Origin of the sequence: Helicobacter pylori, from assembly GCF_014496965.1 — a bacterium.
Taxonomy (GTDB): domain Bacteria; phylum Campylobacterota; class Campylobacteria; order Campylobacterales; family Helicobacteraceae; genus Helicobacter; species Helicobacter pylori_CZ.
The window spans coordinates 1-50,395 of sequence record NZ_JACTCR010000012.1 but is presented as its reverse complement, the minus strand read 5'-3'; the positions used below and the strand labels follow the sequence as shown (position 1 = coordinate 50,395).

Genomic DNA, 50,395 nt, shown 5'->3' with positions numbered 1-50,395 from the left:
TTATTTTTTGAAATTTAAAGCTTTTATAAGGGATTGGTATTTCAAATTGAAACAAAATTTTAAAAACAAGCGTTTGTTTTAGGGCTAATTTAGCATTAATAAGGCTGTGTTAATCAAAGTTTGATAGCTAAAATTATCGCTTTGGTGCGTGCGTCAAATTGATGCACCAATTAAGACAGAATCTTTTCCATAAAAAGAGTAGGGAAAATCAAAGCCTCTTCGCCCAACTCCACCACGCAATCCTCTTCTTTAATGCGCGTAAAACCCAGCTTTTGATAGAGGTTGCATGCCTTGATTTGACTCTTGCTCACATGCAGAGAGATTTTAGTATAGCCTTTGATTAAAGCGTATCGCTCCACGCTCTCATAGAGTTTTTGACCCAACCCTTGGGATTGATAAGCGCTATTTATATGGAATTTACACAGCTCGGCTTCTGTTTGATTGATATGATTAAGCCCACAAATCCCAATGAGCTTCCCCTTATCCCTCATTTCAAAAAATTCCCCGCCATGCTCGCGCAGTTTTTGAACGAACCCGCTAATACTGGGCAAAAGATCCAAGCGTTGGATAAACCCTAAAGGGTTATCAGCGATACGCTCAGCATAAAATTCTTCTAATTCAGTGGGGTATTTGGGCGAAAAAACTTTGATGGTCATGATTAACTTTTTAAAACCCTTTTTGATTATCCCACAAGCGGATATGAAGCCTATCGCTCAGCCTAAAACCATGCTCTATGGCTAGGGGGGCTAGGGTTTTTAGATTTTTGTCTAGCTCGTTGTTAGTTGTGCCTAAGGGCATTAAAAAGATTTCATTATTTTTTAAGGAGAGTTGTTTCAAAAGGCTTTGAATCTCTGCGATAGATTGAGCGGCGTTTTGACTCTCCAATACAAATTTAAAATGCGCGCTTTTAGCGTTATTTAAGATATTTTGTAAGGCTTTGAGGTTGATCCGCTTTCTTTCTTTTTCTAAAGAAAAAGAGAGTTTGACGCTTAGGGTGAAATGCAATTCTTTTAAAATAGGGCTAAATTCAAAAAAAATAGAGCCGTTACTCTCTACAAATAAAGGGATTTTTTTGTGATAAAAATGCTCCAAAACGCTGATTAAAATAGGGTTATTAAAATACAAGCTTGGCTCCCCGCCTGTAAGAATGAAATCAAAATTCTTATAATTAGGGGTTAAATCCTCTAATCGTTCAATCAAAGATTTAGGCTCATTGTAATAATCCCAAGTTTCTTTGAATTTAGGATGCACCGCATACAAGCTATCGCAACCTGTTAGAATTTCATCATGCAATATGGTTTTACAATTAAAGCCCTTACATGAAAGATTACACCCCCCTAAGCGCAAAAAAAGACTGGGTTTGCCTATCCTTTTTCCTTCACCTTGTAAGGAAAAAAAGCTCTCAACGACCGGGAGTTTCATGGGATCTGGTGTAGGGGTTTAGCGTGGAAAAAGCATTGTTTTTCATCGCTAATGATTTTATTAAAAAAATCCTTATCATGCCACAATTTTTGAATGCCTTGCGAGAAAGAAACGCAATTTTGATGCACTAAAGATTTAAAGTGCGGGTTTTCTAAATCTTTTAAAAAGCTCTCCGCATAGCCGTTTTTAGTCTCATGCACGCGCACGCTAGAGATTTTTAACTCCCCTTCATTATTAGAAAAAACGCTTTTTTGTAAGATCCTTGTCAGGTAGTATAAAAACATGAGAGCGTAACTCTCTGCACTCAAATTGAACGAGCATTTCACATAACGAACGCAATGATTTTCTATAAAACGCTGGAACTCATCGCTTTCTTTATCCCAAAAATGATGGGCATGATCAAACGACTCAATGAAAACTTGCATTTCTTGTTGCATCAGCCCAAAATCTAATGCCATGTTCGCGTTATCCAAGCGGTTGGTTTCAATAAAGACTTCCACTTCATAATTATGCCCATGGATATTTTGAGCGCATTTTACAGAAGAGCAATTACGCACCACATGGCTAGCGCAAAATTTATACAATCGCCTGATAACCATTGCTCATTGTCTATAACATGGCTGATAAAGGGGCAGTCTTAAATTATAGTAGTAGCGTTCAGGGCGGTTAAAATCAATGCGTTTGATCGTGCTTTTAATCAAATCCCTATACAGCATCTGATAGCCACAAGTCCTTCCGCTCACGCTCCCATCCACATATAAAACCCGTTTTTGCAGCACCACATCATACCAATCCAAAATAAAATGCGAATTAGCGCTCATCAAAATTTGCTCGCTAAAGCCATTGATAGCGTAGTAATCGGTAGGGGTTTGGGAGCAATAAAACTGCCCTCCAAGAAAATAACAAGGTTTATTGACTTGATCGATCAGCTGGTAATTGTATTGGTAGAACGGCACAGCTGAGATGTTACGGACAATGCGCGCATAGATCACATTTTTGGCTTTATCCAGTGGGAATTCCGCTTGCGTGAAGACATTGTAAAAGCCTAATTTTTGCAATTCATAAACAATCACATTGATATAATAAGAAGTCATCGCATCGCTTCTGTCATAAGCCACCACGATAGTGGAATTATAATTAAACAAATAATCCCCTGTAACTTCTGAATAATACCCCATGTGCAGGCGGTGTTGGCATGCACTAAAGAAAAAAAACACCCCAACAATTAGCCCTAAAAAAGCCAAGCGGTGATTTTTAATCACTTTAACATTCCCTCATGCCAAGATTCCAAGCTTTTTAGATCATCATAACTGGTTAAGTCTAAATTTAAAGGCGTGATAGAGGCATGGTTTGAAGCAATAGCGTCAAAATCAGAGAGTCTGTCTTCATTTTCACGCTTTTGCCATTCTAAAGGGTGTAGCCCTAGCCAAAAATAGCTTTCATTCTTGGGGTCTGTGCGTTTATGCACTTCTTTTTTATACAGCCTATAGCCCTTAGGGGTGATGCGTTCGCCCTTATATTCTTGTAAGGAGCAATTAGGGACATTCACATTCAGGAGTTTGCGCCCCTTTAAGGGGTAGCCTTTGGTGAAAATGTTTTGGACTAAATCCTGGATAATCTTTTGAGCCAGATCAAAACTTAGGGGCGTATTTTTGTTTTTGTTAGAAAGGATTTGAGAAATCGCAATGGAAGGCACGCCCTGAATGGTGCCTTCAATCGCTCCGGCCACCGTTCCAGAATAAATCGTGTCTTCGCCCATGTTGGATCCAAGATTGATCCCTGAAATCACTAAATCAAAACAAACATGCTTAAAAAGCTCATTGATCGCTAAATACACGCAATCGCTTGGCGTGCCATCATCAATCCTATAATGCCTGCTTTCTTTGCCCTTAATTTTCTCCGCTCTCAAAGGCGCGGTGATCGTGATGCATTGCGAGCATGCACTTTTTTCATGCTTGGGGGCGACCACATAAATTTCTGCCATCTCTTCTAAAGCTTGTTCTAAAGCTTTAATGCCTTTTGCATGGTAGCCATCATCGTTGGTGAGTAAAATTTTTTTCATGTCTTGCCTTTAAATAGAGTGTTCAATAACGCGTTTAAATTTTCTTGCAATAAAGGATAAGCGGTTTTTAATAGGTTTAAATCGTTTAAAACCTCTGTTTTTAAAGTTTGAGCGTAATCATTCGCCTTTTCTAGCCCCAATAAATTCACAAAGCTGTTTTTAGTGCTGTCTAAATGAGTGGTTTTACCGCTCTCTTCTTCATCTTGTGTAACATCTATAATATCATCTAACACTTGAAAACAAAGACCCGTTTTTAACCCAAAAGCCTGAAGCCATTTAAAAAGCTCTTCATTTTTAATACCGCTTGCAACAAGCCCCATCATCAAGCTCGCACTAATCAATTTAGCGGTTTTATGCTCGTGTAAGAAAGTGAGCTGCTCTAAATTTAAGGGCGTGTTTTCAAAATAGCAATCCAAAGCCTGCCCTAAGATCATGCCTTTAATCCCCCCATTAACGCTTAAGATTTTGATCAATTCCACAATGATATGGCTTTCTAGTAAAGAGCTTGAAAGCAATTCAAAAGAGTAAGTGTTGAGCGCATCGCCGATTAAAACGGCTGTGGTTTCATCGTATTTAGCGTGTAAAGTGGGGTGGTTTCTCCTTAAAGCGGCGTTATCCATGCATGGTAAATCGTCATGGATGAGCGAATAGGTGTGCAAGCATTCAATGCTTAAAGCGATTTTAAAATATTCTGTTTGTTGGTTAGAATAATCTTTTTGACCCACTAACGCACAAAGCACGGCTAAAAAAAGCTTAGGGCGGAACCTTTTGCCTCCATTAAGCACCATTTCAAAAAAGGCTTTTTCCAAATAAGGGTGGAAGCTTTCAAGGTGTAGATGATGGTGGTTTAAAAAGCTTTCAAAACGCTCGCACTCATTATAATAAAAGGATAAATTAGAGCTACTCATGCATAGAATTATAACCTAAGATTTTAAGAGTTGCATAAATTCAGCTCTGGTTTTAGGGTCTTTTTTGAAGAGGCCTCTTAACACACTTGTTTTAATGATCGCATTTTGCTTTTGCACCCCTTGCATGCTCATGCATAAATGTTTGGCTTCACAAACCACGATCACGCCCCTTGGCTCTATGATTTCATCAAAAGTTTCTGCAATTTGAGTGGTCAGACTTTCTTGGATTTGTAGGCGTTTGCTATAAATTTCAATGAGTTTAGCGATCGCGCTAATGCCTACAATCTTTTCCTTAGGGATATATCCCACGCTAATATTCCCTAAAAAAGGGAGCAAATGATGCTCGCAAGTGGAGTAAAATTCAATGTTTTGAGCCACTATCATTTCATCGCAAACGCCTTGAAAATACGCGCTTTTTAAAGCCACTCTAGGATCTTCTTTATAGCCTTTATACAAGAATTTCCATAATTCTTGAACCCTTTTAGGCGTCTCTTTCAAACCTTCTCGATTCTTGTCTTCGCCGATGTCTTCAAAAAATTGGTTGAAAAAATTTTCCATTTAAATCACACGCTTTCTTAAGGATTGGATACGATTTTTAACGCTAGGGTGGGTGCTAAACATTTCAGCGTTAAAAAGATAAGCCGCTGATCGGGTGCTATTTTTATCTATTTCTTTATAATCGTTGTTGGTGTAATCGTTGGAAATTTTTTGCAAGGCCCTAATCATGGGCTTATTGTCATGCATTAAAAACGCCGCCCCGCTATCGGCCATGTATTCTCGTGTGCGGCTCAAATACATTTGTAAAATAAGCGTTAAAAAAGGCAAGATGATCTGTAAAGCCCATAAAATCATTCGGGCTAAATTCGCCCCACTATTCTTGCGATTCCCCATGAAAAAATACACGCTAAAATTAGCCACTAACAGCATGATATTGCTCAAAATCCCCACGCACATGGTCAAGCGGATGTCGTTGTGCCGTATATGACTAAGCTCATGAGCGATCACGGCTTTTAATTCGTCTCTATCCAATCTTTCTATTAAAGCGCTTGTAAGAGCGATAAGAGAATTAGATTCATCCCACCCGCTCGCAAAAGCATTCATATAAGGGGCGTTAATGATATAAAGCTTAGGCTCAAAATGAAGCTTAGCCTCTTCTAAAAGCTCTAACAAAAGGCGATGGATTTGATTTTCTTTAGAGCTTAAAACCTTGCTTTTATCAATAAGCTTATATTCATCACCGCTTAACATGATAGAGCTAAAATTTTGGATACAAATAACAATAACGACAAAAGCCACTAAAAACATGATAATGGTGATCGTAGGAAAAATTTGAAAAGTGATGAGTTTAAAAAGGGCTATGCCTAAATCATTAGCGTTGATTCTAATAGCATCCACCAACAACCCGATAAAAGCAAAAATCGCACAGTAAGTCGCTAAAACCGCGTTCGTTTTGAGCCTGTTTTGCGCGATAATCTTTTCAAAATTCGTCATTATTTTCTCCTTTCTCATGCTTGATTTCTTTGAGCAATGCGCTCGCATAACTCCCTTTAGGCAAGTAAAATCCCAATTCAAATTGCGCTTTTTCTTTGATGTATTGAGAAGTTATATTTTCTGCAAACACCCAAAAAAACCGCCTAGAGCCTAGCGTTTTAGCATGACCACTTAAAAGGTTATGCTGGAATTCTTTTTCAATTTCAAAACTCAAATTTTTTGCATAAAGAGCTTTTTTGCCGTCCAGTAACCCCGTAGGCACAGCTTCTTTTTTCAAAAACCTTTCGCTCTCTTTTTCTAATTCCAAAGCGTCAAAAAACTTCCCATAAGGGTAATGGCGCATCACATCGCCTTCTAGGATTTTAAAGGGGTGGGCTTGGTTTTTAAGGGCTTTTAGGGCATTTGAATCAACGCTTAAATTTTTTTGTTTAAAAAATTCTAAATTTTCTTTGACGCTAAAAGCGCTAATGATTTTACTGATTTCTAATCGTTTGCTTAAAAGCGAATTAAACAAATAACTTTGATAGCTTGAAATTAAAAAAGCGTTTAGTTTTTGATGGGCGAATTTTGTTTCATTTTGTAAGATTTTTAACCCCTCTTTATGGTTGTCATTGAACTTCCCAAAGCGTTGTGAACCAAAATAATTCGGCATGCCAAATTGCGCGATTTGTTCTAAAACCTGCTTTGTTTTTTGAGCGTTTAAGGGGGTCATTTTTTTAAAACGCATAAAAAAGCGATTCCCTTTTAAATGCCCTAATTTGATTTTATTATGATGGTAATTCAAAGACAGGATTTTAAGGTTTCTTTCTTGAAAGTTGCTCGTGTTTTTTTCTAATAAAGGGGCGTATTTTTTAGGGAGTGAGATGAATTGAGTCGTCAGCGCGTTTTTATCTTTCAAGCCCGCATAACCCAATTCAGCGATTTTTACCCCTAAAATTTGAGAAAAAATTTGAAGCATTTCCAAAGTGCTTAAACCGCTTTTCCTCACTTGAATAACGGCATGTTCGCCTGTGTTGCTAAACTCATACAAAGGCACTTCATGCACGCAAAAATCCCTAGCGCTAGAATTGAAATGAAAATCAATGCTCGCATGGTTATAAGCATGCAATAGGGGCATAAAGTTTAAATTCATGCTTTGATCCTTGAATTAAACGCCCTTGAGAGCGAGACTGAGTCAATGTTTTCAAAATTCACTCCAGTAGGCACGCCTTGAGCGATTTTAGTGAAAGTGAGGTGGAATCGTTGTAATTTATCTTCAATATAAAGCATTAAAGAATCATTAGCCAAAGTGGGGGGGAAAGCAAAAATGATTTCTTTAATGTTTTCTCCAACTAGGCGTTTTTCTAAGGCGTTAAAATCCACTTCTTCTATAGAATTTAACACATAATAGCGCCCTAAAAAGTCCTTTAAATCTTCTAAAATAAACACGTCTCTTGGGTGTAAAACCATGCAAAGCTGAGAATTTTGTCGGCTCTCATCAGAGCAAATCTCACAAATCTCACTCTCGCTGAGTGCATTACAGGATGTGCATGTTTTAAGGTTTTCTAGGGCGTTTTCTAAAGCGTGCGTGATTTTTAGTGCCAGATAAGGGTTTTCCAAACCCAAATGATACGCCATTTTAAAGGCGGACTTTTTACCCACATTGGGGATCTTTTCTAAACAATCCACTAAATTTAAAAAGTGATTCAAGCTGTTTTTATAAGTATTCATTTTGTTAGTATATCAAACTTAACTTGACTTGAAAGAGATTAAAAAGCTTTTATTGTTTTTAAAAGGGGGTTTAATTAATACAATATGAAAAAGCGCTTAATGAAGCGTTTAAATAAAAGCGTTATAATGTGCTATCTCAATTTTAAGGAATAACATGCCGTTTATCAATATCAAACTCGTGCCAGAAAATGGAGGGCCAACAAACGAGCAAAAACAGCAATTGATTGAAGGGGTTTCAGATTTGATGGTTAAGGTGCTGAATAAAAATAAGGCTTCTATTGTGGTCATTATAGATGAGGTTGATTCTAATAATTATGGTCTTGGGGGCGAGAGCATCCATCATTTGAGGCAAAAAAACTAAATCTAGTTTTTAAAATTCAAAGATTGCGATACGCTTAAAACATGTAAGGAGTGCTTATTTTCTACCCCCCTAAAAATTATAAACATAACTCACATTAAACATGACAAGGCGTTTGAAAAAGAGGGAAGTGTTTAACCCTTTGCCATGCGTTTCATAAAAGGAATTGACCGCTAAAGGGATCTTTAAGCCCATTTCAAAACCATTGTGCCTATTGACATTCACACGAACCCCAAAATTCAAAGGGATTTGGAAAAAACTCGTGTGCATTTTAGCTTGATAATTAATCAAATAATTGTTGATAAAATCCGTTTGACTCACCCACATGCCTAAACCACTCCCTACCCACGAACTCCCCGCTAAAGCAAAGCCTACATAAAACCCCACGCTCGAATGTTTTTTTGCGTTATCAATGAAATTGAAAAGATAATCTATGCCAAGCCCATAGAGGTGGTTATTCATTTTACCCAAACCATCAAAGCCATTACCCACAAAACCAAAATTACTATAACCATAGTCATAGAACAAGTAATAACGAAACCCTTGATTTTTTTTCTTGGTAAAGAAATGCTTATAGCCCACGCTCAAACTCACCCCATACATGCTTGAAATGTTTTTAGAATAAGAACTAGGATCAAGCGCGTTTAAGGAATTTGAAATTGCAGCGATCTGAGAAGATAAAGAAGAGAGCATGTTGTTTTGAGATTGGCTGAATTGCGATTCTAAATTTTTTAAGTTTTCTGCTAATTCTAAAGGGTTAGTAATGGGTTCTTGCATTTTTTCTAACGCTTGGGCTAATTTAAGGTTAGATGCAACGCCCCCACTAAGCATGACTATTTTTTCAATGTTTTGAAGCGTGGATTGGAGGTAGTATTGTTCGGCTTGCTTTTCAGTAGGGGTTAATTCAGAATGGTTTTTCAAAGCGTTGTTGATATATGCAAAGGTTTTAGGCATGCTTGTGATTTCATTTTTAACTTGATTGAGTTTATCAATCTTATTTTGAGCGTTAGAAATCGTTTGGATGCGTTCTTGATTCAAAAAAGGGTCATTGTGCTGGATTGCATGACTGATGGAATATTCAAAACCCACGCTCGCATACGCCCCATTTTCTTCAGCGATACAAAAAGATAAAAATAAAGATAGAGATAAGGGTAAAGATAAAAATAAGGGTAAAGAAGATAAGGTTTTTTGCATGGGTGATCCTGCTATGAATTAGGCTTGTTAAAAACAAGTTTAATAATACCATTAAAAAGCATAGCGCATACCAATATTTCCGGTAATATTAATATCTTTATAATCAAGCCCAAACCTAGCCCCAATGCCCGCATTCACATAAAAGGTTTTGAACAATCTTATCTCCCCGCCTGTGATAATGCTAGCAAAAGTGTTGTATCTGCCACCATCTCTATAGCTTAGGGTGTTATTACCAATAAAACGCACCATTTTATCCCCCATAGAATTAATGAATAAGTCTCTGCCCACATCCGCAATCACAAAATAATAAGAGTTTTTATTGAAATAATGCCGACTTTCTAGGGCAAAATTGATCGTTAGAACGGATTTTTTATTAGGGTCAGCATTGGCTCTGAATTGATTGTAAATAGGATCATCCATAATACCCCTTAAACCAGACAAACCAATGTAATAATAGGCTAAGCCTACTTGGGGTTTAAAAATAACGCTTTTATCTTTAAACATGAAGTCATAGCCATAATTGATTTTAGCGTCAGTCGTCCAAGTGTCGTATTTATAAGACTGATTGATGATTGAGAGTAGGGGGTCATAGGAGTTGATGAAAGTCTTATTGTATCCCCAAGTCTCATTCAAGCTCATGGTTAATTCGCTTCTTTTGATAAACGCTCGGCTATAAACGCCCATATTGACATTGCTAGAGCCTGATTGAGTGATGTTTGCATGGAACCCGCTATACCCATAAGCGGCATAACCCCCCACAATCACGCCCTTAATGAATCGGTCATACCCTACATTGATACCATATAAAGTTCCAGTGCCTCCATTAATAAAACTAGCCCCTCCAACTCCTGTCGCCCACACATTATTTTTAACTCTATTCCTTTGAGAGTATTTTAAAATCACATCCATAGCGTTAGGGATCGCATCAGCGAATCGCTTGTTTTTAAGGGCTTCTAATCGCTCGTGAAAATCAGCACTAGCAAAGGTTGAAGTGTCAGAGAGCTTGGCTAAACGACTCATTTGCTGCGTGTAGGTGTTGATCTGTAAAATATTAGTGGCGTCATTTTTAAAATCAGGGTTAGCGATGACTTCTAAAGTGTTAGCAATGTCTCCAGCGATTGTGGTTAAATCTTTTGTGGAATGGCTTTCTAAATAATAGGGAGCGAATAAAGGACTTCCCTTGGTTTCAAAGATTTTATTGAGCCAATTAATCGCTTGATTGCCTCCAACTTGATCAATGCTATCCACGCTTTGAACGCCCTGAATTTGAGCGATATATTGTTTTAAAGTGGGGGCTTGTAGGTTATTGATAGGATCATTAGAAACAGCGATTTTCACTTTATTATAAAGAATGGAAGTGTAAATGTATTGGTTTTGAGAGTCCTTAAAGCCTACAACTAAACCGCCATCTTTAATACTCACGGCTTGCCCGTTATAGGTTAAGCCGTTGTCAGTCATCACCATGTGCTTGCCATTAATATCAATGAGCGCATAAAGCTTAAGGTAATTATCCAGGCTGCTGCCTCCTGTGATTTGGTTGTTATACCCGTAATAAATGGCTTTAGCGCTATCAATCAGCGTGTAAGTGCCTGCTTCGTTTGAAGAAGCGTTGAATCGGATCAAAGGGTTATTATTAGCCATGATCGTCGCTGTGCCTTGAGCGTTGATAATGGCATGACTAACTGAATGACTGAGGTTAAACACCAAATCGCCATAGCTGTTAAAATTCCCCATGACATTCAAACCACTAGCGTTAGTGCTTAAAGTCGCTTGTTGGTTTAAAGTGAAATTACCATTAATATTAGCCGTAGAGTTAGAGGCGTTGTCAAAAGCGTTAGTGATCGTTAAATTATTGGCTTGCAAGGTCGCGTTTTCATTGAGATTGAGCGTGCCTATAACGCTATTATTCGTTACTTGAGACAAATCAATAGCCCCATTAGAAGCGATTGCGCCTAAGAAAGTGAAGTTATTAGCGCGCACGCTCAAAGTTTCATTGGTGGGGGTTACGCTAGAATTTGCAGAGCTTGTTGAGCCGTTTTTGGTTGTAGGGCAATTGGCTAAATTGACACAAATTTCTCCTTTTTGAACGCTCACGTTATTCAAGCCCGCATTAAGGCTTAAGCCATTAGTGGCGTTTAGGGTGGTGATATTGATATTAGAAACACCATTGGAAGCAAAAATCAATGCTCCTTGATACTTGCTAAAGTCAATCGTATTATCGCCATTAAAAATAATAGACTTGTTAGCGACAAAATTCAAACTGCCCCCTGTAGCGTTGCTAAAAGAGCTATTATTGACAAAAACATAGCCATTACTTAAAAAGTTAAAATACCCTTTTTGCCAAAAATCATGCAAGCCTCTAGGCGATAAAAGAGCGCCTAAATCGTTTTCTTTGAGCGCGTTTTGTAAAGAGGGCGGCAACACGCTCCCTAAACCTTGATTATAAACGCCGCTTAACCCGCCTTGAGAAATGATATTATTGATGATATTATTCACTAAGCCTTGACTTTCTAGCTTTTTAACCACATCTTGTCCTAAAAACTCGTTCAACAAGTCGTTCGCTACCACACCAATGTCTTTTTGCAGGCTTGTAGGGGGGTTAGTAATATCCTTTAAAATCACGCTTAAAATAGAGCTTAATTCAGAAGCGTCTATATACCCACCGATAAAATTCAAAAGCCCTTTATCGTCTAGCATGCTTTTTAAAGACTGCTTAGCAAGGTAGTTTTCTATGATGGATGGGGTAACAAAATTACCAAAAATGCTTAGTTTTTGACTGATAATGTTTTGGATTTCATTCATGACTCCACTATTATTCAATAAATCATCTAAGTTATTTTGACCTATAAGTTGGCCTAAGGTTTCATCTTGCAAGCTAGCGGGTAATTCCTTACTCAAAGGGCTTAGAGCGTTTTCTATAAAGTTTCCTAAACCGCCGGCTTGCTTGATTTTTTCCATAGCCACTTGACTGAGAACATTCGCTAAATTCCCTTGATTAAAGATTTCATTAATCCCTTTTTGGCCCAAAAGATTAAAGATATTGTCTGTAGCTTGAGCTTCTATGTTAGCTTTATTCAACACTAAATTATTAGCGCTTTGAAAGGTTACATCCGCGCTCCCTCCGCTTTCAAAGGCGTTACCGCTTCCAAGCGTTCCAGTGATATAAATGCTTTTAGCTTTAAAATCAGCGTTAATGTAGCCTAAATAAGGGGAAGTTGAGCCTAATAATTGCCCCAAGTAAGTGTTTCTAAAAGAAGAACAAGTGGCGCTATCTAGTGCGCAAGGACTGCTATAGCCATTGCCCCCAAACCATATAGAGCTAGTAGAGTTTGTAACATTATCTTGAGTAGCGCCTATGACCAAATTCCCATTACTAAAGGTTTGATTGATGTTGTCAGTCAAATGGTTGATGGTTTCTAGGAGCGCTTGCTTTTGCGCTGGGGTGATCTTAATCTTATCTAAGAGTTGCAACACTTCATTGATGTTAGTGATATTGTCTAATTGGTTGGATTCAATCATTTCTTTTAAGGTGGCGGAATTTTGAGAAAGAATCCCTAAAAGCGCTTTTAAATTCTCGCTAGAAAAACCCTTATTGTAGATATTTAAACTACTCAAAGGCTGGTTGAACGGGCTATAAGTGCCTGGGGCTTGAGGCGTTTGAGAGCCTTTAGGGGTGAAAAGACCTTTAATATTGCTTGTTAAGTAATAAGTGCCTGCTTGATTATCGCTATAATCATAGCTATAGCCGGTAGGATTTTGCTTAGAAGCTTGGTAATTATAAAGCTCAGGAGCGATATTAAAAATAGTGTTAGAAGCCGAGTTAGGGTTATTTAAAACTTCTATGGTTAAATCCCCATTTTTAATGCTCTCTTGAATGATTTGAGAAGAATTGAGAGGGTTTATAAACGACCAAGTTTGAACGTTGTTATTATCGCTATAGGTAGCGTTTTGGATTTTCATGCCATAAAAAAGGATTTTTTCATAGCCATTAGCCCCACTGATGCCAGTAATCCCTTTTTGAGCGTTTAAGATGTTGTAAGTTACAGATTTTGTAATGTTGTCAAAAATATTGATGTCAGATAAATTAATATCCCCATTACTCCCTAAAACAAACTGCCCGCTAACGCTCATTAAAGCCTTAGCTAAAGAGGGTGCATAACCATTAAAATTCAACGCCCCATTAGCCGTAAGGTTATTAAAATTCAATGAGCTTGCGCTGTCAAAATTAAAGCTCGCTGTATCAATAGTCGTGTTGCCTCCAAAATCAGCCTGGCTTGCGCCTTGAAAATTGATATTAGCGTTTAAAGAGCTTGTGTTATTGGCTGATAAAACGCTATCGTCTAAATTAATAGTGGTGTTTTTTGAAAAACTAGCGCTAGAAGCGTTGAGTTTGCTACTCGCGTTAAGACTGAGTGTCCCGCCATTAAAAAAGAGGCTATTAAAGGTTGCTTGACTCCCATTATAGATATTGAGACTCGCTTGATTGTTAAAAGCGCTTGCGCCATTCGCATTCAAAACGCTTTGATTGTCTAAACTCAAATTAGAATTGTTATCAAGCGTTAAAGAATTTTTAAAAGCGGCTTGACTTTTATTGCCAAGCGTGATATTAGCGTGGTTTTGCAAGGTTGTATCGCCATTAAAGTTCAGCAAACTTTGAGAGCTAAGCGTAAAACTCGTGTTGCCTAAAAGCTGTGTGGTAGCATTAAAATTGCTTGTCCCCCTAGAATACAAGACATTAAAAACCGCTTGCGTGTTATTGAAAATAAGGCTATTAGCCTGCAAATTATAGATTGCCCCACCATTCAAACGAGAATTGACAAAGCTTAAAGAATTAGAAGCGTTAGCGCTGATCACGCTTGATCCTCCAGGGTTTGTAAAGCCGCTAAACGAAGCGTTAGAAAACGAAATATTCTTAGCGTTAAAACTGAATTTCCCCCAAGTCATATCGCTAAAACTAGAATTGGTTACACTGACATTATTCATAGCGTCAAAAGCGGCATAGGAATGCTGACTGGCCCCTGTTTGAATCATTTTAGTAACGGTTTCAGCGTTATTGTAATTCAAGCCATCCATAGTGATATTATCGCTTGCTTTAAAGGTGATGTTCGCTCCCCCACCATCTGAGCCTGAAACGCCTTCACCGGTTTTAAAATTATTGGTCAAGTAAATGTTAGCCGCATTAAAAGTTCCCGTAATATAACCAAAGCCTCCATGCCCTATCCAAATCAACCCGTTATCATTCACGCTCTCTGTGTTATTCCCTATGATCAAGGTGCCATTTTGGATATTGACGCTAAAACTTCTCCCTAACAAATTAGCTGTATAAGTGCTGAGCGTGTTGCCGCTTTGACCGCTCTGTCCTGAAAGGTTAGGATCAATATAATAAATGCCTTTGTTTGAGTAAGTTTTGTTTTGAAGCCAATAAACCCCACTCCACACGCTTTCTGCAGGTGGATTTTGAGTAGGCGTGGGCGGAACTTGACTAGGGGGAGTGTTTGGCACTGTGTGTTTTGTAGGAGTGGGTGTAGGGCTTGGTGTCGGATTTGGTGTGGGGCTTACATGTTTAGCGTTAGCTATCGCTTGTTCCAATCCCTCTTGTTCAGCGTTAAAAGCGTTTTCATCGTTTTGTAAGGTTTGTTCCTCTTGTTGTTCTTGTTTTTGAGCTTGAGTGAAAGCTTGTTCGTTAAAGCCTGTGGTGGAGTTGGCTAATTGCTTGATTTGGGCTAAATCTTTTTCTAAGGCTTGTTTGTCTTGTTGGATGGTTTGGTTGGTGCTTTCTAAGTTTTGAGCGTCTTTAGCGATAGTGGGATTTTTGCTTTGAGTGTAGCTTGTATCAGCGCTTGCGATCGTGTTGTCGCTAGTAACACCATTCAAAGCGTTTTGGGAATGAGCTACATCCTCTTGATAGGTTTTTTGGGCTTCTTGTTGTTCTTGTTTTTGTTGTTGCACTTGTTCTTGTTGTATCGCTTGTTCCAATCCCTCTTGTTCAGCGTTAAAAGCGTTTTCATCGTTTTGTAAGGTTTGTTCCTCTTGTTGTTCTTGTTTTTGAGCTTGAGTGAAAGCTTGTTCGTTAAAGCCTGTGGTGGAGTTGGCTAATTGCTTGATTTGGGCTAAATCTTTTTCTAAGGCTTGTTTGTCTTGTTGGATGGTTTGGTTGGTGCTTTCTAAGTTTTGAGCGTCTTTAGCGATAGTGGGATTTTTGCTTTGAGTGTAGCTTGTATCAGCGCTTGCGATCGTGTTGTCGCTAGTAACACCATTCAAAGCGTTTTGGGAATGAGCTACATCCTCTTGATAGGTTTTTTGGGCTTCTTGTTGTAAATTGTCGCCTAAAAATTGAGTGGTAATGGATTGTTTGTTAAAGGTTTCTTGTAAGGTTTCATCCTGTCCGTTAATGTCAAAGGTTACATCGTAAGTGTTGTTACCCACTTCAACATGGCTGATAGCCTTATCGCCTTTATAGTTGATCAAATCCCACAAATAGCTTTGATAAACCCCATACTGGATCGCCCCGTTTGTAGTGAGAATGTCATAAGTTTGATTATTATTAAGGGTTTGATTGAGGTTAAAGATCGCATTAGAATTAAAGGACACACTGCCTTTAAGGCTAGCAAAAGGCGAACTTGAGTTTAAAGTGTTAGCGCCTGAAAAACTCACCTTGCTGGTATTAAAGTGATAAGTCCCTTGATTGAAGGTGTTATTATTAAAGCTTACGTTGTCATTAAAGTTATAAGTCCCTTGATTGAAACTACTATTATCAAAGCTTGAACTTGCACTGTTACTAAAATTATAAGTCCCTTGATTGAAGTTCGTTTGATTAAAGGAGATAACGCTATTATTGTTACTGCCGCTGAAATTAAAACCTCCATTGGTGTCGTCTGTAAAGCTAGAGCCACTGACCTTGATATTAGAGCCTTTAAAATTCATGTAAGATTTTTGTGTCCCTGCATCGCTGTTATCCAAACTCGCTTGATTAATAGTGATATTGTTAGTCGCGTTAAAATTGAGCGTGGCCCCACCGCCATCAGCGTATGAGTTTCCGGTTGTGATATGGCTAGAATTAAAATTCATCGTTTGAGCGTCATAAGTACCTGTGATATACCCTACATCACCTCCATTAATACCTGTGCCTCCAAAACGGATATTCCCCCCTATATCAAGCGTGCCATTATTGAATTTCTGCGTGAAACTAGCCCCACCAGCACTATAAGTGGTAAGAGTGTTTAAATAATAAGTCCCAGAGCCTTGAGTACTGCTAAAAAGACAATAAGAGTTGTGCGTGGGTGAATTAGGACCGCTTTCAATATTGTCTTGATAACTCCAAGACGACCATGACCAATAACGGCATTCGTTAGCCCTTAGGTGGGATAACCCCCCTAGCGTCCCTATCAATAAAACCGAAGCTTTTAAAAAAGATTTGTTTTTATTAAAGGGCTTTTCAATGGATTTTGTTTTTTTATGGCGTTTTAAGGGCTTTTCACGCTTTAAGATTTGATTCAATGTGAAAAATTTCTTTGAGATCTTATTCAATTTGAAAGATCCCTTTGAAACAAACCTAGAAATCAATCTGGCCTTTTTAAACGCCATTTAAAACTCCAATCGTTTTTATTAAATCCCACATTATACAATTTGATGTTAAACAAACTCAAAAAGATTCGCAAAATGACTTAATAATGATACATAAACTGCGCCATATCCACCAAACGATTAGAATACCCCCATTCGTTATCATACCACCCCATGATTTTGACCATATTCTCTAGCGTGAAAGTCAAATCAGGCGCGATGATGACGCTACTAGGGTTAGAAATGAAATCAGAACTCACCCTTTCTTTTAAATCTATCTCTAACACGCCTTTTAAAACCCCTTTGGAAGCTGTAATCAATAAATCGTTGATCGGCTCTTTAAAGGCCTTTTTTTCTAAAAACAAACTCAAATCTATCATGGACACATCAAGGCTAGGCACCCTCACGCTATGCCCATGCATTTTGTTTTTGAGATTGGGTAACACTTTATGCAAGGCTAGGGCGGCTTTAGTGGTGGTGGGGATAATATTACTTGCAGCCGCTCTGGAGCGCCGTTTATCCAAAGGGTGGGCCAAATCAATGAGTTTTTGATCGCTCGTGTAGCTATGGATAGTCGTTAGCATGCCCTCTTTAATGCTAAAAGCTTTGTCTAAAATCGCGCAAATGGGCGCGATAGCGTTAGTCGTGCAAGAGGCGTTGGAAACAATGGCTTGGTTTTGATAGAGAGAATGATTGACCCCATACACCAAAGTAGGGTATTGTTTTTCATCGTATTCGCCCATAAAGGGAGCGGATAACAACACCTTTTTAGCCCCAAGCAAAAGATAATTTTCTAGCGTTTTAGGCTCTAAAAACTTCCCTGAACATTCTATGATAACACCCACGCCCTTCAAGTCTTTGATGCTATTAAAAACAGGGATTTCTAACGATCCGATAATGAGCTTACCATTAGAGTAACGCGCCTCCTTATTGAGCAATCCATGCGCGCTGTCATGCTCTAAAAGATAAGCGAGAATTTCCCAATTAGCAGGATCATTGATGCCTACCACTTCTAGTTGAGGGTTTGTATCATTGCGCTCTAAAATCGCTCTTAAAACGCATCTCCCAATGCGGCCAAATCCATTGATAAAAATTTTCATCGTAACTATTATCCTATTTTTCAGACTTCAATTTCAATTTTAGGGGGTTTTGTTTGGTATTTTACTACATTTTGTGTTATTATATTGGACCTAGCTATAGGGTTAATTTAAATTGTTTATTGAGTTGAATTTCAAGGAGTAAAACATGGCATTGTATGACAGAGCGAATTCTCGTAACGCGTATGCAGAAGATTCTGTGTTGCATGAAAGCGAGCTGGTAAGTTTTGTTAAAACGACTTACAAGTTCTTTGCGGGCAGTTTGTTATTAGCGACTATCGGGGCGTTATTGGGTTTAATGAATTTTCAGGCCGTAGTGCAGTATAAATGGGTATTTTTTATCGCTGAAATTGCGGCGTTTTTTGGTTTGATGTTTTCTAAATCTAAACCCGGATTGAATTTATTCATGCTGTTTGCTTTCACTTCATTATCAGGGGTTACTTTAGTGCCTTTGTTGGGTATGGTGATTGCAAAAGCTGGTTTAGGGGCGGTTTGGCAAGCTTTGGGCATGACAACCATTGTTTTTGGTTTGATGAGCGTGTATGCCCTTAAGACTAAAAACGATCTAGCGAATATGGGTAAAATGCTCTTTATCGCTTTGATTGTGGTGGTGGTGTGTTCGCTCATTAACTTGTTTTTGGGTAGCCCCATGTTCCAAGTCGTCATTGCGGGAGCGAGTGCGATTTTATTCAGTCTTTACATCGCTTATGACACTCAAAACATCGTTAAAGGCATGTATGATAGCCCCATTGATGCGGCGGTGAGCTTGTATTTAGACTTTTTGAATGTCTTCATTTCTATCTTGCAAATCATTGGTATTTTTTCAGACAGAGACAAATAGTTTGAAAAAATAGGGGGGGGACGCCACGCAAAAACCTAATAAAAAGTATTTTAAAATATTGATAACGCTTCATTTTATATTCTTTCTTTAAGGATTGGTTATGCCTAAACGCACCGATATTTCCAACATTCTACTGATAGGCTCAGGCCCTATTGTGATCGGGCAAGCTTGTGAGTTTGACTATTCAGGGACTCAAAGTTGTAAAACCTTAAAATCTTTAGGTTATAGAGTGATCTTAATCAATTCTAACCCAGCCACCGTGATGACTGACCCTGAATTTTCTCATCAAACCTATATCCAACCCATCACTCCAGAAAATATCGCCGCTATCATTGAAAAAGAAAAGATTGACGCTATTTTACCCACAATGGGCGGGCAAACCGCTTTGAATGCGGTCATGCAAATGCACCAAAGGGGCATGTTAGAAGGCGTGGAGCTTTTGGGGGCTAAGATTGAAGCGATTAAAAAAGGCGAAGACAGGCAGGCTTTCAAAGAAGCGATGTTAAAAATCGGAATGGATTTGCCTAAAGGGCGTTACGCTTATAGCGAGTTAGAAGCCCTAGAAGCCATTAGTGAAATTGGCTTTCCAGCCATCATTAGAGCGAGTTTCACGCTGGCTGGGGGAGGGAGTGGGGTCGCTTATAATATTGAAGAGTTTCAAGAATTGGTTAAAAACGCCCTAGACGCTTCGCCCATTAATGAAATTTTGATTGAAGAGTCCTTGCTAGGTTGGAAAGAATATGAAATGGAAGTCATACGAGACAGCAAGGATAATTGTATTATTGTGTGCTGTATTGAAAACATTGATCCTATGGGCGTTCATACCGGCGATAGCATCACGATCGCTCCAAGTCTCACCTTAACCGATAAAGAATACCAACGCATGCGCGATGCGAGCTTTGCGATTTTGAGAGAAATTGGCGTGGATACGGGCGGGAGTAATGTGCAATTTGCGATCCATCCAGAGACTTTAAGAATGGTTGTGATTGAAATGAACCCACGAGTGAGCCGCAGCTCCGCGCTAGCGTCAAAAGCGACCGGTTTTCCCATTGCAAAAGTGGCCACCATGCTTGCGGTGGGTTTTAGCTTAGATGAAATTAAAAACGATATTACCAACACCCCGGCGAGTTTTGAGCCCAGTTTGGATTATATCGTGGTGAAAATCCCTCGCTTTGCGTTTGAAAAATTTGCCGGTGTTTCTAGCACTTTAGGGACTTCCATGAAAAGCATTGGCGAAGTGATGGCGATAGGGGGGAATTTCTTAGAAGCCTTACAAAAAGCGTTATGCTCTTTGGAAAACAATTGGCTAGGGTTTGAATCGTTAAGCAAAGATTTAGAGGCGATAAAAAAGGAAATCCGCCGGCCCAATCCCAAGCGCTTGCTCTATATCGCTGATGCGTTCAGGCTCAGCGTTTCTGTAGATGAAGTGTTTGAATTATGCCAGATTGACAGGTGGTTTTTATCTCAAATTCAAAAACTAGTCAAAGCAGAAGAGGGTATCAATTCTAGCGTTTTAACGGACGCCAAAAAATTAAGAGGGCTTAAAAATTTAGGCTTTAGCGATGCTAGGATTGCCGCTAAAATCAAAGAAAATGAAAATTTAGAGGTCAGCCCTTTTGAAGTGGAATTAGCTAGATCTAATTTACAAATCGCGCCCAATTTTGAAGAAGTGGACACTTGCGCGGCGGAGTTTTTATCGCTCACGCCTTATTTGTATTCCACCTATGCCCCCAATCCTTTGCCCCCTATTGAAAACAAACAAGAAAAACAAGAAAAGAAAATCCTAATCATAGGCTCTGGGCCTAACCGCATCGGTCAAGGCATTGAATTTGATTATTGTTGCGTGCATGCGAGCTTTGCTTTAAAAGATTTGAACATTAAAAGCGTCATGCTCAATTGCAATCCAGAAACCGTAAGCACGGATTATGACACGAGTGATGCGCTCTATTTTGAACCCATTCATTTTGAATGCGTGAAAAGCATCATTCAAAGGGAGCGAATGGATGGCATTATCGTGCATTTTGGAGGACAAACCCCTTTAAAACTCGCTAAAGATTTAGCCAAAATGCAAGCCCCCATTATTGGCACGCCTTTTAAAGTGATTGACATTGCAGAAGACAGAGAAAAGTTTTCCCTCTTTTTAAAAGAGTTTGACATTAAGCAGCCTGAAAACGGCATGGCTAAAAGCGTTGATGAAGCTTATAGTATCGCTAACGTGATTGGTTTCCCTATCATTGTGCGTCCTAGTTATGTGCTAGGCGGGCAACACATGCAAATTTTAGAAAATATTGAAGAACTGCGTCATTATTTGGAAAGCGTTACGCATTCTTTAGAGATTAGCCCTAAAAATCCGCTCCTTATTGATAAGTTTTTAGAAAAAGCGGTGGAATTAGATGTGGATGCCATTTGCGACAAAAAAGAGGTTTATATTGCTGGCATTTTACAGCATATTGAAGAGGCGGGTATCCATTCAGGCGATTCGGCATGCTTTATCCCTTCCAATTTAAACCCTGAAATTTTAGATGAAATTGAGCGAGTGAGCGCGAAAATCGCTCTGCATTTAGGCGTAGTGGGGCTATTGAATATCCAATTTGCTGTGTATCAAAATTCGTTGTATTTGATTGAAGTCAATCCCAGAGCCAGTAGGACCGTGCCTTTTTTAAGCAAGGCTTTAGGCGTTCCTTTAGCGAAAGTGGCGACTAGGGTTATGGTGTTAGAAGATTTGAAAGAAGCCTTGAAGTTTTATGATAAAAAAAATATCGTAGAATATTCTAAAGGCGTTTATAAGCCTAAAATGTCTCATTTTGTGGCTTTAAAAGAAGCGGTTTTCCCTTTTAATAAGCTTTATGGATCGGATTTGATTTTAGGGCCTGAGATGAAAAGCACCGGCGAAGTCATGGGGATTGCTAGATCTTTAGGGCTTGCATTTTTTAAGGCTCAAACGGCTTGCTTTAACCCCATTAAAAACAAGGGGCTTATTTTTGTCTCTATTAAAGATAAGGATAAAGAAGAAGCATGCGTTTTAATGAAGCGATTGGTTGAGTTGGGCTTTGAATTGTGCGCTACAGAAGGCACGCATAAGGCTTTAGAAAAAGCTGGGGTGAAGTCTTTAAAAGTGCTTAAAATCTCTGAAGGCCGCCCCAACATCATGGATTTAATGATGAATGGGGAAATCAGTATGGCTATCAACACCAGCGATCACAAATCTCAAGATGACGCCAAACTCATTCGCGCTTCTGTGCTTAAAAACCATGTGAGTTATTTCACGACTTTAAGCGCGATAGAAGTCTTACTTTTAGCGTTAGAAGAAAGCTCTCAAAAAGACGAGTTGTTAGCTTTACAAGATTATTTGAAGTAATTTGATGGCACTAGTGTATTTAGCTCAGAGCGATACCACTATCGGGCTACTCTCTAAAGACAGCGAAAAACTCAACGCCTTAAAAGGCCGCCCTAAAAACCAAAGCGTTTTAATAGAAAGCGTTGATTTTACCACTTTAAAAAGCCTGGTGCGCGCGCCCAACGCGTTTAAAAACCTCATTAGAAGAAGCGCTAAAACCACTTTTATTTACCCTAATTTTAAAGCCGTTCGTGTGGTTAAAGGCAGGCATGGGGATTTTTTAAAGCGTTTTAAAACGCTCTATAGCACCTCAGCCAACCTCACCCAATGCGCTTATGATAAAGAAATCGCTTCCAACCTCGCAGATGTCATCGTGAGCGATGAAAGGGGTTTGTTTGAAAGCTCTAGCTCTAAAATATTCAGGCTCTATAAACATAAAAAAGTGAGAATAAGATAAAAATATAAATAAAAAAGCTTGATTTTAATCAAGCGATAACCTCTTGAAAAAAGCGGTCTTCTTGGGTTAGGGGGTTTTTAAGGGGGTTAAGGGGACATTATCGCAAAATGCCCCCCTATCCCCTTAAGGAAATGAATTTTTATATCATAAAATAAAGTAACCGAGAAAAATCTTTCTCTAAAAATAATATTTTTTTAGTTATAATAACAATCTTATTTTTCAAAAACAATAATTACTATATTTAGGATTTTAAGAATGAATGACAAGCGTTTTAGAAAATATTGTAGTTTTTCTATTTTTTTGTCCTTATTAGGAACGTTTGAATTAGAGGCTAAAGAAGAAGAAAAAGAAGAAAAAAAGACAGAAAGGAAAAAAGATAAAGAAAAGAACGCCCAACACACTCTGGGTAAGGTTACCACTCAAGCGGCTAAAATCTTTAATTACAACAACCAGACAACCATTTCAAGTAAGGAATTAGAAAGAAGGCAAGCCAACCAAATCAGCGAGCGGTGGCGCGGTGATAGCGCAAAAAATTTACGTGCGCGGTATTGAAGACAGATTGGCTAGGGTTACGGTGGATGGCGCGGCGCAAATGGGCGCAAGCTATGGGCATCAAGGCAATACGATTATTGACCCTGGAATGCTCAAAAGCGTGGTGGTTACTAAGGGGGCGGCTCAAGCGAGCGCTGGGCCTATGGCTTTGATTGGCGCGATCAAAATGGAGACTAAAAGCGCGAGCGATTTTATCCCTAAAGGTAAAGACTACGCCATAAGTGGGGCTGCCACTTTTTTAACCAACTTTGGGGATCGAGAAACCGTGATGGGCGCTTATCGTAACCATCATTTTGATGCGCTTTTGTATTACACGCACCAAAATATTTTCTATTATCGTGATGGGGATAATGCGATGAAAAATCTTTTTGACCCTAAAGCGGAGAATAAAGTTACAGCAAGCCCTAGCGAGCAAAACAATGTGATGGCTAAGATCAATGGTTATTTGAGCGAAAGGGATATTTTAACGCTCAGTTATAACATGACCAGAGATAACGCTAATCGCCCTTTAAGAGCGAATTTTACAGGCACTTTTTTACCCTATTCTTGCGGTGATTTTAACGCTTTCCCTAACGAGAAAAACCCTAGCGATTGCTTGTTTGAAAATGACGCTAGTTTGTTTAAAACTTATAGCGTCAATTTGGTGCATAATGTGAGTTTGAACTATGAAAGAGAAGGGGGGAGTCGTTTTGGTGATCCTAAATTAAAAATTAATGGTTATACAAGCATTAGGAATGTCCAAATTGATCCGCTTTTTAGGCCTAACGATATAGCGACTGTCATTCCTTTCACCCCAAACCCAGAACTTGGCGAAGAAAATCAATGCGTGGTGCAAGGGGGTATTTATGACGCTCTTAAACAAACTTGCTCCATCACTTTTAAAAGCCTTGGAGGGGGTTCTGTGGTGGCTAATAAAAATTTATTCATCATCAATTCTGGGTTTAATGCGAACGTGATCCACACCATAGATCATAAAAATGACAATCTTTTGGAATACGGGTTGAATTACCAAAACTTAACCACTTTTGATAAAGCGATCCCTAATAGCGAATTAGTCAAGCCCGGCGATGCCCCTGACGCATGCTTAAGGGTTACAAGCCCTGATGATCCTAACATGAACGGGCGCTGCCAACGGAATGGCGCTACGGCGAATGTGGTTGGGGTGTATGCGCAAGCGAATTACACCTTGCATCCTATGGTAACTTTGGGGGCAGGGACTCGTTATGATGTCTATACTTTAGTGGATAAAGACTGGCAATTGCACATAACTCAAGGGTTTAGCCCTAGCGCGGCTTTAAACGTCTCGCCTTTAGAAAATTTGAATTTCAGGCTTTCTTATGCGTATGTAACCAGAGGCCCTATGCCTGGAGGTTTGGTGTGGATGCGTCAAGATAATTTGCGCTATAACCGCAATTTAAAGCCAGAAATTGGGCAAAATGCGGAATTTAACACCGAATACAGCAGTCAGTATTTTGATTTTAGGGCTGCCGGTTTTGTCCAATTGATTTCTAATTACATCAATCAATTTTCTTCAACGCTTTTTGTAACCAACTTGCCCGCACAAGATATTATTTATGTGCCGGGTTATGAAGTTTCAGGGACAGCTAAATACAAGGGCTTTTCTTTAGGCTTGAGCGTGGCGCGATCATGGCCTTCTTTAAAAGGGCGTTTGATCGCTGATGTGTATGAACTGGCGGCTACGACCGGCAATGTGTTTATTTTAACGGCAAGCTATACAATCCCACGCACAGGCCTTAGCATCACTTGGCTTTCACGCTTTGTTACGGATTTGAGCTATTGCTCTTATAGCCCTTATCGTAACGGCCCTACGGATATTGACAGACGGCCTAGCGGTTGCCCTAAAACGCCCGGGATTTTTCATGTGCATAAGCCGGGTTATGGGGTGAGCAGTTTCTTTATCACTTACAAGCCTACTTATAAAAAACTCAAAGGGTTGAGCCTGAATGCGGTGTTTAACAATGTTTTTAACCAACAATATATTGATCAAGCCAGCCCGGTGATGAGCCCTGATGAACCCAATCAAGACAAATACGCAAGGGGCATGGCAGAGCCTGGCTTTAACGCTAGGTTTGAAATTTCTTATAAGTTTTAAAATTTGAGCGCGTGGGGGGGCTATTTTCTTTCAAGCGGTTAAAAAAGTGAAGAAATAAAAACGCTCGCGTAAAAACAAAAAAGGAGGGTTAAAAGAAGCGAGAATTTCATGCGTAATGAGTCCAATCAAAAATAACGAATTCTTTAAAAGTAACAAATATATGATTTTAATCCTTTAATTTTAAACCAATTTACAATAAAGGGTTATTTTTTGTAAAATAAGGTTGTGGATTTTAATTAACATTTTAACTTTATGCTGTTTTTTTTTTTTTTTTTTGATTATAATTATAATCTCAACAAAAAAGATCATACCATTAAGATTAGGGAGAATTTAATGAGACAAGAGAAGTATTTTCTGACTTCTTCTTTATCGCTTTTATCGTTTTTATTGTGTCCTGTAGAAGCTTTTGATTATCGGTTTAGTGGTCGTGTGGAGAACTTTTCTAAGATTGGTTTTAACAATTCTCAAATCAATACTAAAAAAGGGATTTATCCTACTGAAAGTTTTATAGATATTGTTACTTTAGCTCAAGTCAAAGTCAATTTACTCCCTAAAGGCACCGAAAACCACAGGCTTTCTGTTTCTTTGGGTGGGGCGATTGCAGCCATTCCTTACGATAAGACTAAGTATTATATTAACCAAGCTAACGGGAAGGTTTTTGGCTCAATCGTGGAGAATTTCATTGGGGGCTATCATGGATACTTTTTTAACAAGTATCTTGGCCCTGCTTATGCGGGGACTTCCCAATCGGCGAGCTATCATGCAAGGCCTTATGTGGTGGATACCGCTTTTTTACGATACGATTACAAAGATGTTTTTGGGTTTAAAGCGGGGCGTTATGAAGCGAATATTGATTTCATGAGTGGTTCGAATCAAGGGTGGGAAGTGTATTATCAGCCCTATAAGACTGAGACGCAAAAATTAAGGTTTTGGTGGTGGAGCTCTTTTGGGAGAGGTTTGGCGTTTAACTCTTGGATTTATGAGTTTTTTGCGACCGTGCCTTATTTGAAAAAGGGAGGCAACCCTAATAACAGCAACGATTTCATCAATTATGGTTGGCATGGGATCACCACGACTTATTCTTATAAAGGATTAGACGCTCAATTTTTTTATTATTTTGCGCCTAAGACTTATAACGCTCCTGGTTTTAAACTGGTCTATGACACGAATAGGAATTTTGAAAACGTAGGCTTTCGCTCTCAAAGCATGATCATGACAACCTTTCCCTTATATTATAGGGGGTGGTATAACCCAGAGACAAACACTTATAGTTTAGAAGACAGCACGCCTCATGGCTCTTTGTTGGGGAGGAATGGCGTTACTTTGAATATCCGCCAGGTTTTTTGGTGGGATAATTTCAACTGGTCCATTGGCTTTTATAACACCTTTGGCAATTCAGACGCTTTTTTAGGCTCTCACACGATGCCAAGGGGGAATAACACTTCCTATATCAGTAATGAAATCTCAGTAACGACTAGGCATGCCGGAATGATTGGCTATGATTTTTGGGATAATACGGCTTATGATGGGCTGGCTGATGCGATCACTAACGCGAACACTTTCACTTTTTACACTTCGGTTGGAGGGATTCATAAGCGTTTCGCGTGGCATGTTTTTGGGCGCGTCTCTCATGCGAATAAGAATGCGTTAGGGCAAGTGGGGAGGGCTAATGAATACTCCTTGCAATTCAATGCGAGCTATGCATTCACTGAATCAATCCTTCTTAACTTTAGGATCACTTATTATGGGGCTAGGATCAATAAAGGCTATCAAGCGGGGTATTTTGGAGCGCCCAAATTCAATAACCCGGATGGCGATTTTAGCGCTAATTACCAAGACAGAAGTTACATGATGACCAACCTCACGCTGAAGTTTTGATTTCCAATAAGTTAAAAACACTCCAAGGCATTTTTTAAATCTGAGTATAAAAGACTTTGCGCAAAGCTAGTTTTTTAAAAGCACCCAACCGCTTTAGCGATTGGGCTTCCTAGTGTTGGGGGAGAGTTTGGTTCTTGTTCTGTGTCCCTAATGGATTTTACAGAGCTTGATCTCCAACGCATTCCCTAAAGCTCTCACGCACCATATCTATAAAGGCGTAACTTTGCGCGCTTCCTGTGCTAGATAAATGTATGATAGTATTATAACAAATTAGCGGCATTCATTCTAAACGCTAAAGATGTTTAGGATTTCTGCTTGGGGGGTTTTAAAAGCGGTTTTCTTGGGTTAGGGGAACGCCTTTAGCGTTTGATTGCTTCACAAAATAAAAAACTTTGAAGCGCTTAAAGCAAGCTTTTAATAAAGCGTTCATAAAGCATTTTTAGGGGGGTTAATTTGACTATTTGATAAGGATTTTGGGGTTGTTTTAATGGGGGGTTTAAAGGGTTCGTTCAAAGCCTATAAAAGGCCTTGAGCTTTTTTAGAAAGCGTAGCCATAGACCCAATACACGCTATAAGGGCGGAAGTATTTCACTTCAGCACCGCCAGCTTTATAATAAGTGTTGTAAATCGTAGGGATTTGTACACCGATTTCTATAGAATGCTGGTTATGGCTTTTCAAGTCTTTTTTCAAGATACCAAAGTTCATGCGTAGCCCCACATCAAACAAGAATTGGAATTTTGTCGCTGTAGGTCTGCTCGCAAGCTGAGGGCTATTTCTTAGCGTGCTGATGTAAGTATCCCCTGCGAGTTGGATCCCCCCAAAGAAGCCCGCATTAAGACTTCGGCTACCAAAAGAGCGGCTAAACACATTGTAAAGCACATCAGTCCCCACCCCATAAGTGAGCAAATTGACTTGATTGTAAGTAGGGCCATTACCCACGCCTGCGCCGTTATAGCTGAAGAAGCCGTAGTAGCGTAAGCCCACATTCTTGTTTTCTCCAAAGAATTGCTTATAACCGATTTTAGTGATAAACCCGTTAAACGCATTCACTTGAGAGCTGTTACCGGCAGCGAAATTCCCAAGCCATGGGTTAGCTTTAAGCTCGTTATTCAAAGCGGTAACTTTAGCCAAAGTGTTTGTGGTGTTGTTTAATAGCTGGGTAGAGCGCGCTTGATCAATATTCCCGCCATAGCTCACTTGATAGCCTGTTGAATTGCTGATGTTAGCGTTGTTGGCTAGCGTTAAAGCGTTTTGAGAAGTATTGACGATATTTTGCACCAAGCTAGTGAATTCCTTAGCGCTCAAATCATTCCCAGCGTTAGCAGAGTTGAAAACATGCTGCGCTAAAGCGGCGTCTAAAAACGCTCCCGCAGCCCCACCATTACCGCTTGGCCCCATAGTGATTGAAGCTTGCTTTAGGACATAAGCGATTTGTTGAGCGGTAACACCACTTCCATAATTTTTACTAGTGTTGTTTTGAAAAATCCCACCCGCTTGGTTATTGGCGTTTAAGAATGAGTTCATGTAAGTCAAATAAACGCTGGCGGTGTTAAGCTCACTGAGCTGGTTGGAGAGGTTCGCGCTCGTGGTGTTGTTGTTGCCTTGAAAGATATTGTTTTTGAGATCTTGACTCAAAGTTTTGATAGAGCTAACCATTTCGTTATAAAGACTCAGGTTACCTTGGAAACAAGGAGAACTACTAGTAGCAGCAGCAGTAGCGCCAGTGCTACCACTATTACATTGATGAATACTACTAGTATTCAAAGTAGGATACAAATCAATCAAATTGCCTAGTTGGTTCATAAAGAGGTTGCCTAAAGTCCCGGCGACATTGCCTCCTGTGCCTGCAATATTGATATTGGTGTTGTTTGTCGTGGTAGAGTTTAACAAGCCGGCTAATTCTTCGGCTTTGATTTTACCCGGGTTTTTCACTTGTTGGACTACCTGACCTAATTCATACCCAAAGGTCATAAAGCCCCCATCTTCTTCAGCGCCCACTTGATTGAAGCTCAAACTTAACGCTAGGCTTAAAGGGGCTAAGAATCTTACTTTTTGAGATTGTGTCATTAAATTTTCCTTAATCATTTTAAATGGCTTTAAATTTTGTTTCATATTTGTCTCTTCCCCCCTTTCTTAGAATGAATACCCATAAGACCAATAAACGCTATAAGGACGGAAATACTTCACGGTAGTCCCTGCTGATTTGTAATAAGTGTTATAAATCGTAGGCACCACTACGCCAAATTCCACCGTGTGCTGGTTGTGGCGGTTGGATTTCCCGTCCAACTTACCGAAGTTCATCCTCATACCGAAGTCAAAGAGGAACTGGAAGTGCGTGTTATTGATTTTGCCATGCAATTTCACATTGGGGTCATCTCTGAGCGTGGATTGGACGGTCTCGCCGGCTAATTGGATACCGCTAAAAAAGCCCATATCCACAGAGCGGTTTTGATAGGAGCGGCTAAAGATGTTATACAACACATCAGTCCCCACCCCATAAGTGTATAACCCTACATTATTTTGAGTGGATCTAAAGCCCACGCTCGCTCCGTTATAAGAAAAGAAACCATAATAGCGCAAACCGATATTCCTTTTCTTCCCGAAGAATTGCTTATAGCCCACTTTAGTGTAAAACCCGTTTAAAATATTCGTTGAACGGCTGTTACCGGCTCTGAATTGGGGCAAGTAAGGCATGCTTCTAACCTGATTGTTGAGCGCATTGATTTTATCCAAAGTTACTTGCGCGTTATAAAGAGCGTTAGAGAGCTGATTAGCGCGCCCTTGCACAGCGTTAGCTTGGTTAGTTAGTGTGTCATTTGTAGCGCTATTAAATGCGCTCCCACTAATGGGGTTTGTATTGAGTTCGTTATAAACCGATTGAGATTGATCAATAATGCCTTGCACCAAACCTGTAAAAACGGCTGAATTGAATTCCTTATTCCCAATGTTAGCAGCTACGGCAGAGTTGAAAGCTTCTAAAAGCAATTCATCTTGCTTGAGCAAGTTAGCTGCGTTATTGAGAATATTTTGTTGGCCTTGAAGGTAAGCAATAGCTTGTTGAGAGTAAGTTTGACCATTTTGACCTGTCGCACCACTAGCTCCACTAGTCCCATTTTTGGCCTCTAAAGCTTTATTCATCGCATTAAAAAACACATTCGCCGCATTCAAGTAGGTGAGCTGTTGTTGCATGTTGGGGAAATTGGTGTTCGTGCCGTAGTTAGTCTGGCTGCCGATCGTGCTTAAAACCCTATCAGAAAGGCTTGGGAGCCAGTAATAGCCCGCAGCGGTGCAAGCGCTTTGAGTGTTAAGAGAATTGCCACCAGCCGTCCCTGCAGCCGCGCAAGTCCCACTGCCTACCGCACCCCCTAAAAGAGCGTTCGCAGACACATCGTTACCATTGAGTTTCTCTGGATACGCCCCTAAAAGCGAATAAAGGTATTGGGAGAAAGCGTTACTCAACGCCCCTGCGACATTGCCTCCGGTGTTGTTGTTTAAAATGTTGTTTGTTACATCAGCGTTAAGCTCTCTTGCGAGTTCATCTCTTTTAGTGCCGCCTGGGTTTTGGACATCTTGCATGACTTGCCCAAGCTGATAGCCGACGGTGAAAAACCCTCCATCATCTTCGGCATAACTTATGCTAGCGCAAAGGGCTAGACTAAGAAACAGCGTTCTATTTTTCTTTATCATGATTTTCCTTATCAATGGGATGCTCCTTGATTGAGTTTAAATTTGGGATTTAGTTACATCAGTAAATAATGTTTAGTAATACAAATTGTTAGATGTAATTGTCATATTTTCACATAAGAAAAATTAAACTAACCTTAAAAATCCCCTTAAAGACCCCTTATAAAGGAATAAAGTTACAATAATTGGAGCGCTTTTTACAAAAAAAAAAAAAACAGGATTTCATGGGGGGATTAGCCTTAAATTTTGGGGTTTTAAAAACGCTTTTTGGCATTTTTAGTTTTTTAAACTATAATCACGCCAACGCAAATAATGATTTTAAGTTATCTCTTTTGTTGTGAAAATTTGGAGCATGTTAGGGTTTGTGGCAATAGCGGGTGGTTACCCCAAAAAGGTGATAACCAACTATGAAGTTACTATTAGTGATCATAGTTTTAATGGTCCTCACAACGCCATTATACTAAAATTTTGGCTCTAGCGCAAGCTAGAGCTAAAATCTTGCTAGCGTTTTAAAAAACAATACAAAAACCAATTTTATTTTAAATCAGGTTTCAAAAGCCCCGCTTCATACAAAAACACCGAGGGCTTATGCTCTTTGGGTTTGGCGTTTTCCCTCAATTCGTTTTTCGCATAAGAAAGCCATAAATTTTCCTTAGCCCTAGTGATAGCGACATAAAAAAGCCGCCTTTCTTCTTCAATGCCCCCACCGGTATTCATGAGCTTGTGGTTAGGGAAACGGCCCTCCATTAAATCTATAATATAAACGTCTTTAAACTCTAAGCCTTTAGAAGCATGCACGCTCAATAGATTCACGCCCTCGCCTTGCGTGGCTTCACTAGATCCTATTAAAGTGCCGTTTAAAAAACGCCCTAAATTTTGGTAATTTTTCGCCAAAGAGCTTAATAAGTCCATTTTTTCATTGAATCGTTTTTGCGCTTGGAGTTTTTTAAATTCATTATAAGATCCGTCCTTATTTTTGGATCGCTCTTTTAAAAGGCGTGTTTTAAAGGTTTGAAAAAACGCGCTTTCTATAATGTGTTTGATTAAAGCGCTAGGGGAATGGGTAGGGGCTTTGGTATAAAGAATGAAAAAATCGCTAAGCATTTTAGCCCCATTGAGTGAGATTTTAGGGTGCATCAACACCGGGTGCGAATGAAACGCTTTATCTATCACGCTATTAAACCTTGAGCTGTTTTCTAGAGCAAAAATTTCTTCAAAAAGCCCCATAGAGGTGATTTCTTTTTTCTTGGTGTAAATTTTGGCTTCTTTATTAGGGTGGGTTAGGGCTAGTTTGAGATCGCCATTGCCTAAAAGCATTAAGGCCTCATGAATGTCTTTAGCGGTGTTAGAGCCAATATCGCTGATATGGCTTAAAACATGGATTGCTGCCATAATGTCTTTAGAATTAAAGATGAGCGCGCAAATGTCTAACGCTAACGCCACTTCTTTGGATTCAAAAAAGCTCGCGCTCCCTTTTCTTTTGCTTGGCACATTGTGGGATCTTAAAGCGGCTTCTAATTGATCTGCACTCGCGTTATTCCTAAAAATCACTGCCACTTCTTTAAAATTCTTTCGCATGACAATGCGTTTAGCGATGTCTTGGCATTGCGCGATATTGTCGTTGTAATTTAAAAGCGCGGGCTTATTGAAATGCCCTGATTTCACCACTTCTAAATTTTTAGGGTAAATGCGCTCGTTGTGTTGTATCACTTGATTAGCGAGATCTAAAATCTCTTTAGAAGAGCGGTAGTTTTTAGTGAGCGTGAAAACCTGGGCGTTTTTGTATTTTTGAGTGAAATTAGAAATGATAGAAATATCCGCTCCATTAAAAGCGTAAATGCTCTGATCGTAATCGCCCACGCAAAACAAACTGGGAGGGTTGATAGCGTCTAAAATGGATTCTTGTAAGGGGTTAGTGTCTTGAAACTCATCGCAAAGCACTTCTTTATAAGGGCTAGGTCTTTCTAGCATCGCTTGTTTAAATAACAGCAGTAAGTCGTTATAGTCAATATAATTATGCTTTTTTTTGGTGTTTTCAAATTCGTCTAAAATGTTTTCATAAAAGGCGGCGTATGGCGTGTGTTCAGGGTTTTTATGAGAAAGCCATGCACTAAAATCTTCTTGTTTTAGAGCGTTGGTATAAAGAGAATAGAGAGCGTAGAGGTGCTGCGAAGTGTAGGGCTTTTTATCGTCATCTGTTAGCGCGTTTTTAGTATCCACAATGCTTTCTAAAAGTTTTTTTAATTCTTTAGGTTGCTTTAGGCTTAAATTGGGGTAATGCTCTTTTAAATAGCGATACGCCACCGCATGGAAAGTGCCCGCTTCAATTTTGGAGCTTAACTTGGAATATTTAGCCACCCTGGCAATCATTTCATTACTCGCTTTATTGGTGAAAGTCAAAAGCAAGATTTCTTCAGGCTTGATGCCGTTATCAAGCAGGTATAAAATGCGCCCCACAATCGTAGAAGTCTTTCCTGTGCCAGCGCTTGCAATGACTAAATTATACCCTTTCAAAGCCTTGGCCGCTTTTAGTTGCTCAGGGTTTAATTGCAAAGTTTCTAACAAGTTTTATCCTCATTTAAAAAGTTTTTAGGCAAAAGAGCGTTTTCTAAAGAGTGCTGCGAAAACAAAAAACGCCCATCGCACACAAAGCCTAATTCTTGCCAGTTGATAGCGTTGAGTTTGTCGCAGAGGTTTTGCAAATCTAAGTTTTGGTTATAAGGGAATAGCGCTAAAATAGAGCCGTCATAATTAGGGCATTGGTGGATAAAAAAGGGGTTTTTTTGGTGCGTTTTAGTGTTGACATAAATGCGTTTTTTAGGGGATATGTGATGCATTCTACCCCATTCAAACCAGTTGGCTTCATTGAATTTTTTGATCTTTCTTTGCATCAAGCTATCTTTATGCTGGAGTAAATAATCATTAGGCTTATTGACAAAAACCATTTTTTCTAAAACATTGGTTCTTTTCGTGATTGAGGTGACAAATTCTAAATTCCCGTATTTTTCATTTTTAAAAATCTTATCGCACCCGCTCACTGCCCCCACTTTAACCTTAAAAACCTCGCTTAATTTTTGCGTGTAAGATTGGTTGAGGAAATATAAAATGCCTTTTTTGCACACGAATTGCAAACAATCGTTGGTGATTCTACTGAAATTGCCCTTACAAAAACGAAAAATCACGCAATTAGGCATGGCGTTTGGGAAAACCTTTTGATCGCCTAATTCAAAAAAATGCGTTATCGTGCCTTCTTTGTAAATCAATTCGTTTAATTTCACGCTGGAAGTGGATTTTAAAAAATCCCTTGGGGTGATGAAAATCAATTCGCCTTTAGGTTTTAAATGCTTGATCGCTTTTTCTATGAAAAACAAGTATAGATTACTCCTTTCATTAAAAAGGCTGTAATTGAGTTTTTCTTTGGTGCTTGGCGCAATATCCTTGTGTTTGACATAGGGAGGGTTGCCAATAATGGTGTCAAATTGATTTTCTAAAGGGTAGTCAAAAAAGTCCATGCAAAGGGCATTTTTAGGGCAGATTTTAGGATCGATTTCAATCCCTACAGCCTTTTTTAAGCGCTTTAAAAAACGCCCATCGCCCGCGCTTGGCTCTAAAACACTCCCATGATTGTGTTTGAGAGTGAGCATGAAATCCACTATATTTTTAGGGGTAAAAACCTGCCCTAAAGTTTTAATATCTAATTGATACAAAAAACCCTCCAAAAAATTTTTTGAATGCTAAATAAATATTAGCTCGTAACTTAACGCTTTTGGCTAAAGCACTTAAGATGGAGTTTTTACTCCCATCAAAGTCTCTTTGAATGATTTCTCTGTTGTTATCCCACTTGCATTGAAAGGGCAAGTTATTGCCATTAGGTTGGAGGGTTTGAATACCTTTTAAGGAATTGATAAAAATATCTTTAGGATCGTTTTTGTTGATAATTAAAAAATAATAGTCTCTATCGGTGTTTTTGCCTAAGTCTTTATGAAGTTTTTGAAAGTATTTTTCCCATGCAATTTCGTTGTTGAAAGTCGGTAATAAGCCACACAACGCATAATAAATCCCTAATTTACAATTAAGATTGTCAGCGGTTTTTGTGGTGGTGATTTTAATATTAACAGGATAAAAAATATCGTTTTCTTCAAAACTAAAATCCCACCACTCTCTGGCTTTTGGTAGTTGGATAGGAAAAAAATGTTTGATGGTGTTTAAAATTTCTTCTTCATTAACAGATGGATTTAAGCGTCCATCTTGTAAGGGTTGAGACAAATTATAAGGGTTTGTTTTTAAAAATTTTGCAATTTCATTAAGCTGTGTGGGTATCATTAAATCTCCTTATTAAAAAGGATATTTTACCATACTCCTTACTCCTTATTTTAGCCCCTTATTTTTTCAAACTAATAGCTTCTTTAATCATGTCATCGCCCGCGCCAAAGGCTCTAGCGTTCATAGAATAGCCTCTTTGCATTAAAATGAGATTGGTTAGGGCGTTCCCGGCATTCACATTGCTCGTTTCTAAATATTTATGCCTGATTTTCCCAAACTTGAGCTTGCCCTCTTCGTCCCACCCTAAAATAGGGTTACCGCTTAGGGGTCTGTTTTCGCCATTGATGGTGCCTTCTTGCATTTCATAGAGGTTACCGCCGATTTTTCTCAAGCCTTGATCGTTAGTGAAAGCTAAAATACCGATGCGAGCGACCGGCTCTACCACCCCATTACTAAAGGCTAAAGAAATCACGCCATTTTCTTCAATGCGCATGTCTCTAAAAATGCCCCTAGGCTTGCCGTCTTGGCTCGCTTCTAAGAGTTTGGAGTCTTGGTAAGACAAATCGCTAGAATCATGGTTTTCGCTTTTATCTAAAGAGTAGGTGAGCTTATTGCCTTTGAAATCCAAAGTCATGGGGGCGGATTTCATTTTGTGCGTGGCTGAATCAAAGCCGACAATTTCCCAAGTAGGATCATTGATAGGGGTTTTGTTTTTGGGATCTGCGATGTAGCTTTTCACTTCCCAAGTTTGGTTTTTCCTTTTACTCGTGGGGCTTGATGTGGGATCGTTGGAGTTGGTCATGTAATATTCGCTTTGGAGCAAGTATTTATCCCCGGCTTTGTCATAAATATCCACTTCTGTGCTGTAATAAGGGATTTTAATCGCTACTGAATCCCTGCTAATGCCCTTTTTTAGTTCCATTCCGTTCGCATTCAAGCCCAATTTATCCGCAATGCCCCCACTCAAGCTAAAGGTGATAGGCGTTTGGCTAGGATTAGCGATCTCTAACAAAAGGGGGGGGCTTTTGGCGTCTTTTTCGCTTTTGATGAGGTTTAAGTCTAGCCCGGTTTTTTCTTTAAGGAGTTTTTGCAAATCGCCTAAAGTTTTGAATTGGTTTTCGCCTTTTTCAGCGTCCCCATAAGTGAAAACAAAATCCTCTTTTTTGCCATCTCCTTTTTGGATACTGATATTTAATTTACGATTGGTGATCGCGTCTATTGGCTCGTTATCGTCATTCGCCAAAGCGTTAATATCCTGGTTTAAAAAACGCTCTTTAATGATCTCGCCCTTGTCGTTTAAGAAAAAATCTTGCACGCCTTTTAAATGGTCTTTAGGGTTTAGATTCACGCTGATATTCACTTTCGTGCTAAGCACCGGCTGGTAAGTCAAATCCTGTGGGATTTGTAAGGGCGAAAGGGTGTTGCCATGCAATTTTTCAATGTCTTCATCTCTAGCGGTGGAATTGAGCGTGCCGTCTTTGATTTTTTTCAAATCAATACCATAGACATAATAGCCCTCAGGGGTTACTAAATAGCCATCGGCGTCCCTGGCGAAATTCCCGGCGCGCGTGAGGAAATTATCCTGTTTTTTGCTAAAGCCGTCTTTATTAATGGTCATTTCCCCATTTTTATTGGGCCCTATCACAAACCAGCCCTTGCCTTGATACGCCATGTGGAATTCCCCCTCACTTGGCATGTATTCGCCGTCTTTATTAGAAAGGACATTGCCTGAGCCTGTAACGCCGTAATTTCGGTCGTTAGCCACAACGGATTTGGCGTTCAAAGCGTCTAAATGCGAAGAAAACAAGGTCTTAAACTCCGGATCATTGGAGCGATAGCCTAAGGTATTGACATTGGCGATATTATTGGAAAGGCTGTCAATACCAAACTGGTGGGTCTTGATCCCGCTATAAGCGTTTAATAAGGTGTCGTTCATGCTGTCTCTTTAGGGGGGGTTTGGGGCTTTTGATCAAGGGGCTTTTGATCAAGGGGTTTTTGATCCGAGAGTTTTTGATCCGAGAGTTTTTGATCAAGCGGTTTTTGTTCAGAGATTTTCTGTTCAAGGGCTTTTTGATCTGAGAGTTTTTGATCAAGGGGCTTTTGCGGTTTTTGTTCAGAGAGTTTTTGATCAGAGAGTTTCTGTTCAAGCGGTTTCTGTTCAAGCGGTTTTTGATCCGGTTTGTAAAACTCTATCGCGCTGTCTATGGGTAAAATCATTTCGCCCATTCTTAGCATGGGCTTGCCTTTATCAAAAATCACGCTCTCCACTTCGCCCCTACCAATGCGCGTTTGCAAATACTGCTTGCTTTGAGAGTCCAAATTGTATTCAGCCTTGATTTTGTAATTGCCTTTAGGGACTTTTTCGCCCTTTTCGTTTGTGCCGTCCCATTCAAAATTAATATACCCCTTTTGCCCGTTATAATCTTTTAAAGGAATCGTTTTGACTAATTCATTGTTTTCATTCAGGATTTGAATCGCCGGCACTCCTTTAGAAGCGTCAATTTTTTCATCAAAAAAGAGCGAAAAAGAAAGCTTGTTATTGCCGTCAAAATTCGCCCCGCTCACATCGGTTTCAGCGATCTTGCCTATCATGCTCACAGAATTAAGGGCGCTTACTTCCCTTAAAGCGTTGTTAGCCTTCAAGCTATCGTCCATGCCTTTATTCAGGTTTTCCATGGTGTCTTTTAAAGTGCCTTGAAAGTCTTTTAAAGATTCGTTAGTTTCTTTATTGGATTTCATCGCACTAGCGACTTCTTGCATGGTTTTTTTGTTTTCTTCTTGCATTTCCACTTGCGTGAGTTGTGCGGTTTGGGTGATGATTTTATCCGTTTCCATAGGAGCGGTGGGGTCTTGATTTTTCAATTGCTCTAAAAAGAGTTTCATGAAAGCGTTTTTATCCAACCCGTTAGCGATGGTGGGCTGCTCTTTTTTCCTTTCTTGCGCGACTTTAGCTCCTGTAACTTCTGCTAAATCAATGGCCATGATCTCTTCCTTGTTAAAGATGTCTTATTATAGAGCAAACTCGCTTAAAATCACGCATAAAGAGTGATTTGCATGCTCGTTTCTTGGTTTTCATGGTCTGTATTCTCTTGGTAGCTTTTTAAGGCGTTTTCTTTTAAGGGGGTTAATTCCTGTTCTTTGAATGGCTCTTTTGGTTGATCTTTGGGGGCTTGTTGCTCTTTAGAAGAATCTTGCGAAAAGCTCAAATCCACCCCTTCAAAACCTAAAGCGTTCAGGCTGTTTTTAAGATCTTGCTGGTTGTCCAAAAAGGTTTGCAAGCTGTTGTTGTGAGAAATCACGCTCACTTTAAGGTTTTTACCCACTTTTTGAATGGTTACTTCAACCTTGCCCAATTCCTTAGGGAATAAATCCATAGAGATCTTGCTCATGGGGGGTTTGTATTCTTGGATTTCTTGCTTTAATTGTTGGGCGAAATGCTTGATCGTCTCTTTAGGGGCGATGCTTTTATTGTCGCTTGTCTTATCGCTAGCTGGGGTGTTTTGCGCATTTTGAGCGCTGCTACTAGATTCTTTAGCTTTTTCTTTATTATCGCTTGCTTCTTTAGTTTTTTCTTCTTTTTCTAGGGGCGTTGGAATATTATCGTTAGGGGGAGGGTTAGCTCCTATTAAAGGCATTAAAGGAGGCGTTTTAAGAGGGATTTTAGGGGCATTTTCTAGCGTCGCGCTTGGGGCTGTAGTTTGAGTTTTAGCGTGAATAGGGGTTTTTTCTGGCTTTTTTTTAGAAAGCGTTTTATCCCTTTTAATGGCGTTCATTTGTAAAGCTTCCTTTAAAGGGGGCGTTTTTTTTTCGCTATTTTGGGGGTTTGCGTGTTCTTTATTTGGCGGTTCTTTTTTTTCTAAAGATTGCAAAACGCTAGAAAGGTTAGCGGTGTTTTTAGCGTCGTTCTTTGCAAGGGTGTGGTTAGTGGGCGTTTGCGTTGTTTTTAAAGCGATCTGATCGCTCGCGTTTAAGGGGGTTTTATTTTCTGGGGTCGTGGCCGCTTGAATGTTGCTGGCGTTCAGGTCATGTTTTTGGCTGAGCGTTTGAATGTCTTTAAGGGTTTTTGGCTCTTTGGCATTATGGGTTGGGGTGGTGGGGGTTTTGTTAGCGTTGTTAGCGCGATTAGGGATTATAGGGTTTTTATTAGGCAAGTTTGTTTGATGGGCGTTAGAAAGGGCTTCATTAGGCTTTTTTTCATTCTTGTTTAAAGTTTCGTTAGGGTTTTTGGGGTTAGTTTCATTAGTCTCATGGGTTTCATGTTGAGCCTTTTGTGGGGCTGTTGTTTTGGGGTGGTTGAGCCAATCTTTTAAGGTAGGGGCTTGTTGGTTTTTAGCGGGATTTTGAGCGTGTTGGTGGTTTGGGGTAGGGGTTTTTTCAAGCGCTTTAGCGTTCTCTTTAGCGTCTTTTGGCGTGGCTTTTAACGCGCTATGATTTAGCGATTCTTTAGGGGCGGTTTTGTCTTTAGAGATCTTTTGGTTTAAGATCTTACTGAAATCTTTTGACGCACTTTTAGGGGCGTTTTTGGTGTCTTCGTTTTTCGCTCCGCTATTTAAAGCGTTTGCGTTGGTGCTTGCGTTGGTGTGAAGGGGATTAACAGGAGATGGCATGACTATCCTTTAAAACAACTCTTTTATTTTACATGATGGAAGCCAAGCAAAAAGAGTTCCTTAACTCTGTTTTCATTGAATATTCTAAAATCTTATTTTTAATCTTTAAAAAATTGGTTTTTAAAATTTTGTTTTATAGCTAGTGTCAAGCTCTTTTATATTAGTGTTGTAAAAATACCAAAAGCCTTTTTACAAAACTATGGTTTCGTTTGGGTTTAATTAAATTTTGCTACAATTAAATAAAAACGATGATTTTAGGGAGATTGGCATGCAAAGTTTATGGATTTACCCAGAGGATACCGAAGTTTTAGGGGTTGCTTGTAAGAGTCTTTTAAAAGCGCTAAAACCGCACTATCAAAAAATCGCCTTGTTTTCGCCCATTAGTGGGGGGTGCGAGGGCTTTGGGGAGTGTGAGGGTCTAAGCTCTTTAGAGATCCATAGCGCCATAGACAAACAAAAGGCTTTAGAGCTTGTGAGCGCTACTCAAGAAGAGTTACTATTTGAAACGATTCTCAAACGCTATGATGAATTACAATCCACGCATGATTTTGTCATTAATTTAGGGTATGTGCCGAAGTTTTTCTTAAACGCTCTTTTAGACTTAAACACTATTTTAGCCAAGCATTTAAACGCTCCTGTGGTGGCTGTCGCGCAAACGAGTTTAGAATATTTGAAAGCCATGCGCTCTCATATCATTAAAAAAGAAGCCCCTTTCGCTTTAGGGTTATTTGCGGGCGAAACGTTTGAAAAACCGGATTTTTTAAGCGCGTCTCTTTGCAAGCAACAATGCGCATTAGAAGCGGATCTGATAGAAAGCGTGTTGCAAATAAAAAGCAAGATTATTACCCCTTTAGCCTTTCAAATGGGTTTGAAAAAAAAGGCTAAAAAGCAGATTAAAAAAGTCGTTTTACCAGAGAGCGAAGATGAAAGGATTTTAAAAGCCGCACATCGTTTGAACGCTATGGGTGCGGTGGGGTTGATTTTATTAGGCGATAAAGAAGCTATTAACTCCCAAGCGAAAAATTTGAACTTGAATTTAGAAAATGCAGAAATCATTGATCCCAACACTTCTCATTATAGAGAAGAATTCGCTAAAAGCTTGTATGAATTGCGAAAATCAAAGGGCTTGAGTGAGCAAGAAGCTGAGCGATTAGCGTTGGATAAAACTTATTTTGCGACCATGCTCGTGCATTCAGGCTATGCGCATGCGATGGTTTCTGGGGTCAATCACACCACGGCTGAGACCATTAGGCCCGCTTTACAAATCATTAAGACTAAGCCCGGCGTGAGCCTGGTTTCAAGCGTGTTTTTAATGTGTTTAGACACTCAAGTGTTAGTCTTTGGGGATTGCGCGATTATCCCTAACCCTAGCCCTAAAGAATTAGCCGAGATCGCTACCACTTCCGCGCAAACCGCCAAGCAATTCAATATCGCGCCTAAAGTGGCCTTACTCTCTTATGCGACAGGAAATTCTGCTCAAGGCGAAATGATAGACAAAATCAAAGAAGCCCTAACAATCGTGCAAAAATTAGATCCACAATTAGAAATTGATGGCCCTTTACAATTTGACGCTTCCATAGATAAAGGCGTAGCCAAGAAAAAAATGCCTAACAGCCAAGTGGCTGGGCAAGCTAGCGTTTTTATTTTCCCGGATTTAAACGCCGGGAACATCGCTTATAAAGCGGTGCAACGGAGCGCTAAAGCCGTGGCGATAGGGCCTATCTTACAAGGTTTGAATAAGCCCATTAACGATTTGAGTAGGGGCGCTTTAGTGGAAGATATTATTAACACCGTTTTGATTAGCGCCCTTCAAGCGCAAGATTAATTCACTAGGAGAAATTGATGGAAATTTTAGTTTTGAATCTGGGCAGTTCGTCTATTAAGTTTAAATTGTTTGACATGCAAGAAAACAAGCCCTTAGCGAGCGGTTTAGCCGAAAAAATCGGCGAAGAAATAGGGCAGTTGAAAATCAAATCGCATTTGCACCATAACGATCAAGAGCTTAAAGAAAAGCTTGTGATTAAAGATCATGCGAGCGGGCTTTTAATGATTCGTGAGAATTTGACGAAAATGGGGATCATCAAAGATTTTAATCAAATTGACGCTATAGGGCATCGTGTGGTTCAAGGGGGGGATAAATTCCATGCCCCAGTCTTAGTCAATGAATTAGTCATGCAAGAAATTGGCAAGCTTTCTATTTTAGCCCCCTTGCACAACCCGGCGAATTTGGCCGGTATTGAGTTCGTTCAAAAAGCGCACCCCCATATCCCTCAAATCGCTGTTTTTGACACCGCATTCCATGCCAGCATGCCCAGTTACGCTTACATGTATGCGTTGCCTTATGGATTGTATGAAAAGTATCAAATCCGCCGCTATGGTTTCCATGGGACTTCACACCATTATGTGGCTAAAGAAGCGGCGAAGTTTTTGAATATCCCTTATGAGGAATTTAACGCTATCAGTTTGCATTTAGGGAACGGCTCAAGCGCGGCCGCCATTCAAAAGGGTAAAAGCGTGGACACTTCTATGGGGCTAACCCCATTAGAGGGCTTGATTATGGGTACAAGGTGTGGGGATATTGACCCCACTGTGGTGGAATACATCGCGCAATGCGCGAATAAAAGCTTAGAAGAAGTGATAAAGATTTTAAATCATGAAAGCGGTTTGAAAGGCATTTGTGGGGATAATGACGCCAGAAACATAGAAGCTAGAAAGGAAAAAGGCGATAAACAAGCCAAGCTCGCTTTTGAAATGTGCGTTTATCGCATTAAAAAGTATATTGGGGCTTACATGGTAGTCTTAAAAAAAGTAGATGCGATCATTTTTACAGGGGGATTAGGGGAAAACTACTCGGCTTTAAGAGAGAGCGTGTGCGAGGGCTTAGAAAATTTAGGCATTGTTTTGAATAAAACCATTAATAACGAGCCAGGCAGTGGGTTGGTGGATTTAAGCCAGCCTAATACTAAAATCCAAATTTTACGAATCCCCACTGATGAAGAGTTAGAAATCGCTTTACAAGCCAAAGAAATGGTAGAAAAATTAAAATAAAGGTCGTTTAATGAGAATGGTTCATTTTTTAGAGGGCGTTCATTTTGAAAAGCTCCACATTGAAGCGTTGAGTGAAAATTCTTCCAATAAAGAAATCCGCATTTGCATGCCCAAAGGGGCGATCATGGACAAACACAAGGCCCCGGGAGCTATCAGCGTGCAGGTTTTAGAGGGTAAAATCGTTTTTGAAGTGGGAGATAAAAAAATAGAAATGCCAAAAGGGGCGTTAATCAGCCTAGAAGCCCAAGTTTCGCATCGTTTGGACGCTTTAGAAAATAGCGTTATAAGATTGTCTTTGAGTAAAAAATAAGGAAAATCAAATGATGAAAGCCGTTTTTATCAATGTTTGGTATTTGCTTTTAACCATCATTTTATTAATCATCATATGGAGGATCATTAAATTAGTGTTAAAAGATAAAAACGACAGCGGCGATAAGGGGTTAGGGTAAAAGCGCGTTTTGATCTAAAAAATGAGCCAAGAAGATAAAAGAAGTCGTTTAATGGTAGCCGTTTAATTAAGCGCGCTAGGATACGAAAATTTTAAAAGAAAGGAACAAGCAATGATCGAACAACGAAAAGAATCTTTACAAAATAACCCTAATTTGAGTAAAAAAGATGTCAAAATCGTAGAAAAGATTTTGAGCAAGAACGACATTAAAGCCGCTGAAATGAAAGAACGCTACCTGAAAGAAGGGCTGTATGTGTTGAATTTCATGAGTTCTCCAGGCAGCGGTAAAACCACGATGCTAGAAAATTTAGCGGATTTTAAAGACTTCAAGTTTTGCGTGGTAGAGGGCGATTTGCAAACCAATAGAGATGCGGACAGATTGCGTAAAAAAGGCGTGAGCGCGCATCAGATCACCACCGGTGAAGCGTGCCATTTGGAAGCGAGCATGATTGAAGGGGCGTTTGATTTGCTCAAAGATGAGGGAGCGTTAGAAAAAAGCGATTTTTTAATCATTGAAAACGTGGGGAATCTAGTTTGCCCTTCAAGCTATAATCTAGGAGCGGCGATGAATATCGTTTTACTCTCCGTTCCAGAGGGCGATGATAAGGTGCTAAAATACCCTACGATGTTCATGTGCGCTGATGCGGTGATCATCAGTAAAGCGGATATGATTGAAGTGTTTAATTTTAGGGTTTCTCAAGTCAAAGAAGACATGCAAAAATTAAAGCCTGAAGCGCCTATTTTTTTAATGAGTTCCAAAGACCCTAAAAGCTTGGAAGATTTTAAAAACTTCCTTTTAGAAAAAAAGCGTGAAAATTACCAATCCACGCATTCGTTTTAATGTGTTTAGCGATCCCCTCTAAAGTCATAGCCATTAACGATAATGTGGCGCTTTTAGAAACTTTAGGCGTTCAAAGAGAAGCGAGCTTGGATTTAATGGGCGAGTCCGTTAAAGTGGGCGATTATGTGTTGCTCCACATCGGCTATGTGATGAGTAAGATGGATGAAAAAGAAGCCCTAGAGTCCATTGAGCTTTACCAAGAAATGATCGCCAAAATGAACGAAACGCAATAATAACAATGAGCGTTGATCACCTCATTTCGCCCTTTAGAGACAAGCAAACTATTTTAGCGCTCTCTAATGAAATCAAAAAACTCGCTTCCAAACTCACAAAAAAGTTAGTCATCATGGAAGTGTGCGGAGGGCATACGCATTCTCTCATGAAATACGGGCTTTTAGATTTGATGCCTAAAAATTTAGAGTTTGTGCATGGGCCAGGGTGTCCGGTGTGCGTGATGCCAAGAGTGCGCCTTGATGAAGCTTATGAACTCGCCACTATCAAAGACAGCATTGTTTTGAGTTTGGGGGATATGATGAAAGTCCCAGGGAGCTATGGGAGTTTGATACAAGCCAGAGAAAAGGGGTTAGATGCACGCTTTTTGTATTCGCCCATGCAAGCTTTAGAGATCGCTAAAGAAAACCCTCATAAAAAAGTCATTTACATTGCGATCGGTTTTGAAACCACCACGCCAATGACGGCGAGCGTTTTACTTAATGCTAAAAAAGAAAAATTAAAAAATCTTTTTTTCCACATCAACCACATTTTAGTGCCTCCTAGCGTGAGCGCGATTTTAAAAGATCCAGCATGCCAAATTAACGCCCTTTTAGCCCCTAGCCATGTGAGCGTGATCAGCGGCGCTCAAATCTATGCTCCTTTAGTGGATCGCTTTAAACTCCCCATTATCGTGAGCGGTTTTGAGCCGGTGGATATATTAGAAAGCGTGCTGATGCTTCTTAAACAAGCCTTAAACAAAGAAGCCAAGCTAGAAATCCAATACAAAAGAGCGGTAAGCTATGGGGGGAATACAAAAGCGCAAGAGTTAGTCAATGCGTGCATGGAAGTGAGAGAAAATTTTGAATGGAGAGGCTTAGGGAATATCAAATATTCCGCCCTAAAGCTTAAAGAAATATTCGCCTCTTATGACGCTGAAAAAGTCTTTAAAGAACATTTAACCCACAAAACCTCTAAAGAAAACAAGGCATGCAAGTGCGGGGAGATTTTAAAAGGCATCGCTAAGCCCCTAGACTGCTCGCTATTCGCCACAACTTGCACCCCACAAAACCCGATCGGCAGTTGCATGGTCAGCTCTGAGGGGGCGTGCGCGGCGTATTATCGTTACAAGCGCGTTTGAGCTTTAAAAATTGCTCTAAGCCCCTAGACTGCTCGCTATTCGCCACAACTTGCACCCCACAAAACCCGATCGGCAGTTGCATGGTCAGCTCTCAAGGGGGCGTGCGCGGCGTATTATCGTTACAAGCGCGTTTGAGCTTTAAAAATTGCTTTTTAGTGAAATCGCTCAAGCCCTCGCAATTGACATCCACGCTAACCGGTTTTTTAGGGGGGTTTTCTTTTTTGACAACCGGTTTGTGATACGCCCTTTTTCTCACGCTCGCTTGGATAGTGTCAAAATAAAAGGGGTAATTTAGGGCTTTTAGGGTTTTTTGCGTTTCTAAAAAATGGGCTTTTAAATTCTTGGTGTAATAATCTTTTTCTGTTTCAAAGGCTTTCAAGAAACTCGGGTGCGTGAAATAGATCTTTAGGATTTGATGTTCTACTTTAGCGTATCTAAACCCTTTCTTTAAATCCCCTAAAATTCCAGCGACATAACGATTGATCACTTCTCTTCGCTTGAGCTGGAGCTTTAAATTTTTAAACGCAGACGCTTGAGCGCTTCTTTTAAACAGCAAAAAGGTTTCTTTCTTTTTCAAATAGCGTTTATAAATGAGAGGGTTAAATCCATTTTCCATAGTGGGATTATAGCGTTTTAGCTTGACTTTTTTAAAAAGCTTTTGTATAATGCTTTCTTTATTTTGTTATATGTTGTTTGTTGGGGTGTCGCCAAGCGGTAAGGCACCAGGTTTTGGTCCTGGCATTCCGAGGTTCGAATCCTTGCACCCCAGCCATTTTTCCTTTATTAGCGTGTCGCGGAGTAGAGCAGTCCGGTAGCTCGTTGGGCTCATAACCCAAAGGTCAGTGGTTCAAATCCATTCTCCGCAACCAATCCCTTTTTTTAAATTTAACTTTGTTTAATAGAATTTAAAAAATGCTTTAGCATTTTTAAGATAAATAATAAAAGAGCTCAAGCAAGCGATAACTTTACTAAAAAAGCGGTCTTGGGGGGTTAGGGGGATTTAATTGGGGGTTAAGGGGGGTGTTATCGCAAAATACCCCCCTATCCCCTTAAGAAAATGAGTTCCATTAAAGAAAATGGGTTTTATTAAAACAAAGCTTAACCATCGTTTTACCACCAAACGAAACAAAAAACGCTAAAAGTAAAAAAATCACAAAATTTTTCAAAAATGACAAAAAAAAAAAAAACGCTTTTATGTTATAATGCTCCAAATACATTCTATTTGAATGTATGAAATCTACTAAATCCAATCTAATAAGGAAAAACATGAAAAAACACATCCTTTCATTAGCTTTAGGCTCGCTTTTAGTTTCCACTTTGAGCGCTGAAGACGACGGCTTTTACATGAGTGCAGGCTATCAAATCGGTGAAGCCGCTCAAATGGTAACCAACACCAAAGGCATCCAACAGCTTTCAGACAATTATGAAAACTTGAGCAATCTTTTAACCAAATACAGCACCCTAAACACCCTCATCCAATTGTCCGCTGACCCAAGCGCGATCAATTCGGCGCGTGAAAACTTGGGCGCAAGTGCCAAGAACTTGATCGGCGATACCAAAAATTCCCCAGCCTATCAAGCCGTGCTTTTAGCGATCAATGCGGCGGTGGGGTTTTGGAATGTCTTAGGCTATGCTACGCAATGCGGGGGTAATGGTGATCAAAAAAGCACTTCTTCAACAACCATCTTCAACAACGAGCCAGGGTATCGATCCACTTCCATCACTTGCGGTTATAACAATCTGAACATTGGAGTTCAGGGTGTTATGAGTATTGATAACATGAAAAAGCTTAACGAAGCCTATCAAATCCTCCAAACGGCTTTAAAACAAGGCTTACCCGCGCTCAAACAAAACGACGGGAAGGTTAATGTAACCTATAGCTACACATGCTCAGGGGAAGGGAATAATAACTGCGATGCGGTAGTAGATAAAAATGGCGAACGAAATGGCGGAAGCATAACCACAACCCAAACCATAGACGGCAAACAAGTAACCACCATAATCAGTTCAAAAGTCGTTAATTGGAACGCACAAGGTAATACATCAAGGGTGTCCTACACCGAAATCACTAACGCATTGAACGGAGTGCCTGATAGCGCTCAAGCGCTCTTAGCGCAAGCGAGCACGCTCATCAACACCATCAACAGCGCATGCCCATGGTTTAGAGTAACTAATAAAGATGGTGGCCCACAGATGAATCCGACTTCAGGGGGTTTGTGCGTTTTTAAAGACGAAATCAGCGCGATCCAAAAGATGATCACAGACGCGCAAGAGCTTGTCAATCAAACGAGCGCCATTAATACCAATGAACAAACAACTCCAGTGGGAGGCAGTGGAGGCAAGCCTTTCAACCCTTTCACAGACGCTAGCTTTGCGCAAGGCATGCTCGCTAACGCTAGCGCGCAAGCCAAAATGCTTGATTTAGCCAATCAAGTGGGGCAAACCATTAACCCTAACAATCTTAGCGGGACTTTTCAAAATTTTGTTAAAAACTTTTTAGCCACATGCAACAACCCCTCAACAGCTGGCACTGGTGGCACACAAGGTTCACCTTCTGGCACGGTTACCACTCAAACTTTCGCTTCCGGTTGCGCGTATGTGGAACAAACCATAACGAATTTAAACAACAGCATCGCTCATTTTGGCACTCAAGAGCAGCAAATACAGCAAGCAGAAAACATCGCTGACACTCTAGTGCATTTCAAATCTAGATACAATGAATTGGGCAACACCTACAACAGCATCACCACCGCGCTCTCTAGTATCCCTAACGCTCAAAGCTTGCAAAATGCGGTGAGTAAAAAGAACAACCCCTATAGCCCGCAAGGCATAGAAACCAACTACTACCTTAACCAAAACTCTTACAACCAAATCCAAACCATCAACCAAGAATTAGGCCGTAACCCCTTTAGGAAATTGGGCATCGTCAGCTCTCAAACCAACAACGGCGCGATGAATGGGATCGGTATTCAGGTGGGTTACAAACAATTCTTTGGCCAAAAAAGAAAGTGGGGCGCTAGGTATTACGGCTTTTTTGATTACAACCATGCGTTCATCAAATCCAGCTTCTTCAACTCGGCTTCTGATGTATGGACTTATGGTTTTGGAGCGGACGCTCTCTATAACTTCATCAACGATAAAGCCACCAATTTCTTAGGCAAAAACAACAAGCTTTCTGTGGGGCTTTTTGGAGGCATTGCGTTAGCGGGCACTTCTTGGCTTAATTCTGAATACGTGAATTTAGCCACCGTGAATAACGTCTATAACGCTAAACTGAACGTGGCGAACTTCCAATTCTTATTCAACATGGGAGTGAGGATGAATTTAGCCAGGTCTAAGAAAAAAGGCAGCGATCATGCAGCTCAGCATGGCATTGAACTAGGCGTGAAAATCCCCACCATCAACACGAACTACTATTCCTTTATGGGGGCTGAACTCAAATACCGCAGGCTCTATAGCGTGTATTTGAATTACGTGTTCGCTTATTAATGTTTAGCTCTTTGTGGAACTCCCTTTTTTGGGGGTTTCTTTCTAAGGGATTTCTTTTTTTAAACCCTTTGTTTTAGACTCTTTGTTTTAAACTCTCTTTGTTTTAAACTCTCTTTGTTTTAAACTCTCTTTGTTTTAAACTCTCTTTGTTTTAAACTCTCTTTCTTAAATTCTTTGTTTTTGAACTCTTTGTTTTTTAAACTCTCTTTGTTTTAAACTCTCTTTGTTTTGAACTTTCTTTTTTGAACTTTCTTTGTTGAACTTTCTTTGTTGAACTTTCTTTGTTTGGGGGGTTTTTTTTGAACCCTTTTTGTTTTTGAACCCTTTTTGTTTTTAAACCCTTTTTGTTTTTAAACCCTTTTTGTTTTTAAACCCTTTTTGTTTTTAAACCCTCTTTTTGGGGGGGTTTGATGAAAAAATCTTTTTTAGCGTTTTTATATTAGTTAGTGGGAAACTTGGCGTTAATTCAAGCGGTAATCTCTTAAAAAAGCGCTTCTTTAGGGGGGGTTTAGTGGGGTTAAAAGGGGGATAGTTATTTCCAAAATACTTCCTATATTCTCAAGAAAATAAAATAAAACTCAATAAAATGAGTTTTACAACAAAATGAGAGTCAAAACGATTATTTTTCACTCACAAAACTTTTATTCTTTTAAACTTTTTTAAAATTTTTTACTAACAGATCTTTTAATCTTTTCACTGATTTTTCAATCCGCTTTTTAATCTTTTGATCGTTTAATCTTTTGATCTTTAATTTTTCATTAACTTCCCAATCCGCTTTTTAATCTTTAAGTTTTTAATCTTTAAGTTTTTAATCTTTTACTGATTTTTCATTAATTTCTCGCTCCGCTTTTAATATTTAAGTTTTTTCACAAAACAAAGTTTTTGATTTTTCTAGCCTTTTTAACCGCTCTATCGCTTGCGCTATAATGAACTGATCTTATATTTTTAAAGGAATAAATATGCCAAACACCACCAACAAAGATTACACAAAATACAGCCAAAAACAGCTTTTTAACTTTTTAAATTCTATCAAGACTAAGCAAAAAAGAGCGTTAGAAAAATTGAAAGAAATCCAAATTCAAAAACAAAGGGTTAAAAAAGCGCTCCAATTTAAAGCGCTCCATTTAACCGAAAATGGATACACCATAGAAGAAGAGCGAGAAATCTTAGCAAGGGCTAAGGACACCAAGAACCGCCTTTGTTTTAAAAGCATAGAGGATTTTAAGAAGCATTGTGAAAACTTGTAAATAAGATTTAAAAATGCTGACGATTGAAACCAGTAAAAAATTTGATAAGGATCTTAAAATTCTTGTTAAAAACGGGTTTGATTTAAAGCTTTTGTATAAAGTGGTTGGAAATTTAGCCACAGAGCAACCCCTAGCTCCCAAGTATAGAGATCACCCACTCAAAGGCGACTTAAAAGACTTTAGGGAATGCCACCTAAAACCGGATTTATTGCTTGTCTATCAAATTAAAAAACAAGAAAACACTCTTTTTTTAGTAAGGCTAGGCAGTCATAGCGAGCTGTTTTGACTGGGCTGTTATAATGAACTTATTATTAAACTTTCAATTTAATTTTGTTTAAAATATATTATATGTATAATCATAAGAAATTCACTCAAAGGTAGTGCCATGCTTATAAACGCTGTCATAGAAAAAGATGAGAATGGGTATTTTGCT

General features: G+C 39.5%; 37 protein-coding genes, 2 tRNA genes and 1 pseudogene. 18 read left to right on the top strand and 22 right to left on the bottom strand.

Going from position 1 to position 50,395, the window contains the following annotated elements:
- Positions 1-170: 170 nt before the first annotated feature.
- Genes H7O61_RS05410 through recR form a run of 10 tightly spaced genes read right to left on the bottom strand, consistent with a single transcriptional unit; the run spans position 171 to position 7,593 of the window.
- Entirely contained in the window at positions 171-656 is a 486-nt protein-coding gene (locus H7O61_RS05410; protein WP_187875374.1) for a GNAT family N-acetyltransferase, read from the bottom strand.
- Between the two features lie 10 nt (positions 657-666).
- Positions 667-1,422 carry a 7-carboxy-7-deazaguanine synthase QueE gene (locus H7O61_RS05405; protein WP_187875373.1) on the bottom strand — a complete coding sequence of 252 codons (756 nt, stop codon included), beginning with the start codon at positions 1,420-1,422 and terminating at the stop codon, positions 667-669.
- Positions 1,419-2,021, bottom strand: a complete 603-nt coding sequence (locus tag H7O61_RS05400; protein WP_187842942.1) for a 6-pyruvoyl trahydropterin synthase family protein — start codon at positions 2,019-2,021, stop codon at positions 1,419-1,421. Before H7O61_RS05400 ends, H7O61_RS05405 begins: the two co-directional genes overlap by 4 nt.
- Before the next feature lie 3 nt (positions 2,022-2,024).
- Entirely contained in the window at positions 2,025-2,684 is a 660-nt protein-coding gene (locus H7O61_RS05395; protein ID WP_078243596.1) for a hypothetical protein, read from the bottom strand.
- Positions 2,681-3,484: a 5'/3'-nucleotidase SurE gene (surE, locus tag H7O61_RS05390; protein WP_187875372.1), complete on the bottom strand. Its 804-nt coding sequence runs from the start codon at positions 3,482-3,484 to the stop codon at positions 2,681-2,683. The genes H7O61_RS05395 and surE overlap by 4 nt, the downstream gene beginning before the upstream one ends.
- Complete coding sequence (locus H7O61_RS05385) at positions 3,481-4,392, bottom strand: polyprenyl synthetase family protein (RefSeq protein ID WP_187875371.1); 912 nt, start codon at positions 4,390-4,392, stop codon at positions 3,481-3,483. Before H7O61_RS05385 ends, surE begins: the two co-directional genes overlap by 4 nt.
- A 15-nt stretch (positions 4,393-4,407) precedes the next feature.
- Positions 4,408-4,950, bottom strand: a complete 543-nt coding sequence (gene folE / locus H7O61_RS05380; protein ID WP_187875370.1) for a GTP cyclohydrolase I FolE — start codon at positions 4,948-4,950, stop codon at positions 4,408-4,410.
- Positions 4,951-5,883 (bottom strand): zinc metalloprotease HtpX, encoded by a 933-nt coding sequence (htpX, locus tag H7O61_RS05375; protein WP_231623872.1) that lies wholly within the window; start codon positions 5,881-5,883, stop codon positions 4,951-4,953. It abuts the gene before it with no gap.
- Positions 5,870-7,015 carry a tRNA pseudouridine(13) synthase TruD gene (truD, locus tag H7O61_RS05370; RefSeq protein WP_187875368.1) on the bottom strand — a complete coding sequence of 382 codons (1,146 nt, stop codon included), beginning with the start codon at positions 7,013-7,015 and terminating at the stop codon, positions 5,870-5,872. Before truD ends, htpX begins: the two co-directional genes overlap by 14 nt.
- Complete coding sequence (gene recR / locus H7O61_RS05365; protein ID WP_079334227.1) at positions 7,012-7,593, bottom strand: recombination mediator RecR; 582 nt, start codon at positions 7,591-7,593, stop codon at positions 7,012-7,014. The genes truD and recR overlap by 4 nt, the downstream gene beginning before the upstream one ends.
- A gap of 154 nt (positions 7,594-7,747) precedes the next feature.
- Between recR and H7O61_RS05360 the strand changes: the two genes are divergently transcribed.
- On the top strand, positions 7,748-7,954 hold the full coding sequence (locus H7O61_RS05360; protein WP_001115880.1) for a 2-hydroxymuconate tautomerase family protein: 207 nt from the start codon (positions 7,748-7,750) through the stop codon (positions 7,952-7,954).
- Between the two features lie 69 nt (positions 7,955-8,023).
- On the opposite strand, the gene hopJ is transcribed toward H7O61_RS05360, so the two are convergent.
- The 3 genes from hopJ to gap all read right to left on the bottom strand — a co-directional run bounded on the left by hopJ (position 8,024) and on the right by gap (position 17,808).
- Positions 8,024-9,145 carry a Hop family outer membrane protein HopJ/HopK gene (gene hopJ / locus H7O61_RS05355; RefSeq protein ID WP_187875367.1) on the bottom strand — a complete coding sequence of 374 codons (1,122 nt, stop codon included), beginning with the start codon at positions 9,143-9,145 and terminating at the stop codon, positions 8,024-8,026.
- Positions 9,146-9,196: 51 nt separating this feature from the next.
- The gene (locus H7O61_RS05350) at positions 9,197-16,729 is read right to left on the bottom strand and encodes a vacuolating cytotoxin domain-containing protein (protein ID WP_187875366.1); all 7,533 of its coding nucleotides are present in this window, start codon (positions 16,727-16,729) and stop codon (positions 9,197-9,199) included.
- An 80-nt stretch (positions 16,730-16,809) separates the two neighbouring features.
- The gene (gene gap, locus H7O61_RS05345; protein ID WP_187875365.1) at positions 16,810-17,808 is read right to left on the bottom strand and encodes a type I glyceraldehyde-3-phosphate dehydrogenase; all 999 of its coding nucleotides are present in this window, start codon (positions 17,806-17,808) and stop codon (positions 16,810-16,812) included.
- Positions 17,809-17,953: 145 nt separating this feature from the next.
- Here gap and H7O61_RS05340 point away from each other — a divergent pair, with 145 nt between their 5' ends.
- The 5 genes and pseudogenes from H7O61_RS05340 (at position 17,954) to hofG (ending at position 26,983) form a co-directional block, all read left to right on the top strand.
- Positions 17,954-18,646 carry a Bax inhibitor-1/YccA family protein gene (locus H7O61_RS05340; RefSeq protein ID WP_001240284.1) on the top strand — a complete coding sequence of 231 codons (693 nt, stop codon included), beginning with the start codon at positions 17,954-17,956 and terminating at the stop codon, positions 18,644-18,646.
- A gap of 100 nt (positions 18,647-18,746) precedes the next feature.
- Positions 18,747-22,004 carry a carbamoyl-phosphate synthase large subunit gene (carB, locus tag H7O61_RS05335; RefSeq protein WP_187875364.1) on the top strand — a complete coding sequence of 1,086 codons (3,258 nt, stop codon included), beginning with the start codon at positions 18,747-18,749 and terminating at the stop codon, positions 22,002-22,004.
- Between the two features lie 4 nt (positions 22,005-22,008).
- On the top strand, positions 22,009-22,440 hold the full coding sequence (locus tag H7O61_RS05330; RefSeq protein WP_187875363.1) for a Sua5 YciO YrdC YwlC family protein: 432 nt from the start codon (positions 22,009-22,011) through the stop codon (positions 22,438-22,440).
- A 255-nt stretch (positions 22,441-22,695) separates the two neighbouring features.
- Positions 22,696-25,105: pseudogene (locus tag H7O61_RS05325) on the top strand (TonB-dependent receptor domain-containing protein).
- A gap of 333 nt (positions 25,106-25,438) precedes the next feature.
- Positions 25,439-26,983 (top strand): outer membrane beta-barrel protein HofG, encoded by a 1,545-nt coding sequence (gene hofG / locus H7O61_RS05320; RefSeq protein ID WP_187875362.1) that lies wholly within the window; start codon positions 25,439-25,441, stop codon positions 26,981-26,983.
- Between the two features lie 538 nt (positions 26,984-27,521).
- Here the strand turns inward: hofG and alpB are convergent.
- The 8 genes from alpB to fliK all read right to left on the bottom strand — a co-directional run bounded on the left by alpB (position 27,522) and on the right by fliK (position 39,538).
- Positions 27,522-29,096, bottom strand: coding sequence for a Hop family adhesin AlpB (gene alpB, locus H7O61_RS05315; protein WP_187875361.1), 1,575 nt, complete (start codon positions 29,094-29,096; stop codon positions 27,522-27,524).
- A 21-nt stretch (positions 29,097-29,117) separates the two neighbouring features.
- The gene (gene alpA / locus H7O61_RS05310) at positions 29,118-30,671 is read right to left on the bottom strand and encodes a Hop family adhesin AlpA (protein WP_187875360.1); all 1,554 of its coding nucleotides are present in this window, start codon (positions 30,669-30,671) and stop codon (positions 29,118-29,120) included.
- Positions 30,672-31,202: 531 nt separating this feature from the next.
- Positions 31,203-33,233: an ATP-dependent helicase gene (locus H7O61_RS05305; protein ID WP_187875359.1), complete on the bottom strand. Its 2,031-nt coding sequence runs from the start codon at positions 33,231-33,233 to the stop codon at positions 31,203-31,205.
- Positions 33,227-34,387 (bottom strand): Eco57I restriction-modification methylase domain-containing protein, encoded by a 1,161-nt coding sequence (locus tag H7O61_RS05300; RefSeq protein ID WP_187875358.1) that lies wholly within the window; start codon positions 34,385-34,387, stop codon positions 33,227-33,229. Before H7O61_RS05300 ends, H7O61_RS05305 begins: the two co-directional genes overlap by 7 nt.
- Complete coding sequence (locus tag H7O61_RS05295) at positions 34,356-34,991, bottom strand: restriction endonuclease (protein WP_187875357.1); 636 nt, start codon at positions 34,989-34,991, stop codon at positions 34,356-34,358. Before H7O61_RS05295 ends, H7O61_RS05300 begins: the two co-directional genes overlap by 32 nt.
- A gap of 58 nt (positions 34,992-35,049) precedes the next feature.
- Positions 35,050-36,867: a flagellar hook protein FlgE gene (locus tag H7O61_RS05290; protein ID WP_187875356.1), complete on the bottom strand. Its 1,818-nt coding sequence runs from the start codon at positions 36,865-36,867 to the stop codon at positions 35,050-35,052.
- The gene (gene flgD, locus H7O61_RS05285) at positions 36,864-37,913 is read right to left on the bottom strand and encodes a flagellar hook assembly protein FlgD (protein ID WP_187875355.1); all 1,050 of its coding nucleotides are present in this window, start codon (positions 37,911-37,913) and stop codon (positions 36,864-36,866) included. The genes H7O61_RS05290 and flgD overlap by 4 nt, the downstream gene beginning before the upstream one ends.
- Before the next feature lie 50 nt (positions 37,914-37,963).
- A complete protein-coding gene (gene fliK, locus H7O61_RS05280) occupies positions 37,964-39,538 on the bottom strand; it encodes a flagellar hook-length control protein FliK (protein WP_187875354.1) in 1,575 nt (524 codons plus the stop codon).
- A gap of 268 nt (positions 39,539-39,806) precedes the next feature.
- Between fliK and pta the strand changes: the two genes are divergently transcribed.
- The 7 genes from pta to hypD all read left to right on the top strand — a co-directional run bounded on the left by pta (position 39,807) and on the right by hypD (position 45,226).
- Entirely contained in the window at positions 39,807-41,363 is a 1,557-nt protein-coding gene (pta, locus tag H7O61_RS05275) for a phosphate acetyltransferase (protein WP_187875353.1), read from the top strand.
- Positions 41,364-41,380: 17 nt separating this feature from the next.
- Complete coding sequence (locus H7O61_RS05270) at positions 41,381-42,586, top strand: acetate kinase (RefSeq protein WP_187875352.1); 1,206 nt, start codon at positions 41,381-41,383, stop codon at positions 42,584-42,586.
- A gap of 10 nt (positions 42,587-42,596) precedes the next feature.
- On the top strand, positions 42,597-42,896 hold the full coding sequence (locus tag H7O61_RS05265) for a cupin domain-containing protein (protein WP_187875351.1): 300 nt from the start codon (positions 42,597-42,599) through the stop codon (positions 42,894-42,896).
- A gap of 10 nt (positions 42,897-42,906) precedes the next feature.
- A complete protein-coding gene (locus tag H7O61_RS07980) occupies positions 42,907-43,035 on the top strand; it encodes a hypothetical protein (protein WP_000973849.1) in 129 nt (42 codons plus the stop codon).
- Between the two features lie 111 nt (positions 43,036-43,146).
- Positions 43,147-43,875, top strand: coding sequence for a hydrogenase nickel incorporation protein HypB (hypB, locus tag H7O61_RS05260; RefSeq protein ID WP_000572574.1), 729 nt, complete (start codon positions 43,147-43,149; stop codon positions 43,873-43,875).
- The gene (locus H7O61_RS05255) at positions 43,875-44,108 is read left to right on the top strand and encodes a HypC/HybG/HupF family hydrogenase formation chaperone (RefSeq protein WP_187875350.1); all 234 of its coding nucleotides are present in this window, start codon (positions 43,875-43,877) and stop codon (positions 44,106-44,108) included. The genes hypB and H7O61_RS05255 overlap by 1 nt, the downstream gene beginning before the upstream one ends.
- Before the next feature lie 5 nt (positions 44,109-44,113).
- The gene (gene hypD / locus H7O61_RS05250; protein ID WP_187875349.1) at positions 44,114-45,226 is read left to right on the top strand and encodes a hydrogenase formation protein HypD; all 1,113 of its coding nucleotides are present in this window, start codon (positions 44,114-44,116) and stop codon (positions 45,224-45,226) included.
- Positions 45,227-45,317: 91 nt separating this feature from the next.
- Here hypD and H7O61_RS07880 read toward each other — a convergent pair whose 3' ends face one another.
- Positions 45,318-45,842, bottom strand: a complete 525-nt coding sequence (locus H7O61_RS07880) for a hypothetical protein (protein WP_231623859.1) — start codon at positions 45,840-45,842, stop codon at positions 45,318-45,320.
- 81 nt (positions 45,843-45,923) lie between these two features.
- Between H7O61_RS07880 and H7O61_RS05240 the strand changes: the two genes are divergently transcribed.
- The 5 genes from H7O61_RS05240 to H7O61_RS05220 all read left to right on the top strand — a co-directional run bounded on the left by H7O61_RS05240 (position 45,924) and on the right by H7O61_RS05220 (position 50,248).
- A tRNA-Gln gene (locus H7O61_RS05240) sits at positions 45,924-45,998 on the top strand.
- 20 nt (positions 45,999-46,018) lie between these two features.
- Positions 46,019-46,095: transfer RNA gene (locus H7O61_RS05235), tRNA-Met, on the top strand.
- Between the two features lie 397 nt (positions 46,096-46,492).
- Complete coding sequence (gene babA, locus H7O61_RS05230) at positions 46,493-48,715, top strand: Hop family adhesin BabA (protein WP_187875348.1); 2,223 nt, start codon at positions 46,493-46,495, stop codon at positions 48,713-48,715.
- Positions 48,716-49,674: 959 nt separating this feature from the next.
- Complete coding sequence (locus tag H7O61_RS05225; RefSeq protein ID WP_187875347.1) at positions 49,675-49,962, top strand: type II toxin-antitoxin system antitoxin; 288 nt, start codon at positions 49,675-49,677, stop codon at positions 49,960-49,962.
- A gap of 13 nt (positions 49,963-49,975) precedes the next feature.
- Complete coding sequence (locus tag H7O61_RS05220; protein ID WP_187875346.1) at positions 49,976-50,248, top strand: HP0892 family type II toxin-antitoxin system mRNA interferase toxin; 273 nt, start codon at positions 49,976-49,978, stop codon at positions 50,246-50,248.
- Positions 50,249-50,395: the final 147 nt, after the last annotated feature.

Excerpts from the sequence above, each read along its gene's own strand:
- H7O61_RS05410 (WP_187875374.1), bottom strand. The coding sequence starts at position 656 with ATGACCATCAAAGTTTTTTCGCCCAAATACCCCACTGAATTAGAAGAA.
- fliK (WP_187875354.1), bottom strand. The coding sequence starts at position 39,538 with ATGCCATCTCCTGTTAATCCCCTTCACACCAACGCAAGCACCAACGCA.
- H7O61_RS05295 (WP_187875357.1), bottom strand. The coding sequence starts at position 34,991 with ATGATACCCACACAGCTTAATGAAATTGCAAAATTTTTAAAAACAAAC.
- alpB (WP_187875361.1), bottom strand. The coding sequence starts at position 29,096 with ATGAAACAAAATTTAAAGCCATTTAAAATGATTAAGGAAAATTTAATG.
- gap (WP_187875365.1), bottom strand. The coding sequence starts at position 17,808 with ATGAAAATTTTTATCAATGGATTTGGCCGCATTGGGAGATGCGTTTTA.
- H7O61_RS05400 (WP_187842942.1), bottom strand. The coding sequence starts at position 2,021 with ATGGTTATCAGGCGATTGTATAAATTTTGCGCTAGCCATGTGGTGCGT.
- H7O61_RS05255 (WP_187875350.1), top strand. The coding sequence starts at position 43,875 with ATGTGTTTAGCGATCCCCTCTAAAGTCATAGCCATTAACGATAATGTG.
- truD (WP_187875368.1), bottom strand. The coding sequence starts at position 7,015 with ATGAATTTAAACTTTATGCCCCTATTGCATGCTTATAACCATGCGAGC.
- H7O61_RS05360 (WP_001115880.1), top strand. The coding sequence starts at position 7,748 with ATGCCGTTTATCAATATCAAACTCGTGCCAGAAAATGGAGGGCCAACA.
- H7O61_RS05225 (WP_187875347.1), top strand. The coding sequence starts at position 49,675 with ATGCCAAACACCACCAACAAAGATTACACAAAATACAGCCAAAAACAG.
- babA (WP_187875348.1), top strand. The coding sequence starts at position 46,493 with ATGAAAAAACACATCCTTTCATTAGCTTTAGGCTCGCTTTTAGTTTCC.
- hypB (WP_000572574.1), top strand. The coding sequence starts at position 43,147 with ATGATCGAACAACGAAAAGAATCTTTACAAAATAACCCTAATTTGAGT.
- H7O61_RS05385 (WP_187875371.1), bottom strand. The coding sequence starts at position 4,392 with ATGAGTAGCTCTAATTTATCCTTTTATTATAATGAGTGCGAGCGTTTT.
- H7O61_RS05220 (WP_187875346.1), top strand. The coding sequence starts at position 49,976 with ATGCTGACGATTGAAACCAGTAAAAAATTTGATAAGGATCTTAAAATT.
- H7O61_RS05330 (WP_187875363.1), top strand. The coding sequence starts at position 22,009 with ATGGCACTAGTGTATTTAGCTCAGAGCGATACCACTATCGGGCTACTC.
- hypD (WP_187875349.1), top strand. The coding sequence starts at position 44,114 with ATGAGCGTTGATCACCTCATTTCGCCCTTTAGAGACAAGCAAACTATT.
- carB (WP_187875364.1), top strand. The coding sequence starts at position 18,747 with ATGCCTAAACGCACCGATATTTCCAACATTCTACTGATAGGCTCAGGC.
- alpA (WP_187875360.1), bottom strand. The coding sequence starts at position 30,671 with ATGATAAAGAAAAATAGAACGCTGTTTCTTAGTCTAGCCCTTTGCGCT.
- H7O61_RS07980 (WP_000973849.1), top strand. The coding sequence starts at position 42,907 with ATGATGAAAGCCGTTTTTATCAATGTTTGGTATTTGCTTTTAACCATC.
- H7O61_RS05290 (WP_187875356.1), bottom strand. The coding sequence starts at position 36,867 with ATGAACGACACCTTATTAAACGCTTATAGCGGGATCAAGACCCACCAG.
- surE (WP_187875372.1), bottom strand. The coding sequence starts at position 3,484 with ATGAAAAAAATTTTACTCACCAACGATGATGGCTACCATGCAAAAGGC.
- H7O61_RS05405 (WP_187875373.1), bottom strand. The coding sequence starts at position 1,422 with ATGAAACTCCCGGTCGTTGAGAGCTTTTTTTCCTTACAAGGTGAAGGA.
- H7O61_RS05265 (WP_187875351.1), top strand. The coding sequence starts at position 42,597 with ATGAGAATGGTTCATTTTTTAGAGGGCGTTCATTTTGAAAAGCTCCAC.
- recR (WP_079334227.1), bottom strand. The coding sequence starts at position 7,593 with ATGAATACTTATAAAAACAGCTTGAATCACTTTTTAAATTTAGTGGAT.
- H7O61_RS07880 (WP_231623859.1), bottom strand. The coding sequence starts at position 45,842 with ATGGAAAATGGATTTAACCCTCTCATTTATAAACGCTATTTGAAAAAG.
- htpX (WP_231623872.1), bottom strand. The coding sequence starts at position 5,883 with ATGACGAATTTTGAAAAGATTATCGCGCAAAACAGGCTCAAAACGAAC.
- H7O61_RS05340 (WP_001240284.1), top strand. The coding sequence starts at position 17,954 with ATGGCATTGTATGACAGAGCGAATTCTCGTAACGCGTATGCAGAAGAT.
- hopJ (WP_187875367.1), bottom strand. The coding sequence starts at position 9,145 with ATGCAAAAAACCTTATCTTCTTTACCCTTATTTTTATCTTTACCCTTA.
- pta (WP_187875353.1), top strand. The coding sequence starts at position 39,807 with ATGCAAAGTTTATGGATTTACCCAGAGGATACCGAAGTTTTAGGGGTT.
- flgD (WP_187875355.1), bottom strand. The coding sequence starts at position 37,913 with ATGGCCATTGATTTAGCAGAAGTTACAGGAGCTAAAGTCGCGCAAGAA.
- H7O61_RS05270 (WP_187875352.1), top strand. The coding sequence starts at position 41,381 with ATGGAAATTTTAGTTTTGAATCTGGGCAGTTCGTCTATTAAGTTTAAA.
- hofG (WP_187875362.1), top strand. The coding sequence starts at position 25,439 with ATGAGACAAGAGAAGTATTTTCTGACTTCTTCTTTATCGCTTTTATCG.
- H7O61_RS05350 (WP_187875366.1), bottom strand. The coding sequence starts at position 16,729 with ATGGCGTTTAAAAAGGCCAGATTGATTTCTAGGTTTGTTTCAAAGGGA.
- folE (WP_187875370.1), bottom strand. The coding sequence starts at position 4,950 with ATGGAAAATTTTTTCAACCAATTTTTTGAAGACATCGGCGAAGACAAG.